61 protein-coding genes (2 of these 61 running past the window's edge) are annotated in these 53,866 nt (G+C 69.1%); 41 read left to right on the top strand and 20 right to left on the bottom strand.

The window, feature by feature from the left end:
• A protein-coding gene (locus AC16DP_RS22845) for a TIGR02266 family protein (RefSeq protein WP_329725602.1) crosses the window boundary here: on the bottom strand, nucleotides 1-1,658 show its 5' portion. The gene continues 1,033 nt to the left of window position 1, outside the view; 1,658 of the gene's 2,691 nt are visible here — the first part of the coding sequence; its start codon is at nucleotides 1,656-1,658; its stop codon lies beyond the left edge, outside the window.
• A gap of 141 nt (nucleotides 1,659-1,799) precedes the next feature.
• Between AC16DP_RS22845 and guaB the strand changes: the two genes are divergently transcribed.
• On the top strand, nucleotides 1,800-3,257 hold the full coding sequence (guaB, locus tag AC16DP_RS22840) for an IMP dehydrogenase (protein WP_329725601.1): 1,458 nt from the start codon (nucleotides 1,800-1,802) through the stop codon (nucleotides 3,255-3,257).
• Between the two features lie 33 nt (nucleotides 3,258-3,290).
• On the opposite strand, the gene AC16DP_RS22835 is transcribed toward guaB, so the two are convergent.
• Nucleotides 3,291-3,917, bottom strand: a complete 627-nt coding sequence (locus AC16DP_RS22835; protein WP_329725600.1) for a hypothetical protein — start codon at nucleotides 3,915-3,917, stop codon at nucleotides 3,291-3,293.
• Nucleotides 3,918-4,018: 101 nt separating this feature from the next.
• On the opposite strand from AC16DP_RS22835, the gene guaA reads away from it, so the two are divergent.
• On the top strand, nucleotides 4,019-5,572 hold the full coding sequence (guaA, locus tag AC16DP_RS22830; protein ID WP_329725599.1) for a glutamine-hydrolyzing GMP synthase: 1,554 nt from the start codon (nucleotides 4,019-4,021) through the stop codon (nucleotides 5,570-5,572).
• Nucleotides 5,573-5,670: 98 nt separating this feature from the next.
• Here guaA and AC16DP_RS22825 read toward each other — a convergent pair whose 3' ends face one another.
• Nucleotides 5,671-7,755 carry a S46 family peptidase gene (locus AC16DP_RS22825; protein ID WP_329725598.1) on the bottom strand — a complete coding sequence of 695 codons (2,085 nt, stop codon included), beginning with the start codon at nucleotides 7,753-7,755 and terminating at the stop codon, nucleotides 5,671-5,673.
• A 447-nt stretch (nucleotides 7,756-8,202) separates the two neighbouring features.
• On the opposite strand from AC16DP_RS22825, the gene AC16DP_RS22820 reads away from it, so the two are divergent.
• From AC16DP_RS22820 to AC16DP_RS22770, 11 genes are all read left to right on the top strand, one after another.
• On the top strand, nucleotides 8,203-8,493 hold the full coding sequence (locus AC16DP_RS22820) for a hypothetical protein (RefSeq protein ID WP_329725597.1): 291 nt from the start codon (nucleotides 8,203-8,205) through the stop codon (nucleotides 8,491-8,493).
• Entirely contained in the window at nucleotides 8,486-8,872 is a 387-nt protein-coding gene (locus tag AC16DP_RS22815; protein WP_329725596.1) for a hypothetical protein, read from the top strand. Before AC16DP_RS22820 ends, AC16DP_RS22815 begins: the two co-directional genes overlap by 8 nt.
• Complete coding sequence (locus AC16DP_RS22810) at nucleotides 8,865-9,161, top strand: hypothetical protein (RefSeq protein WP_329725595.1); 297 nt, start codon at nucleotides 8,865-8,867, stop codon at nucleotides 9,159-9,161. Before AC16DP_RS22815 ends, AC16DP_RS22810 begins: the two co-directional genes overlap by 8 nt.
• Nucleotides 9,154-9,504: a hypothetical protein gene (locus AC16DP_RS22805; protein WP_329725594.1), complete on the top strand. Its 351-nt coding sequence runs from the start codon at nucleotides 9,154-9,156 to the stop codon at nucleotides 9,502-9,504. Before AC16DP_RS22810 ends, AC16DP_RS22805 begins: the two co-directional genes overlap by 8 nt.
• Nucleotides 9,505-9,856: 352 nt before the next feature.
• Nucleotides 9,857-10,201 carry a hypothetical protein gene (locus tag AC16DP_RS22800; RefSeq protein WP_329725593.1) on the top strand — a complete coding sequence of 115 codons (345 nt, stop codon included), beginning with the start codon at nucleotides 9,857-9,859 and terminating at the stop codon, nucleotides 10,199-10,201.
• Complete coding sequence (locus tag AC16DP_RS22795; RefSeq protein ID WP_329725592.1) at nucleotides 10,191-10,496, top strand: hypothetical protein; 306 nt, start codon at nucleotides 10,191-10,193, stop codon at nucleotides 10,494-10,496. The genes AC16DP_RS22800 and AC16DP_RS22795 overlap by 11 nt, the downstream gene beginning before the upstream one ends.
• The gene (locus AC16DP_RS22790) at nucleotides 10,489-11,631 is read left to right on the top strand and encodes a hypothetical protein (protein WP_329725591.1); all 1,143 of its coding nucleotides are present in this window, start codon (nucleotides 10,489-10,491) and stop codon (nucleotides 11,629-11,631) included. Before AC16DP_RS22795 ends, AC16DP_RS22790 begins: the two co-directional genes overlap by 8 nt.
• Nucleotides 11,624-12,529, top strand: a complete 906-nt coding sequence (locus AC16DP_RS22785; protein ID WP_329725590.1) for a hypothetical protein — start codon at nucleotides 11,624-11,626, stop codon at nucleotides 12,527-12,529. Before AC16DP_RS22790 ends, AC16DP_RS22785 begins: the two co-directional genes overlap by 8 nt.
• Complete coding sequence (locus AC16DP_RS22780) at nucleotides 12,526-13,572, top strand: DNA adenine methylase (RefSeq protein ID WP_329725589.1); 1,047 nt, start codon at nucleotides 12,526-12,528, stop codon at nucleotides 13,570-13,572. Before AC16DP_RS22785 ends, AC16DP_RS22780 begins: the two co-directional genes overlap by 4 nt.
• A 17-nt stretch (nucleotides 13,573-13,589) precedes the next feature.
• Nucleotides 13,590-14,726 (top strand): hypothetical protein, encoded by a 1,137-nt coding sequence (locus AC16DP_RS22775; protein ID WP_329725588.1) that lies wholly within the window; start codon nucleotides 13,590-13,592, stop codon nucleotides 14,724-14,726.
• A gap of 189 nt (nucleotides 14,727-14,915) precedes the next feature.
• On the top strand, nucleotides 14,916-15,392 hold the full coding sequence (locus tag AC16DP_RS22770; RefSeq protein ID WP_329725587.1) for a hypothetical protein: 477 nt from the start codon (nucleotides 14,916-14,918) through the stop codon (nucleotides 15,390-15,392).
• A 459-nt stretch (nucleotides 15,393-15,851) separates the two neighbouring features.
• Here the strand turns inward: AC16DP_RS22770 and AC16DP_RS22765 are convergent, their stop codons facing one another.
• Complete coding sequence (locus AC16DP_RS22765) at nucleotides 15,852-16,100, bottom strand: helix-turn-helix domain-containing protein (protein ID WP_483956856.1); 249 nt, start codon at nucleotides 16,098-16,100, stop codon at nucleotides 15,852-15,854.
• A gap of 268 nt (nucleotides 16,101-16,368) precedes the next feature.
• Here AC16DP_RS22765 and AC16DP_RS22760 point away from each other — a divergent pair, with 268 nt between their 5' ends.
• The 15 genes from AC16DP_RS22760 (at nucleotide 16,369) to AC16DP_RS22690 (ending at nucleotide 25,163) form a co-directional block, all read left to right on the top strand.
• On the top strand, nucleotides 16,369-17,502 hold the full coding sequence (locus tag AC16DP_RS22760; RefSeq protein WP_329725586.1) for a hypothetical protein: 1,134 nt from the start codon (nucleotides 16,369-16,371) through the stop codon (nucleotides 17,500-17,502).
• A 65-nt stretch (nucleotides 17,503-17,567) separates the two neighbouring features.
• A complete protein-coding gene (locus AC16DP_RS22755; protein WP_329725585.1) occupies nucleotides 17,568-18,272 on the top strand; it encodes a hypothetical protein in 705 nt (234 codons plus the stop codon).
• A 1-nt stretch (nucleotide 18,273) separates the two neighbouring features.
• On the top strand, nucleotides 18,274-18,420 hold the full coding sequence (locus AC16DP_RS22750; protein WP_329725584.1) for a hypothetical protein: 147 nt from the start codon (nucleotides 18,274-18,276) through the stop codon (nucleotides 18,418-18,420).
• Between the two features lie 70 nt (nucleotides 18,421-18,490).
• Nucleotides 18,491-19,888: a hypothetical protein gene (locus AC16DP_RS22745; RefSeq protein WP_329725583.1), complete on the top strand. Its 1,398-nt coding sequence runs from the start codon at nucleotides 18,491-18,493 to the stop codon at nucleotides 19,886-19,888.
• Nucleotides 19,889-19,965: 77 nt separating this feature from the next.
• Nucleotides 19,966-20,784 (top strand): hypothetical protein, encoded by an 819-nt coding sequence (locus tag AC16DP_RS22740; protein WP_329725582.1) that lies wholly within the window; start codon nucleotides 19,966-19,968, stop codon nucleotides 20,782-20,784.
• Nucleotides 20,785-20,807: 23 nt separating this feature from the next.
• Nucleotides 20,808-21,104 carry a hypothetical protein gene (locus AC16DP_RS22735; RefSeq protein ID WP_329725581.1) on the top strand — a complete coding sequence of 99 codons (297 nt, stop codon included), beginning with the start codon at nucleotides 20,808-20,810 and terminating at the stop codon, nucleotides 21,102-21,104.
• Nucleotides 21,105-21,135: 31 nt separating this feature from the next.
• A complete protein-coding gene (locus tag AC16DP_RS22730) occupies nucleotides 21,136-21,975 on the top strand; it encodes a hypothetical protein (protein ID WP_329725580.1) in 840 nt (279 codons plus the stop codon).
• A gap of 2 nt (nucleotides 21,976-21,977) precedes the next feature.
• Nucleotides 21,978-22,514, top strand: a complete 537-nt coding sequence (locus AC16DP_RS22725; RefSeq protein WP_329725579.1) for a hypothetical protein — start codon at nucleotides 21,978-21,980, stop codon at nucleotides 22,512-22,514.
• A complete protein-coding gene (locus tag AC16DP_RS22720) occupies nucleotides 22,511-23,146 on the top strand; it encodes a glycoside hydrolase family 19 protein (RefSeq protein WP_329725578.1) in 636 nt (211 codons plus the stop codon). The genes AC16DP_RS22725 and AC16DP_RS22720 overlap by 4 nt, the downstream gene beginning before the upstream one ends.
• A complete protein-coding gene (locus tag AC16DP_RS22715; protein WP_329725577.1) occupies nucleotides 23,143-23,487 on the top strand; it encodes a hypothetical protein in 345 nt (114 codons plus the stop codon). The genes AC16DP_RS22720 and AC16DP_RS22715 overlap by 4 nt, the downstream gene beginning before the upstream one ends.
• Nucleotides 23,488-23,553: 66 nt before the next feature.
• The gene (locus tag AC16DP_RS22710; protein ID WP_329725576.1) at nucleotides 23,554-23,865 is read left to right on the top strand and encodes a hypothetical protein; all 312 of its coding nucleotides are present in this window, start codon (nucleotides 23,554-23,556) and stop codon (nucleotides 23,863-23,865) included.
• A gap of 10 nt (nucleotides 23,866-23,875) precedes the next feature.
• Complete coding sequence (locus tag AC16DP_RS22705) at nucleotides 23,876-24,298, top strand: hypothetical protein (protein ID WP_329725575.1); 423 nt, start codon at nucleotides 23,876-23,878, stop codon at nucleotides 24,296-24,298.
• A 38-nt stretch (nucleotides 24,299-24,336) separates the two neighbouring features.
• Entirely contained in the window at nucleotides 24,337-24,558 is a 222-nt protein-coding gene (locus tag AC16DP_RS22700; protein WP_329725574.1) for a hypothetical protein, read from the top strand.
• Nucleotides 24,555-24,764, top strand: a complete 210-nt coding sequence (locus AC16DP_RS22695; RefSeq protein ID WP_329725573.1) for a hypothetical protein — start codon at nucleotides 24,555-24,557, stop codon at nucleotides 24,762-24,764. Before AC16DP_RS22700 ends, AC16DP_RS22695 begins: the two co-directional genes overlap by 4 nt.
• A gap of 27 nt (nucleotides 24,765-24,791) precedes the next feature.
• Entirely contained in the window at nucleotides 24,792-25,163 is a 372-nt protein-coding gene (locus AC16DP_RS22690) for a hypothetical protein (RefSeq protein WP_329725572.1), read from the top strand.
• A gap of 154 nt (nucleotides 25,164-25,317) precedes the next feature.
• On the opposite strand, the gene AC16DP_RS22685 is transcribed toward AC16DP_RS22690, so the two are convergent.
• Nucleotides 25,318-25,695 (bottom strand): hypothetical protein, encoded by a 378-nt coding sequence (locus tag AC16DP_RS22685; RefSeq protein WP_329725571.1) that lies wholly within the window; start codon nucleotides 25,693-25,695, stop codon nucleotides 25,318-25,320.
• A gap of 1,486 nt (nucleotides 25,696-27,181) precedes the next feature.
• Here AC16DP_RS22685 and AC16DP_RS22680 point away from each other — a divergent pair.
• Nucleotides 27,182-27,727 (top strand): hypothetical protein, encoded by a 546-nt coding sequence (locus AC16DP_RS22680; protein ID WP_329725570.1) that lies wholly within the window; start codon nucleotides 27,182-27,184, stop codon nucleotides 27,725-27,727.
• 1 nt (nucleotide 27,728) lies between these two features.
• On the opposite strand, the gene AC16DP_RS22675 is transcribed toward AC16DP_RS22680, so the two are convergent.
• From AC16DP_RS22675 to AC16DP_RS22625, 11 genes are all read right to left on the bottom strand, one after another.
• A complete protein-coding gene (locus AC16DP_RS22675) occupies nucleotides 27,729-28,832 on the bottom strand; it encodes a serine/threonine-protein kinase (RefSeq protein ID WP_329725569.1) in 1,104 nt (367 codons plus the stop codon).
• A 141-nt stretch (nucleotides 28,833-28,973) separates the two neighbouring features.
• Nucleotides 28,974-29,858, bottom strand: a complete 885-nt coding sequence (locus AC16DP_RS22670) for a ribonuclease H-like domain-containing protein (RefSeq protein WP_329725616.1) — start codon at nucleotides 29,856-29,858, stop codon at nucleotides 28,974-28,976.
• Nucleotides 29,858-30,289: a (deoxy)nucleoside triphosphate pyrophosphohydrolase gene (locus AC16DP_RS22665; RefSeq protein WP_329725568.1), complete on the bottom strand. Its 432-nt coding sequence runs from the start codon at nucleotides 30,287-30,289 to the stop codon at nucleotides 29,858-29,860. Before AC16DP_RS22665 ends, AC16DP_RS22670 begins: the two co-directional genes overlap by 1 nt.
• Complete coding sequence (locus AC16DP_RS22660; protein WP_329725567.1) at nucleotides 30,286-31,446, bottom strand: outer membrane protein assembly factor BamB family protein; 1,161 nt, start codon at nucleotides 31,444-31,446, stop codon at nucleotides 30,286-30,288. The genes AC16DP_RS22665 and AC16DP_RS22660 overlap by 4 nt, the downstream gene beginning before the upstream one ends.
• Nucleotides 31,447-31,456: 10 nt before the next feature.
• Nucleotides 31,457-32,260: a tetratricopeptide repeat protein gene (locus AC16DP_RS22655; protein WP_329725566.1), complete on the bottom strand. Its 804-nt coding sequence runs from the start codon at nucleotides 32,258-32,260 to the stop codon at nucleotides 31,457-31,459.
• 80 nt (nucleotides 32,261-32,340) lie between these two features.
• Nucleotides 32,341-33,801: a ribosome biogenesis GTPase Der gene (gene der / locus AC16DP_RS22650; RefSeq protein WP_329725565.1), complete on the bottom strand. Its 1,461-nt coding sequence runs from the start codon at nucleotides 33,799-33,801 to the stop codon at nucleotides 32,341-32,343.
• An 11-nt stretch (nucleotides 33,802-33,812) separates the two neighbouring features.
• On the bottom strand, nucleotides 33,813-34,760 hold the full coding sequence (gene era / locus AC16DP_RS22645) for a GTPase Era (RefSeq protein ID WP_329725564.1): 948 nt from the start codon (nucleotides 34,758-34,760) through the stop codon (nucleotides 33,813-33,815).
• A 144-nt stretch (nucleotides 34,761-34,904) separates the two neighbouring features.
• The gene (locus tag AC16DP_RS22640) at nucleotides 34,905-35,462 is read right to left on the bottom strand and encodes a peptidylprolyl isomerase (RefSeq protein WP_329725563.1); all 558 of its coding nucleotides are present in this window, start codon (nucleotides 35,460-35,462) and stop codon (nucleotides 34,905-34,907) included.
• Nucleotides 35,463-35,539: 77 nt separating this feature from the next.
• Nucleotides 35,540-36,364 carry a ribonuclease III gene (rnc, locus tag AC16DP_RS22635; RefSeq protein ID WP_329725562.1) on the bottom strand — a complete coding sequence of 275 codons (825 nt, stop codon included), beginning with the start codon at nucleotides 36,362-36,364 and terminating at the stop codon, nucleotides 35,540-35,542.
• 127 nt (nucleotides 36,365-36,491) lie between these two features.
• A complete protein-coding gene (locus AC16DP_RS22630) occupies nucleotides 36,492-37,637 on the bottom strand; it encodes an acyl-CoA dehydrogenase family protein (RefSeq protein ID WP_329725561.1) in 1,146 nt (381 codons plus the stop codon).
• A 35-nt stretch (nucleotides 37,638-37,672) separates the two neighbouring features.
• Entirely contained in the window at nucleotides 37,673-39,202 is a 1,530-nt protein-coding gene (locus AC16DP_RS22625; protein ID WP_329725560.1) for an acyl-CoA carboxylase subunit beta, read from the bottom strand.
• Between the two features lie 246 nt (nucleotides 39,203-39,448).
• Here AC16DP_RS22625 and AC16DP_RS22620 point away from each other — a divergent pair, with 246 nt between their 5' ends.
• Nucleotides 39,449-39,796, top strand: coding sequence for a YtxH domain-containing protein (locus AC16DP_RS22620; RefSeq protein WP_329725559.1), 348 nt, complete (start codon nucleotides 39,449-39,451; stop codon nucleotides 39,794-39,796).
• Between the two features lie 104 nt (nucleotides 39,797-39,900).
• On the opposite strand, the gene AC16DP_RS22615 is transcribed toward AC16DP_RS22620, so the two are convergent.
• Together AC16DP_RS22615 and AC16DP_RS22610 are read right to left on the bottom strand one after the other, a co-directional pair.
• Nucleotides 39,901-41,190, bottom strand: coding sequence for a hypothetical protein (locus AC16DP_RS22615; RefSeq protein ID WP_329725558.1), 1,290 nt, complete (start codon nucleotides 41,188-41,190; stop codon nucleotides 39,901-39,903).
• Between the two features lie 110 nt (nucleotides 41,191-41,300).
• Nucleotides 41,301-42,386 carry a HEAT repeat domain-containing protein gene (locus AC16DP_RS22610; protein ID WP_329725557.1) on the bottom strand — a complete coding sequence of 362 codons (1,086 nt, stop codon included), beginning with the start codon at nucleotides 42,384-42,386 and terminating at the stop codon, nucleotides 41,301-41,303.
• A gap of 139 nt (nucleotides 42,387-42,525) precedes the next feature.
• Here AC16DP_RS22610 and AC16DP_RS22605 point away from each other — a divergent pair, with 139 nt between their 5' ends.
• The 11 genes from AC16DP_RS22605 (at nucleotide 42,526) to AC16DP_RS22555 (ending at nucleotide 52,992) form a co-directional block, all read left to right on the top strand.
• A complete protein-coding gene (locus tag AC16DP_RS22605) occupies nucleotides 42,526-43,191 on the top strand; it encodes a nuclear transport factor 2 family protein (protein WP_329725556.1) in 666 nt (221 codons plus the stop codon).
• Between the two features lie 160 nt (nucleotides 43,192-43,351).
• On the top strand, nucleotides 43,352-44,365 hold the full coding sequence (locus AC16DP_RS22600; protein WP_329725555.1) for a hypothetical protein: 1,014 nt from the start codon (nucleotides 43,352-43,354) through the stop codon (nucleotides 44,363-44,365).
• A gap of 95 nt (nucleotides 44,366-44,460) precedes the next feature.
• Nucleotides 44,461-45,294 (top strand): hypothetical protein, encoded by an 834-nt coding sequence (locus AC16DP_RS22595; RefSeq protein WP_329725554.1) that lies wholly within the window; start codon nucleotides 44,461-44,463, stop codon nucleotides 45,292-45,294.
• A complete protein-coding gene (locus AC16DP_RS22590; RefSeq protein ID WP_329725553.1) occupies nucleotides 45,291-45,953 on the top strand; it encodes a trypsin-like peptidase domain-containing protein in 663 nt (220 codons plus the stop codon). Before AC16DP_RS22595 ends, AC16DP_RS22590 begins: the two co-directional genes overlap by 4 nt.
• 20 nt (nucleotides 45,954-45,973) lie before the next feature.
• Nucleotides 45,974-48,310, top strand: a complete 2,337-nt coding sequence (locus AC16DP_RS22585) for a hypothetical protein (RefSeq protein WP_329725552.1) — start codon at nucleotides 45,974-45,976, stop codon at nucleotides 48,308-48,310.
• A 203-nt stretch (nucleotides 48,311-48,513) separates the two neighbouring features.
• Nucleotides 48,514-49,155 (top strand): DUF2239 family protein, encoded by a 642-nt coding sequence (locus AC16DP_RS22580; RefSeq protein ID WP_329725551.1) that lies wholly within the window; start codon nucleotides 48,514-48,516, stop codon nucleotides 49,153-49,155.
• Nucleotides 49,133-49,417 carry an NAD(P)-dependent oxidoreductase gene (locus AC16DP_RS22575; protein ID WP_329725550.1) on the top strand — a complete coding sequence of 95 codons (285 nt, stop codon included), beginning with the start codon at nucleotides 49,133-49,135 and terminating at the stop codon, nucleotides 49,415-49,417. Before AC16DP_RS22580 ends, AC16DP_RS22575 begins: the two co-directional genes overlap by 23 nt.
• Before the next feature lie 80 nt (nucleotides 49,418-49,497).
• Complete coding sequence (locus AC16DP_RS22570; protein WP_329725549.1) at nucleotides 49,498-50,802, top strand: sensor histidine kinase; 1,305 nt, start codon at nucleotides 49,498-49,500, stop codon at nucleotides 50,800-50,802.
• Between the two features lie 135 nt (nucleotides 50,803-50,937).
• A complete protein-coding gene (locus tag AC16DP_RS22565) occupies nucleotides 50,938-51,309 on the top strand; it encodes a hypothetical protein (protein WP_329725548.1) in 372 nt (123 codons plus the stop codon).
• 94 nt (nucleotides 51,310-51,403) lie between these two features.
• Nucleotides 51,404-52,051: a TetR/AcrR family transcriptional regulator gene (locus AC16DP_RS22560; protein ID WP_329725547.1), complete on the top strand. Its 648-nt coding sequence runs from the start codon at nucleotides 51,404-51,406 to the stop codon at nucleotides 52,049-52,051.
• A complete protein-coding gene (locus AC16DP_RS22555) occupies nucleotides 52,048-52,992 on the top strand; it encodes an alpha/beta fold hydrolase (RefSeq protein WP_329725546.1) in 945 nt (314 codons plus the stop codon). Before AC16DP_RS22560 ends, AC16DP_RS22555 begins: the two co-directional genes overlap by 4 nt.
• Here AC16DP_RS22555 and AC16DP_RS22550 read toward each other — a convergent pair.
• On the bottom strand, nucleotides 52,921-53,427 hold the full coding sequence (locus tag AC16DP_RS22550) for a permease (RefSeq protein WP_329725545.1): 507 nt from the start codon (nucleotides 53,425-53,427) through the stop codon (nucleotides 52,921-52,923). The genes AC16DP_RS22555 and AC16DP_RS22550 overlap by 72 nt on opposite strands.
• Nucleotides 53,424-53,866 carry the end of a phosphoenolpyruvate synthase gene (locus AC16DP_RS22545; RefSeq protein WP_329725544.1) on the bottom strand. It continues 2,317 nt past the right edge of the window, so only the last 443 of its 2,760 coding nucleotides appear in the window; the start codon falls outside the window, past its right edge; the stop codon is at nucleotides 53,424-53,426. Before AC16DP_RS22545 ends, AC16DP_RS22550 begins: the two co-directional genes overlap by 4 nt.

Below are 53,866 nucleotides of genomic sequence, written 5' to 3'. Positions count from 1 at the left end.
TCGAAGTCGATGCCGCCGAGGAAGGTATCGCCGCCGGTGGAGACGACCTCGTAGAGGGTGTCCTTGAGCTCGAGGACGGAGGCGTCGAAGGTGCCGCCGCCGAGATCGTAGACGAGCACGCGCTGGGTGAGCTTGCGGCCGAAGCCGTAGGCGAGCGCGGCGGCGGTGGGCTCGTTGAGGATGCGCTCCACGTGGAGCCCGGCGAGCCGGCCGGCCTCGCGCACGGCCTGGCGCTGGTTGTCGTTGTAGTAGGCGGGGACGGTGACGACGGCGCGCGAGACGGGCTGGCCGAGCTGGTTCTGGGCGACCTCCTTCACCTCGCGGAGGATGAGGGCGGAGATCTGCTGGAGGCTGTAGATGCGATCCCCGAGCCGCACCGCCGCCTCGCCGTTGCCGCCGGGGGCGATCTCATAGGCGAAGCGATCCTTGATCTGCTGGACGATGGGGGACTCGTAGGGACGGCCGACGAGCCGCTTGGCGCCGTAGACGGTCTGCCGGGGGTTGGTGAGCATCTGCCCCTTGGCGGGGTGGCCGACCACGAGCTTGCCGCGGGCGTTGAGGGCGAGGATGGAGGGGACGGTGTTGTGCCCCTCGCGGCTGTGGAGGACGGCCGGCTTGCTCTGGCGCACGAAGGCGGCGCAGGAGTTGGTGGTGCCCAGGTCGATGCCGATGATGGGCCCGGTGCGCTTGGGCTCCTCGGTGGGGGCCTCGAAGGCGGGGGCGCTCGGGACCACGGGCGTGGCGGACGAGGAGAGCGTCTGGGTGGGCTCGCGAGGAGGCGCGGGACGGCTCGAGGCCACCGCGGGCGCGGGAGGCCGGGGCGGCACCGGAGCGGCAGGAGTCTCCTCGGAGGGGCGCGGGGGAGGTGGCGGAGAGGCCACGGCCGCGGGCCGAGGCGCGGGCTGCGCAGCGGCGGGCGCTGTCTCGATGGGCTCGGCCTCATCGATGGGTTCGGCATCGATAGGCTCGGCGTCATCCATGGGCTCGACATCGATGGGCTCGGCATCGGACTGGAGCGCGGGGGCGGGCTGCTCGGCGGCGGGCGCGGCCTGTGACGTGGGCGCGGCCTCGAGCGGGGGTGCAGGGGCGGGCTGCTCGGCGACAGGCGCGGCCTCGGGCTGGGGCGGGGGCGGCGGGGTGAACGCGGCGATGGTCCCGGGCCACGGGGTGTGGGCGGGGATCAGCATCTCCTGGCCGGGGTGGGGAGCGGGCGCGGGGGCGACCGTTGGCGCGTCCGTCAGCGGGGGAGGCGGCGGTGTTCCCGCGGGGACCGTGTAATCCGCCGGCCCCACCCCTGCTGGGAGTGGAGGAAGGGAAGACTGGGCGTGCGGCAGGGGGGCGATCGCCGAGTCGAGGAACTGCCGGGTGGCGGGGTCCACGGAGAGGAAGCGGAACCCCATGCCGGAGGCTCCCTGCCCGCCCTGCCCGGTGACGAAGTGGATGACGGCCGTGCCGTGGATGATGCGGGAGCCATCGGCCAGCTTGAGATCCAGGGTGACGATGGAACCGGGAGGCTTCACCGTCTTGGCGCGCAGGTAGATGCCGCCGCGCGTGACATTGGCTCCGTACTTCGCCACGAACTCGTCGGGGGTCGCGAAGGGCAACTTGACGACCAACCCGATGGCTTCTCCCTTGGATGGACTCTGTGGCTGCGTCACGAGAGGGAATCCTAACATCAATTGCCTGCATGCCAGGGAGACGGGCCGTGAAAAGGCGGTTTTGATCGTTGCACCCCTGGCCTTCACCCCTTATGGAAGCGGCTTCACCGCGGGCATGACCCGCTGCTCCCGGGAGCCCCCATGCTGCCTTCTGAAGTCCGGCTCGCGCTGACCTTCGATGACGTGCTTCTCCAGCCGGCGGAGAGCGCGATCCTGCCCAAGGACGCCGATCTCACCACCCGGTTGACCCGCAACCTGCGGCTCAACATCCCGCTGCTCTCCGCGGCGATGGACACCGTGACCGAGGCCCGGACCGCCATCGCCATGGCGCAGGAGGGCGGCATCGGCGTCATCCACAAGAACATGACCCCCGAGCAGCAGGCGCTCGAGGTGATGAAGGTGAAGAAGTTCGAGAGCGGGATGGTGGTGGACCCCATCACCGTCGAGCCGCAGGTGCCGCTGGCCCGGGCCATCGAGCTGATGCGCCAGTACAACATCTCGGGCATCCCGGTGGTGCAGGGCCGCAAGCTGGTGGGCATCGTCACCAGCCGTGACGTGCGCTTCGTCACGGACCTGAACCAGAAGGTGGAGGCGGTGATGACGCGCAAGCTCGTCACAGGCCGCGAGGGCATCAGCCAGACGGACGCGCAGCAGCTGCTGCACGAGCACCGCATCGAGAAGCTGCTGATCGTCGACGAGCAGTTCGAGCTCCGGGGCCTCATCACCATCAAGGACATGGAGAAGCGTCGGACCCGGCCCAACGCGGCCAAGGACGCCAAGGGCCGGCTGCTGTGCGCCGCCGCGATCGGTGCCTCGGCGGACCGTGAGGCCCGCATCGACGCGCTGGTGAAGGCGGGCGTGGACGTCATCGTCATCGACACGGCCCACGGCCACTCCAAGGGCGTCATCGACGCCGTGCGCGACACGCGGAAGAACTTCCGCGGCTTCGAGCTGATCGCCGGCAACGTGGCCACGGCGGCGGCGACCCGGGCGCTCATCGAGGCGGGGGTGGACGCGGTGAAGGTGGGCATCGGCCCCGGCTCCATCTGCACCACGCGCGTGGTGGCCGGCGTGGGCGTGCCCCAGCTCACGGCGATCGACGACTGCGCGCGCGAGGCGGACAAGCACGGCGTGCCCGTCATCGCCGATGGTGGCATCAAGTACTCCGGCGACATCGTCAAGGCGCTGGCCGCCGGGGCGAGCACGGTGATGATCGGCTCGCTCTTCGCCGGCACCGAGGAGGCTCCGGGCGAGGTCATCCTGTACCAGGGCCGCAGCTACAAGAGCTACCGCGGCATGGGCTCGATGGGGGCCATGAAGCAGGGCGCCAAGGACCGTTACTTCCAGGCGGACGTGGAGGCGGTGAAGCTGGTGCCCGAGGGCATCGAGGGCCGCGTGCCGTACAAGGGCAGCCTGGGCATGAACATCCACCAGATGCTGGGTGGGCTGCGCAGCGGCATGGGCTACGTGGGCTGCGGCACCATCGAGGATCTGCGCACCAAGGCGGAGTTCGTGCGCATCACCTCGGCCGGGCTCAAGGAGAGCCACGTGCACGACGTGATCATCACCGAGGAGGCGCCCAACTACCGGGTGGAGTAGGGCGCCCGGGCCGGCCGGAGGGCCGCGAGCCGGCTACTTGCCGCGCTTGCGGCCGCTGCCGGAGGAGCCGCTGCTGGCGGGCTCTTCCGCCGGGGCCGCCGCCGGGGCCACCTTCTTCTCCGCGTTGAGCACCCGGCCCATGAGCTGCTCCTTGTCGTCCGGGTTGAGGGTCTCGATGGCTTGGCGCAGGGTGTTGAAGTCCAGCCGGGCCACGGTGACGGTGTTGCCGCCCTTGACCTCCTGCACGGTGGGCACGTCCACCAGCTCGCGCACGTAGGTCTCGAACTCCACCTTCACGTCCGCGGTCTGCTGGATGCAGTTCTCGCGGGCGGCCACCAGCTTCTGGCTGCCCTCGGTGTAGTGGAGGTCCGGGTTGCGGTTCATCGCCTCCTCGAACGTCGCGTTGCGCTTCTGCAACGAGGTGTAGAGGTCGATGTAGCTCATCACCCGGTCGCTCTCCGGCCGGTTGACGTTGCGGGCCTGGTTGAGCGCATCGCCCGTGTCGTCGCAGTTCACCTTGCTCAGCGCGGCGGCGTCCGGGGTGTCGCCGGCCGAGGAACGGCTCGGCGACTCGCGCTCCAGACGCTCTTCCGAGGAGATCTCCTTCACGCAACCGGTGGCGGACAGCAGCAGGACGGTTGCAACGGCGGGCAGGCGCATCCAGGACCTCTTCGAGTTCGAGCGGGACTTAATGGTTGATTTCCGAAAGTTTGTAGCGATAAGGCCCGCATCCGTCAACGCGCGCCCCCCCTGGAGAGTGTGTGGATATTCACGCTGAGAAGATCCTGATCCTCGATTTCGGGAGCCAGTACACGCAGCTCATCGCCCGCCGGGTGCGAGAGCTCGGCGTGTACTGTGAGATCCACCGTCCGGATCTCCCCGCGGAGGACATCCGCCGGTTCGCCCCGCGCGGCATCATCCTCTCCGGAGGGCCGGCCTCGGTGGAGACGGAGGGCTCGCCGCGGTGCGATCCCTTCGTGTTCAGCTCGGGGCTGCCGGTGCTGGGCATCTGCTACGGCCTGCAGCTGATCTCCAAGCTGCTGGGAGGCCGGGTGGATCGCTCCGCGCACCGGGAGTACGGCTCGGCCGAGGTGGAGGTGCTGGCGGCGCGCGGGCCGCTGGCGGGCTTCAAGCTGGGCGAGCGGGTGAAGGTGTTGATGAGCCACGGAGACCGGGTGGACATGCTGCCGCCGGACTTCGAGGCCATCGGCCGCAGTGGCAACTCGCCCTACGCGGCGGCGGCGCACAAGAGCAAGCCCATCTACGGCCTGCAGTTCCACCCCGAGGTGGTGCACACACCGATGGGCAAGGAGATGCTGCGCGCCTTCCTGTTCACCGACTGCAAGGTGAGCGGGAGCTGGACGATGAAGGGCTTCATCCAGGAGGCGGAGGACGCCATCCGCCGCCAGGTGGGCGAGCACGGCCGGGTCATCTGCGGGTTGTCGGGAGGCGTGGACAGCTCGGTGGCGGCGCTGCTGCTGCACCGGGCGCTGGGGGCACGGCTGCAGTGCATCTTCGTGGACAACGGCCTGTTGCGGCAGGGTGAGCGCGAGCAGGTGGAGGCGCTCTTCGTGGATCGCTTCCACGTGCCGCTGAAGACGGTGGATGCGCGGGCGCGCTTCCTGTCGGAGCTGGCCGGGGTGACGGATCCAGAGAAGAAGCGGAAGATCATCGGCCGCGAGTTCATCACCGTGTTCGAGGCGGCCGCGCGGGACGTGCAGGGCGCCGAGTTCCTGGCGCAGGGCACGCTGTACCCGGACGTGATCGAGTCGGTGTCGTACAAGGGCCCGTCCGTCACCATCAAGAGCCACCACAACGTGGGCGGGCTGCCGGAGAAGATGAACCTCAAGCTGGTGGAGCCGCTGCGCGAGCTCTTCAAGGACGAGGTCCGCGCGCTGGGCCGCGAGCTGGGGTTGCCGGACGAGATGGTATCGCGGCAGCCGTTCCCGGGACCGGGCCTGGCCATCCGGGTGCTGGGGGAGATCACCGAGGCGCGGCTGGAGCTGGTGCGCCGCGCGGACGCGATCGTCCAGCAGGAGATCCGGGACGCGGGCCTGTACAAGGAGCTGTGGCAGGCGTTCGCGGTGCTGTTGCCGGTGCAGAGCGTGGGCGTGATGGGGGATGAGCGCACCTACGAGTCCACCTGCGTGCTGCGCGCGGTGACGAGCGTGGACGGCATGACGGCGGACTGGGCGCGGCTGCCGTACGACGTGCTCGAGCGCATCTCCACGCGCATCACCAACGAGGTGCGTGGCATCAACCGCGTCGTCTACGACGTCTCCTCCAAGCCGCCCGCCACCATCGAGTGGGAGTAGCCGCGGGGGCAGGGTGAGGAAGAACAAAGGGGCTGCCCGGGTGGATTCGGGCAGCCCCTTCGTCTTTTCAGTGGGACTTCAGCGGACTGCGGGCCGGACTACAGACCGGGGCTGGCCTTCACGGTGGGCGTGGAGCCCGGGCGCAGCTCCTCGAGGACGCGGTCGGCCTTGTAGACCTTCTTGAGCGCCTCGATGAGGGCCTCGCTGTGGACGGCGACGGTGCGGTTGACGCTCTCGTCGAAGCCGTAGTCACCGCCGAGCGACTGGATGTTGCCGTCGAACACCAGGCCGACGATCTCCGCGTCCTTGTTGATGACGGGCGAGCCCGAGTTGCCGCCGATGATGTCGTTGGTGGTGACGAAGTTCATCGGAGTGGAGGCCGTCAGATCCTTCTGCGAGGCGAGCCAGCTCTTGGGCAGGGCGAACGGCTCCTCACCGGTGTGGCGGTCGAAGGTGTTGCCCATGACGGTGATGGGATCCACCTGCTTGCCGTCCTCGGTGTAGCCCTTCACGGAGCCGAAGGACAGGCGCAGCGTGCCCGTGGCGTCCGGGTAGATGCCGGTGCCGTAGACCTCGAACTTCGCCTGGGCCACCAGCTCGCTGTTCTTGCGGATGACGGCCTCGACCTGCTCCTCGTACGTCTTGCGGATGGCGCGGCCGTCCGGGTCCACCAGGGCCGCCAGCTGGATCATCGGATCCTTGGAGGACTCGATGGCCTTCTTGCCGCCCTTGTAGAGCTGATCGCGCAGCTTGATGTCGGCCAGCTTCGAGCCCTTGATGACGCGGGCGGCCAGCGACGCGGGGGACTCCTTGCCGAGCACCTTCTTGACGAACGGGTGATCCGGGCCCAGCTCCTCACGGATCTTCGTGAGGGCGAACGTCAGCTGGGCGATCTCCAGCTCGGGGTAGACGGGCGCCTTGCTCATCAGCTGGTTCTCGAGCGAACGCAGGTTGGCCTCGTTGTAGCCGCGCAGGCGCTCGGTGTCCGGCTTGGCGCGCTCGTCGGCGGCGCGCACCAGGGTGCGGGCCACGTAGAAGAGCTGCGAGTTGAAGCCGTTCTCGACGTTCTCGTACTCCTTGCGCATGTTGCGGAAGGCGTCCTGGGCGCGGGCGATCTCATCCCAGGCGTTGCCGTACTTCGCCTTCATCTTCGGGTCCGCGTTGACCTTGGCGCGCAGCTCCTGCTCGGCGGCGACCTTCTGGGCGAAGAAGGCCTTGTCCACCAGCTGCTCGTGCTTGCCCTTGGTGGACTTGAGGCCGTTCTCCACGCCGAAGAGCAGGTTGCTGGAGATGCGCTTCTGCTCGGGGCCGCGGTTCTGGAACTCGGAGACCATGCCGCGGATCTCCGAGAGCCTGAAGAGCTGCTTGGGCAGGCCGGTGTCGCGCAGGTACTCGAGCTGGGCCACCGTCAGGCCGCGCGAGGTCCTTCCGGGGTTGCCGGAGACGAAGGTGAGATCGCCTTCCTTGACGCCCTTGTCGGACCACTTGAAGTAGTTGGGGGTCTTCGCGGGCTTGCCGTCCTTGCCGTAGGCGCGCACGAAGGTGACGTCCAGGTCGTACCGGGGGAACTCGAAGTTGTCCGGATCGCCGCCGAAGAAGGCGATGGCGTGCTCGGGGGCGAACACGAGCCGCACGTCCTGGTAACGCTGGTAGCGGTAGAGGTTGTACTTGCCGCCCTGGTAGAGCGTCACCACGTCACAGCGCACGTCCGGGGCGCCATTGGTGCAGGCCTGCTCGAGCCTGGCCATCTCGGCCTTGAGGGTGTCGGCGTACGACTTGCCGGTGAGGCCCTTGGTGGCGGTGTTGAGCTGGTCGGTGACGTCGGTGATCTCGACGAGCTGGCTGAGCTCGAGGGCCGGGCACTGGAGCTCCTCGGCCTGGGTCTTGGCGTAGAAGCCGTTGGCGATGAAGTCCTTCTTGGCGGTGGACAGCTGCTGGATGCAGCCACGGGCGCAGTGGTGGTTGGTCATCACCAGGCCGTCCTGGGAGACGAAGCTGGACGAGCAGCCGCCGCCGAACTTGGCCGAGGCCAGACGAACCTTGTCGAGCCAGTCCTGGGAGGGCTCGAATCCGTACTTCTCCTTGACCTTGGCGGCGGGGAAGTTGTTGTAGGTCCACATGCCCTCATCGGCGAGCGCGGGGGCGGCGCCGAGCAGGGAGGCCACGATGAGAAGACGCTTCATGGAGTTGAAGTTCCTTTCCGGGAACCGGAAGAGATGCGGCGGGGTTGTCGTGGGAACAGCCGGTCCCGGTCAAGCGGGGAGAAAATTCCCGGCCCCTGAACTCCTGAACGGGACTTTGATTTCCGATGAGCAGGCGAGCGTGGCGATTGACGCGGCTCGTCGCGATCGGACGGGGGACGGGGGGAGATACATGCGAGCACAGCCGCCGGACCTTGGCTTGGAGGCCTCTGGGATGCCCGTGGGCTGAGTTGACATAACGCACATTATCAGACGCGCAGCCATACTTATGCCCGTCTGCCTGGATGCTGCTCGAGCTCGCTAGCTCGCCGTCCAGGGACTGAGACTCCTGCCCGGGCACGGCCGACCTGGGCAGGTCGACGAGGACGGGCGCCGGTGTGCGGTTGCCGGCGCCTGTCCTCGGCTTCTCCTTCGGCCTTGGACCTGCCCATGTCCCACACCCCGTCCTCCCCGGGCTCCCGCCCGGTGGCGTCGTCCGTCCTCACCCCCACGCACCGGCTGATCATCTCTCTGCTGTTCCGCGAGGTGCAGTTGTCGAGCGACTCCCTCCTCGCGCGTCCGGAGCTCCTCCACGTCGCCGGACTCATGGGCGAGCTCGACGCTCTGGCCCGCAACGGCATCCTCTACCTCTACGCGGATGGCTGGGGGCTGACGGCCGCCGCGCGCGAGCTCATGCAGCTCGGCCAGGAGTCCGCGTCCTATGAGGTGACCCATGGCTGAGACCTCGACGCTGGCTCTTGCTTCCGCCGCCGAGACCGCGCTCCGCACGGCGCTCCGGTCTCTGAACGTGGCGCACAGCTCTCTCCAGGAACTCGCCTGGTCGATCGGGTCCCCTGAGCAGCTCCCTTCGACCGGCGACCTGGTTGTGCAGGAACTCTGCGGAGCGTTCACCACCATGGACAGCGCCATGGAGGACATCCTCAATGCCAGCTCCGCGCGGGACCGCACACCGACCGAGCTGTCGCAGCACTTTGAGGTCACCATGCATCTGCGAGCCTCCCTGGCGTGCATGGAGCGCCGTGCGCGTGTGCTCGCACGCGACGTCCGCCGCGCCGTCCTCACCACCCGCGGTCTCCTCGACGAGGTGGCCCATGGCTGAGACCTCCAAGGTGCTGTCGTCGACCGCTGCCCCTGACGCCTACAAGAAGGAACTCTCTCGGCTGACGCGTGCGGCGGTGGACCTGAGCAACGGGCTGCCCCTGCTGATGCGCGAGGCCTCGAGGCTTGGCCTGGCGGTGGACGCCGAAGTCCTCCACCAGCTCCAGTCCATCTCCGAGGTGCTCGAGGACAACCTGCGGGCCCTGTCCTACGCGTCCGTGGGTCTTGACGTCGGCCGCCCCGCGCCGGAGCTCCTGGCGAAGGCCACCGCGGAGGTGTCCCGTGGGTGAGCCCCGCAGCTGCAGCCGGACGCTGGCATCCGTCGCGCTGGACAAGCGCACCGTGCTGGTGGCGCGCGCCCGCTCCCTCGCGGAGCGCCGCGCTGCCTTCCTCGAGAGCCTGGCGGGGCGTGCCCCCTTCACCGCGGCGGAGCATGCCGAGTGGGCCCAGCTCGTCGAGGAGGCGCTTGCGGTGGACGCCGCGCTCGAGCGCCACAACGTAGAGCAGCGCTGTGCGCGCTTCCAGGCCCGCGCCGAGCAGGCGCGGGCCCTGGGCCACCTGCGCACCGCCCATGCCTACTCCTCGGAGGCCGAGTACCTCGCCGAGCGCCTGGCCGAGGTGCGCCATGGGTGAGCAAACGTCCCCCCTCGAGACGTCCGCCCTCTTCAATCTCCGCAAGTGCGCAGTCCGACTCGCCAGCTGCGCTTCGGCAATGGACGCTGTCCGGAAGCTCTTCAAACCTGAGCGCATGCCCGATGACGACGTACTGAGGCGGCGACTCGAGCATGTCGCCGTGGACGTGTTTTGGGCTTTGGATGACCTCAAAGCGGCCGCTGAAGACCCCCAGCCGTCGAGCGCTCACGTAGTTGTGGCCCTGTCGCTGTGGCGGATCCGAGCGGAGGTTGCTGGCCTTTCTCACCGCCTTCTGGCTGTGGCCAACGACGTGTCCCCACAGAACTGGCCTCCTGCGTGGGGGCTGTTCTCGATGGACATCCAACACCTCGCCGAGGACTTTCGGCGGGCACTGCTGGCTGCCCGGGGACTGGTGCACGACCTCGAGCGCGGCGAGTCCCCGCCCACGCCCATGATGGTTCCGGCCGCCGCGTTGCCTTCCTTCGAATTCGCTGAGGACCACGTCCGTCAGTACCTCGACGATCTCGAGCAGGAGCTGACGGCTGCCGTCACCTCGCTGCCCAGCACGCCGCTGGGTATCGGCTTCGTCGACGAGGACCCGGCGGAGTTCGAGCGTGTTCTCGCCTCGGTGCGCGAGTCCCTCCAGTCCGCCTCGGGCTGCCTCAAGCGGGTGCGGGAGGTGCTCCATGTTGGATGATGGCGGTTCGATGCGTTCCCGAATTGCCCTGGACTACCTCAGCAGTGCTGCAACGAACCTCGGGTACGTCGTGGAGGACCTGACGCATGCCTCTCAGTACCTCCCGTTCGCCAAGGCCCTCGTGACGGAGGCTGTAAAGAAGCGGCAACTGCGCTCAGCCGACGCCCGAGACCTCATTTCCAGCCTGCTGCGCGATGCGTCCGAACTACAGAAACTCCGGGAGCGGCTCGAGCGCATCTGCGGCGCACTGTCACCCCTGCTCCCGCCCGCAGACAAGGGGGCAGGTGATGCCTGACTCCCTCGCCCTCGGCACCCTCACTACCGCCGCCGCGCGCAAGCTGGCTGTCCACCAGGTGCTGCAGCTGGTGGCCGCGCGGATGTGGACGGCCGCAACCTCCCTCGCGCTCGCCATCCACGAACTCCGCCCCGGCGGCGAGAGCCCCTCTGCGGGCCGGGCCCTGACGCAGGTGGACGCCGCACTCTCGGACGTCCACACGGCCCTGCTCGGCATCTACGACACCATTCTGCGCACCTCGGCCAACGACGCTCACATGGGCGTCGTCATGGTGGGGGACGCGGCGTGGTTGTGGAGGGAGCAGGTGCGCGGAGCTCTGCTCGACTTCGACGCCCTGCCCAAGTCCGCGCCGGAGCTCGTCGAGGACCTCACCTTCCTCGCGCGTGCCATCCGCCTCAACGCCCGGGCGGTGGCGAGCGTCAGTCAGCGCTCGCCACCGCCCGCGCCCCAGCTCGAGCTGGTAGACCTCCACCCACCGGCGCCCCCCGTGACTCGGGACTCGCGAGACCTCTGCGGCGCGTGCAATCACATGCGGATGCAGCACGGAGCCAAGGGCCTCGGCCGCTGTTTCTGCCGCTGCAAGGGCTTTGTTGAGGGGGGGTCCGAGTCTGACACCTCTGCACCTCGCGGCGCGCTGTGTGATGGGTGCAAGAAGCCACTCGACGGCCGAACGAATGAGTTCTGCTCCCTCTGCCATCCGTACGGACCGAACCCCGCAGGCACCGCCGAGACCCGCGCGGCCGTCATCGCCGAGGACTGGAGTTTCGGCGGATGGGTGAGGGGCAAGGGCTGGCGCGCGTACCTGCAGCACGTGACGGACCCGGCAACGACGTGGGAGGTGTTCGGCAGCACCCGCGGCGAGCTGGTGGAGGCGATTCGCGCGCGCCGACTGGAGCCGGAGGGTGCCGCGGAAGTGCAAAGCGGACCCTCTCCCCTCACGACTGAGCCCGCAGCGCGTCCTGCGTCGCGCGCGTCTCGGACCTCGCCGAGGTGTCTCACGTGCGGACACACCGAGAAGCAGCACGGGAACTTCGGCTACCGGCCGTGTGCTCGCCAGGAGTGCAAGTGCGAGCACTTCAGCGCTCCGCGGGCTACCCTGCCGTCGCCTTCCTCACCGGAGGGTGGACATGCCTAAACGTGCGACCGCGCTGGCCCGCGCCAAGCCGTGCCTGGGCATGTCCCCCTCCTGTGACTGCAACATGTGCGTCGAGAGCCGGAGGAAGCGGCTCCAGGTCGCGGCGATGGTGGAGCAGCGCTACCGGGACGGGCTTCTCTTCGACCAACTGCAGGGGCTGCTGCGCCAGGAGCCACCTCACCGCTTCCTCCCACCCGCCGATGCGACCGTGTCCCTCCAGCGGGCGGAGGGGGAGAAAACGCTGGTCGACTTCTGGCGGGAGCTCGAGCAGCGGCAGCACCAGGAGAAGCGGGACATTGCTTCCCTGCGTACGCTGGCGCGACGGTGCGGGTTTGCGCTGAGCGTGCGCCTGGTGCGCCGGACGGCGGTGCGGCAGCTGAAGGCGGTGGTGGCCTGTCCCGAGGTGCTGTCGCTCCTCGGCGACACCGTCTTCACCACCACCAGCTTGGGGGACATGCGGGAGCTCCTCGAGGCAGCCATTTACCGGGCGCTCCAGGTTGAGCGGCGGTGCCTCGACGAGGCCGCGCGGGAGTTCGGCTTCGTCATCACAGAGACGAAGGCCCGGCGCGGACTGAGGGGCAGTTGGACGGCGTGCAGCGTCGAGGGTGCCGTCCCTCTGCATGCCGACACGCCCGCGGAGCTCCGCCGCCTCATGCGCGAGGCGGCCAACGCCTCCGCGGCGCCTCACGTGGCAACAGGCCCCGTGGGCGATGAACTCCCCCACGCGGACCCAGCCGACGTGACTGAGGAACACCTTGAGCCTGCCGATCAGCGCACCCACGTGCGCCAGCTACTGAACGTCCTGCTCACCGAGGCCTCCCGCAGCGCGAAGCCGAGGGCGGCCGCGCGCAAGGCCCGGGGGCGGCGAGCACTCGTGGAGGTTGAGGCCTCGGTATGAGCGAACGTCTTCAAGCGCCCTTCCCGTGGATGGGGGGCAAGAGCCGCGCGGCCCAGCAGGTGTGGGACGGCCTCGGTGACGTGCCCCACTACGTGGAGCCCTTCGCCGGCAGCCTGGCCGTCCTCCTTGCGCGGCCGACAGCGGCCCGCTCGGAGCTCGTCAACGACAAGGACTGCTTCATCGCCAACTTCTGGCGCGCCGTGAAGCACGACCCGGAGGCCGTTGCGCACTACGCCGACTGGCCCGCCAATGAGGCGGACCTGCACGCCCGTCACGCGTGGCTGGTGGCACGCGCCGACTTCCGGGAGCGGATGCACAGCGACCCCGAGCACTTCGACGCGAAAGTAGCCGGCTGGTGGGTGTGGGGCGTGGGCCTGTGGATTGGCTCCGGCTGGTGCTCGGCGCCAGCATGGGCGCAGTCGGTGCCGGCTGGTGGTGGGGAGGCCCGGGCCCGTGACCTCGCGACGACTGCCACCCACCGCCGCCGCCCGAACGTCGGCCGCGGGCACAAGGGCGTGCACCGCCGGGCGTCCGCGCTTCCCCACCAGTCACCTCGCCTCAGCGGGCATACGGGGGTGCACCGGGACGATGTCGCCGGCGACGGCCTGGTCGACTGGATGAACGAGCTGGCCCAGCGGCTCCGCCGCGCCACGGTGTGCTGCGGGGACTGGACGCGGGTTCTCACCCCGTGTGCGACGACGAAGGTGGGCGTGACGGGCGTTCTGCTGGACCCGCCCTACTCCGCCGAGGCCGGGCGGGACCCATCCATTTACGCCGAGGAGTCCCTGACCGTTGCTCACGAAGTCCGCGCGTGGGCCCTGTCCAACGGCGACAACCCGGCCCTGCGCATCGTCCTCTGTGGCCTGGAGGGCGAGCACGACATGCCGGCCACCTGGCGCTGTGAAGCCTGGACTGCGCCTGGCGGCTACGCCGCCGCGCGGGGCAACCGGACCAACGCCCTCCGTGAGCGGCTCTGGTTTTCGCCCTACTGCCTGGCTCCGCGCCAGCCCACCCTTTTCGACACCCTGGAGAGGTGTTTGTGACGGCCTGCGCCCACAACATGTCGCCTGAGCTCCAGCAGTTGCGGGCCGCCCTTGCCGAAGAGCGACTGGCCCGGCAGCTTGCCGAGGCGCGCCTCGAGGGCTTCTGCCGGGCGCTCCAGCTCCTGGCCGGAAAGCAGGTGCCGGAAGTCTCCGCCGCTCACGCCCACCTGGCCGGGGTTGTGGCGGGCGCACCCCAGCAGTCGGCGGCCAGCCGCGCTCCCGGGAGCGTGACGGCCAGCGTGACGGAGCGTGACGCGGCAGCGTCACCGAGCGTGACGCAGGAGAAGAAGAAGGAACAATCTAAAGTAAGATCAAAGGTTTACCGAATTCGAAAAGCCAGCGTGACGGAGCGTGACGGAGCGTCACCGAGCGTGACGGCCCAGCGTGACGCACCTCAAGAGTCACTCCCCTTCTCCTCCTCCTCTCTCCGGCCCGTGACGCAGGGCACCCTCCGGGTGGTGTCCAAGGCGGCCCGGGAAGCGCGCCAGGCAGCCCCCAGGAGGTATTTCACCCCCAGCACCCTGCCCGGGCCCGTGGCGGAGCTCCGCGAGGCCTACAACGCGCTGGCAGCCCCTCACGGCTTCGCCCCATGGCCAGAGCGCTCCTCGCCGGAGCTCGTGGCGGACGGCCTGGCGGCCCTCGAGCGGCGCCCGCTGGAGGAGTGGCGGCGGGTTTTCGCCCTGATGCCCCGCTCCCCCCTGTGCCGCGGGGAGCTCCGCTCCCGCCAGCGCGTAGGACTCGTGTGGATGCTCGTGGGACGGTGCCACGACGGCTATGAGCCCGCCGAAAAGCTCCTCACCGGCGCGTGGACGGTCGACCCGGAGCCCGAGGCGGAGCCCGCGGCCCAGAAGCCGCCCAGCGCTCGAGCGCACTTCCCCGCCCTACCCTCCGGCTCGGCTGCCGAAAGTGGCTGGGGCGCAGTCCTGGCGGGCCTCCGAGAGGACGGCAAGTCGTACGCCCTCGAGTGGCTGCGCGACTTGGTCCCCGTTGGGCTCGAGGGACGCCAGTTGGTGCTCGGCGCGCCTGACATCTACTTCCGCGACTGGGTGAAGGAGAACTTCTCGCCCCTGCTCACCCGCTACGCCGAAGAGGCGTGCTTCGAGGGCGTGCGTGTGGTGGCCCCGGACGAGGGCGCCCAGCTCCAGCTGCAGTGAAGTCACCAGCAGGCCCGAAGGGCGCTGCTGCACACCGTGGCCGACGCGTTTCGTCGGCCCGCCAGGGCAGCCATGCCCGAAACCCAGGAGGTACACGTGAAGCTGTTGAAGGTGGTTCTCGTTCTCGCATTGTGTTTCGCAACAGGGGCCTATGCCGCGGGCCCGGAGTTCGTCAGGACGCGTCCCCCCATGTTCCCCCCAGAGGGACAGCAACTCTGGGAGCTCATCCACGACACCTCCAAGACGTGGACGGAGCAGAACATTCGCGACAGGGCCAAGGCCCTGGGGTACCGGCGCAAGGACTACACCAAGGGGGACTTCAAGTGCATGTGGTGGAAAAACGCGTTCAGCGTCCTCGTGAAGATGAAGCGGACGCAGCCGAAGCTCTGCCCGGACGAAGTCGTGGACTGGCTCTGGGAGACGTCGGAGAAGGCGTGTGCACCGGACGACTCCGACCCGAATGGCCCAACGGGGCGCGGCTACAAGACGTTCATGAGCGCCACCCTGGGAGACGGGTGGCAACGCAGCGAGCTGGGTGTTGATGCACAGGCGGCGCGCCCCAACCAGGTGGAGGTAGGCAAGGCCGTGGCAGCGCTCCTTGTTGTCGGAGAAGTAGCGGCGGCCCTTGCTGCGGCCGCGGCCTCTTTCCCCCTCTGGGGGACGTGAAGGCGGGGCTCGTGCGCTCAGTGTCGCCGTGAAACCGACGAGCGCACGAGCTCGACGAAGACATGCCCCAATAGACGAAACAACGGCGGGTACTCAGAAACTCGCTGGAGCGCCTGAGTCCGCGCCACGCATTCCGTGCAGTCGCAGGGCCGTCCCGTGTTGTAGTTGCGCTGGACGCCCTCGCCGTCCGAGATGAACTCGCACCCGGGACAGGCGACGGTTGAGCCCGACATCTCCATTTCGCTGCTGCAGTTGTGGCAGATGCACGTTGCGGTCATTGGACCCACACTGCCACATGGGCGCAGAGGGGGAACAGGCTCGAGGTGAGCTGCTCGAGGTGGCACTGAGCGCCACAGGTGCAGCAAACGACGTACAGCGCCTCGATTGACGCGCCACGCACCTCGACAGTGACCGGGGCACCGGTACGAATCTCGGCCCAGAGCGTCGAAGGCAAAGCCCTCATGGAGACGCCTCGGCAGAACACTCCGCACATCGGCAGCCTCTCGGACGGCAGCTGTAGCAGTGGCACGTGGGCGCACACGCCGGAAGTCCGGTGACGGCGTTGATGCGCACACGCCACACGGTCCCGCCGACCTGGTGTGCGTCGAGACGTCGCTGCTGGCACATGCGCAGGAGGGTGGATTCAGCAACGCCGGCGAGGGAGGCGGCCTCCTTGATGGTGACATACCGAGGGGCGGGACAAGACATGAGAGGCATTGTGCCAGCGACGCGATCCGTCGTGGAGCCCGGGGAGAAAGTGACCGCGCGACGCAGAAGCTGCGCGTACGACGACGAAAGTAGCCGAAGGCGCCCAGGTCCATTTCGCCGCGAAATCTGAGACACGTCTTGACGTCGACGGCGAGACCCGCGGCGAGTCGCTACAGCCGCGCCTCCCGAGTGACGCGGATGGCCACAGCGCCCAGCGCGCCCGGTGCTCTCGCCCGTCGACGCCCCTTTTCGCGGAGGCACAAGGACCATGGACGTTGCGGAGAACGGCACAACGGCAACGGTAGCGGTGGCGGCCGTGTCCCCGGCCGACCGCGCTCCGGTTGAGCCGGCGCAGGCGAATGCCGTAGCGCCCCGCAACCCCGAGGCCTTCGAGGCGTTGAAGCGGGACGTCGCCGACGCCGGAACCGTCACCCCGCGAAACCCGGCCGCGTTCGAGGCCCTTGGGCAGGTTGAGGGGCCAGCGCTCGAGGACAAGCAGGTGCCCAACGCACCTCCTGCGGCGCGGATGGAGGAGGGGTCGTGGGTCCCCTCCCCGTCCGCAGCTGCGGTGCGCGAGGCCCGTGCGCGCATGCGGAAGGGCCGTCCGCCCGCGCGTGGGACGGAGCGGAGCCGGCGCACCCTGGCGACGAAGCTCAAGTCTCTGGAATCCGCCATTCAGCGTTACGAGTACTACCGGAGCGATGAGTACCGCGAGGACGCCGACGCGGCATTCCTCGAGGCAGTCCTTTTCGCAGAGGCGGCCGACCAAACAGCGAGGCTTCCGGGCGAGCTTCTGGCACACGCACGTCGGCTCCGGCTGCTGACGGAAGTGGGAACGAAGGTGCGTGCGGAACCGGCCCCGCGGCAGCCACCGGAGCGCGGAGCTCCCCACGAGCCAGCGGTTGCCGCGCATGGCGCCCAGCCGGCGTCCCCGGCCACCCCAGCGGTGCCTTCGGCACCACAGAGCGCCGCCGTACCGCAACCCGCGCCCACACCCCCGCCGCCCATGGCGATGGGGGTCCCCGTCGAGCGGTTGAAGCAGTACGCCGTCCCCGCGGCCATTCTCGCGCAGGTGGTGTGCGGCATGGCGAAGCGGCCCGGTTTTGACCCTACCGAGAAGCTTGACCTGGTCTACCTGCGCAACACGCCGTTCCAATTCGAGGTGAAGGGCCTCCCGGCGGAACGGCTGGGCGAGCTCCTCATGGCCGAGATGGCCATGTCCCTTGCGCCGAAATCCGAGGCGGGCAGCCCCATGGCGCGGCGCCTCGAGCTCGCGGCCCTCGGAGCCATCCTCCTGGGACCGACGCTCAAGGCGAAGGCCGTGGACGCCCTTGAGGCTGCGGCCGGCGCCGGCGCGAAGCTGCGCGCTCGCCTCAAGGCGAAACGGGCGGGTGGATTGTGAAGGGGCGCGCTCCCAAGAGCGTTGGGGCGTGGTGGCCATCGGGGGACGAGTTTCGCACCGACGCGGTGCTGACCAAGGACATCGGCCGCGCCGTCGTGGGACTGAGCCGCCTCGGAAAGGGCACGTGGCTCAAGAACGTCGTCATTCCGCGGCTGCGGAAAGCCGGGCGGTCCATCGTCGTCATCGACATCGATGACGAGTACACGCAGGAGGGACGCGAGCGCGACGGAACGCCGCTGGGAGACATCACGCACCGGGTGGAAGCGCCGGACTTTGAGGACTGGCTCGTCGAGAACAAGGACGAGGTGTTCCTGCGCCAGGGCCTGGAGCTGGCCATCGTCCCCGTGTCGCGCATGAAGGACGGCGCCGAGGTGGCCGAGCAGGTGAAGGCCGTCCTGCCCTGGCTCGCGGACCGGGGTGACGTGGACGTGGTGCTCGAGGAGATGGGGCGCTGGTCGGAGCACGCAACGGAGCTCACCAAGGCCATGGCCATGGGCTGGCTCAAGGAAGGTGTGCGCCCGTGGTTCATCGCGCAGAACTTCCGCTCCATCGACATCCAGACGCGCTCCCAGGTCTCCGAAATCTACAGCTTCCAGCAGGTGGACCGGGCTGACCTGAGGTTCCTCACGGACCTCTGCGGACGCGGCTTCGCGCTCGAGGTGGCGAAACTGGAGCCGCACAACTTTCGCGCGCGCAACCGGCGTGAGCCGGACCCGGCGCTGCTGGCAGAGCTCGCGGGCATGCAGCCCGCGCAGACGAAGGAGAAGTGACATGGACAAGGGCAGCTTCAGCACCGGCCACATCATTGCGGCCGTCATCACCGGCCTGGCCCTCGGGGTGGGCGGCACCGCGGCGTACTTCATCATGACGAGCGACGAGCCCGAGAGCGACAAGTCCAAGCTCACCGCGGGCAAGTAGGCCGAGGCCCACCGAGGCGAAAGACACTACGCGCCGCCCGTGTCCGGGCGGCCACACCAGGAGATACGGAATGGACCAGGTCCGCAGTGGCAGCGTCATCACCCTTGCGATGAGTGATTCCAAGGGCATCGAGGCCGGCAAGTTCGAGAGCGTGAAGGGGACGGCGGCCGGGTCCCTTCGTATTCGCGGCAGGGCCAGGGTGAAGTGCGAGACGACGGCGAAGCCGGGCGGCCTGAGCACGGCGCAGCAGAAGCTCATCCTCGACTGCCTGAGCGTCGACCTCACCCTGCTCAAGGACGGAACCGAGCCGCTCACGCCCTGGCAGGACGTGAAGTTCTCGAAGCTGAACATCGCCGGCAAGGTGATGCTGGAGAAGGCCATCACCGGGCTGGGCGCGGCCACCGGCCTGCAGGCCCCGCTCGTGGTGGGTACGAACTTCCTCACCTGGGACAGCTACCTGCCGCTCAGCTGGGTGGAGTTCCTCAACGCGTGGAACAAGCTCGGCGGCATGGGGGACGAGCAGCTGCGCACCGTCACGATCACCTTCAAGACGGGGGCCGAGCCGCTGCACGGGGGCGATGCCACCGTGACGCTGGAGGAAATCACGCTCGAGCTCTACCCGGACACCCAGGCGACGCCGGATGGGGCGCAGAGCTGGGCGCCGCCCATCCACTACAGCACCATCGTCAACTCGGATGACGAGGAGGTGGCCACCAAGGACGGCCTCATCTTCGCCGTGTACGCCGAGGATGCGGCGCTGGCAGACACGGCGTTCGAGAAGTACCGGGTGACGGTGGGTGACCGGGTGCGTGTGGATGACCCGGCCACGCCCGCGAGCTTCGACGCGTGGTTCACCAAGCAGCCGGACACCGGCGAGGTGGAGTCCTCCATCACCGACACGGTGACGCCGTTCTGGCGCGTCCAGGACATGGACATCAACGACATCGAGCCGGGCGTGGTGAAGATCAAGCGCATCGGGGGGACGAACCCCTTCAAGCTCGGCTACCTCTACATGGGGGTGCCCAAGACGAGCCAGGTCAACGAGGCCATCAAGGCCTTCGTCCAGCGGCTGTCGCCGGGGCGCGAGGTCCACGCCGTGTCGCGTGCCTACGTCCACGGCATCAAGGTGAAGGACTCGCTGGCCCCGTTCATGGGCTTCTACGTCTACGACGTCAACCACCCCGTGGCGCAGACGACGCCGGGTCGCCGGTGCAAGTACGACGGCAACGTCACCACCTTCCTGCCCAAGACGATGGCCTACAAGGCCGCGCAGGAGTACCTCGTGGCGAAGCGCCTGGCTGACACGGGGCAGATGCAGAAGATCGCCTGGCAGCTGTCCGAGGCGCTCCCCGGCGCCGTCATCAGCACCAAGGGCTTCCTCGGCGGTATCTCCGACCCGGTGCGTGACGTGACGGAGAAGCTCGAGAAGCTCTCCGAGCTGCTCTCCCGCGGTGGCAAGGCGGACTGAGCCACCGGCGCAGTAGTGGGTGCCGGGGGCTCCTGAGCCCCCGGCCGTCGTCCGCAACCCCTTCGTGACGGTGCCGAATGCTGACCTTCCTGCTGACGGGTGCCACCCTGGTGGGTGCTGCCCTCCCCTTCCTCGCAAAGCGGCACAGAGCAAGTGCACCCGCCATTCAAGCGGACCAGCCGAAGGTGATGCCTGCCGAGGTTGTCCGCTTCCCGCCCCCTCCCCCACCGGGATTCGCCGCGGGGGAACCGCCGCCCGAGCGAGACACGGGGCTCGAGGTGCTTCTCGGCGGGGCCAAGGACCTCCTGACGGGGAACGTTGTTGGCGCTGGCGCGGCCGCGTCCGAGCTCAGCGGACGCGTCGTCGAGGAACTTCTCGACGGTGGCGAGGGGAAGGGGGACCTGGCGCGCTTCCTGGGCGTCACGAGTCTGCCCGCCTTCGCCGCGGCCAAGGGTGCCCGCGAGCTCGCTGAGGCCATCGGCATCACCGACGACAACACCGTCCAGGCGGTGGAGCAGGTTGCGGCGGCCGCGGCCATCTTCCCGCCCCTCGCGGTGCCGGTTGCAGTCGTCCAGCTGCTCTCCGCGGGGCTGGAGGCCATCTCACCCGAGGCGAACCAGGCCGCGCGCGACTTCGTCTCCAACTTCGACCCCACCGTACAGACGACGGTGCCCGGCCAGGTGGTGAAGGCGATTGGTGACGGCATCGAGTCGCTCTTCGGTGGCCCGGAGACGAAGGAGGAAGTGAAGGGGCCGCCTCCCTTGAGTGCGGCAGAGCTCGAGGCACGCCGGCTGGCGGAGGAGGCCGCGCGCAAGGCCGAGGAAGAGCGCTTGAAGACGAAGGTGACGAAGCTGCCCAAGCGCAAGCAGGTGCAGTTGGAGGAGTTCGCCATGTAGGCGTGACTCCGGAGAGGAAAACCATGAGTGCCCCGAAGGACAGCAGTGACAACACCGCGCTCTACGTAGCCCTGGCCGCCGTCGTCGTGCTCGGAGGGGGCGGAGCGGTGCTCTACATGAACAACGCCGCGGCGGAGCGCCAGGCTGCCGCCCAGCGCGAGCAGCAGCAGCTCCAGCTTCAGCAGCAGATGTACCAGCAGCAGATGTACCAGCAGCAGCAGGCCCAGCAGCAGCAGGCCCAGCAGCAGCCGGCGGATCCCCTCGGCGCCATCATCGGCGGCCTTGGCAAGGCCCTCGGCAACTTCCTCGGCGGGCTGTAGCCGCCGGCCACACGACGTCAGGAGAAACGCAATGGAGCGTGACTACTCGTTGGAGCCGAGCAAGGTGAGAGCGGACGGGACGTTCGAGGTGGCGAACGCGAACGGCCGTGGCTTCTCCCTGGAGAAGGTGCGGGGGCGCGGGGACTTCCCCGTGCGCGTGACGGTGGATGACAGCACCGTGCCCCTCGTGGTTCGCAGCACGGATTCGTACACGCACGCGACCACCTTCCAGAAGCTCGTGGTGGACACGACGCCGGGCGGAGGTGTGCCGGGGGACCTCTGGCGCGTTGTGATCGCGCCGTCGATCGAAGAGATTCCTCGCACGCGGCTGCGCCGCAACCGGCGTGGGGCGACGTTGGTGGCGGCCGATGCCGCCCGCATCCTCTTCGACATCGACAGCCGGGAGTACCCGGATGGATTCTGGCCACTGTGCAACGGGGACGGGGGAAATTACTACGTCCGGCCCGACGCCCCGTCGCAGTTCTCGACCGCCCGCGGCGCGGGCTGGGACATCAGCGAGTACACGCGCGTCATGCTGGTTGTGGAGCAGTTCTCCCAGTCCGGCCCCTCCCCTCATCTCGTGTCCCTGGGCGCCACGCTGTTTGGGTTGGGATCCACGAACGCCTGGGACGGCATCGCCTTCGCCACGTGTGGCACGGTGAATAACTTCGGGTTCGGCTGGAACGGCCTCTGTGGCTACGCCGCCCTCGGAGGGCCGGCGGCGCTGAAGGACGACTACACCGAGGAGAACCCGCGGAGGTTCCCGGCGGCGTGGTTCCAGGTGGCCGTGGGCGCTGGAGGTCTCAACCTCGATGCGTTCCAGGGCGACTCGTACAACTACTGGCTGCGCATCTACGCGGTGGGCTTCTAGGAATGAGCACGCCCAGCGAGGAGGACAGGAAGAAGCTGGTTGCCCAGCTGCAGGAGGTGAAGAAGCAGTACGAAACGGGCCTGTGGAAGGTGGGCCTCGCGGGCGCCTTCTCCACCAACGCGTTTCTGGGCATGGCCACCCTCACCTACGAGCAAAAGCAGATGAAGCTCGCATGGGAGGACCTCAAGGTCATCGAGGCGAAGTACCTCCCGTGGGCCATTGCCAACAAGCGTCCGGACGGCTCGTTCTACGACCGGGCCCTCTACACGCTCGCGCTGCGCGACGCCGCGTTGCGCATCGAGCAGGCCTCCAAGGCTGCCTGGAATGAGTCCATCTTCACCGCCATCGCCAACATTCCACACGACACGGCGGTGACGGTGAAACAGGCGGCGTCGGACATCGCCGACGCCGTTGCACCGTACCTGCCGGACCCCGAGACACCCGGCAAGTTCCTCTTCTACGCGAAGGTGACGGCCGGGGTGGTGGGAGTGACGGCGGTGCTCCTCGGCACCGCGTACGTCGTGAGGAGCTTCAAGTGATTCTGCTGCTTCTCGTTCCCATTGGCGCGGCGGCAACAGCTGCCGCCGCCGTCCTCGCCGCGCTCGACGCGCGACAGAAAGAGAGAGACGCCGTGATTTCCGTCAGAGCCCTCCGCTACATCGCCCCTGGCCTCTCGGCCGAACGTGCCGCGGAGCTGCAGCCGCTGCTCGTCCGTGCCGTGCGCAGGTTCGGCATTACGGACCCGAAGGACCTCGCTGCCTTCCTGGCACAGACGGCCTTCGAGTCGGACGGCTTCAACGCCTTCGAGGAGTACGCCAGCGGCAAGGCATATGAGGGCCGGCAGGACCTGGGCAACACGCAGCCCGGGGACGGCATGCGCTACAAGGGCCGTGGCCCCATCCAGCTGACGGGCCGGGCCAACTACCGCGCTGCCGGCACCAAGCTCAAGCTGGACCTCGAGGGCAACCCCGCGCAGGTGGCCACCCCCGCGGTGGGGTTTCTCGTGGCGGCCTGGTACTGGTGGAGCCGCGGACTGTCGGCCCTGGGCAGTCAGGGCACGGCCGAGTCCTTCCGCCTCATCACCGTCAAGGTGAACGGCTCCGACAAGACGGTGCCGCAGCGCACCCCCTACTGGCTTCGCGCCAAGTCCGCGCTGGGGGTGGCGTCGTGAATGTGGACCCCGTGCAGGTGGCTGAGGCGCTCGTCACCATCATCACGACGGGAGTGGTTGCCGCGCTGGGCGCCTCCCGGGCCGTCCGCGGCAAGCTGGGCAGCCTGGTTGCCGAGGTGATGAAGGCCGAGTGGCCGGCGCTGCTCAAGTCCCTGCGCAAGGAGCTGCGCCCCGTTGTCCGCGCCGTGGTGCGTGAGGAGGTGGAGCACTTCTCCCGGCGCCTGGCCAACCTCGAGGGCGCTTTCTACGAGCGCCATGGACAGCGCCCCCCGCTCGCGGACGCGTCGCCGCCGCCGAGTCCCGCGGCACAGCACACGGATCCGCGAGACGGGCAGCCGTAGCTCGACGAAACCAGGGCCACCGCTGGCGGTGGCTCGAGCATCCCTTACGCCGAAACAGGAGACACCATGCTGAACCGCATCCGTGCTGCCCTCGCCCAGCTCCTCATGCCCCGCCCCCCCGCTTTCGACCCGTCCGACGTTGGTGAGGAAGCGGATGAGGCGGCGTACCACCGCGGCGAGGCCTACTGCTTCGAGCACGTGGAGTTCGCCCGCGGCAGCGCCGGCATCATCGACGGCCCGGCCCCCATCGTCGTCATGCTCGACCAGCTGCGCGGGATTGCCATGACCCGCACGTCCGCCATCAACCTCGTCGGCGAGTTGCTGGACTGCCTCGACGCGCCCGCCGCCGCCCTCCCGTCCGACACGCGGCAGTCCTAGGAACGTTCCGATGAGCAACCACGTTGACAACACTGGCGATATTCTCCTCCTGCTGTTCGCGGGCGCCCTCGGCGGCGCCACCGCGACGGCCATGGGCTATGCGGCGTGGAAGCACCGCAGCCAGATTGCGGCTCGCGCGGCCGCTGTCGTCGGCCACGGGACAACGAAGGGCAACATTTCGCTCATGACCGCCGAGTCTCGGTTGGAGCGCGCAACGGCCTACCTGACTTCCGCCCGGTCCGAGGCCGCCGCCGGAAGCAACCCCACGAAGGAGTTGGTGCGCGCGTGGCTTGCTTACGCGGAGGGCGCGAGCATCGTGCGGCAAGGCGCTTCCGCGGGGATGGACGTCAGCGCGTTGGAGACGGCGCGCGCGTCCGCCCAGTGGGCGCTCGATGCCTTCACCAACGATATCGCCGCGCGCAGGCTCCTGTGAGCGCGGAAGCAACCCCAGAAAGCCGAGGGACCCGAACCATGTCCAGCGACACGCAGACGAGCAACACCCCTGTCCCCACCAACGATGCCGTGAGCAAGACGAAGCGGCGCGCGCCCGTCGTCATCATCGAGCGCGGCGCCGAGCTGAACCCCATCCAGGACGCCATCCGTGGCGTTGCCTTCGGCGCGGGCTTCAGCGTGGCCTTTCTCTTCATCGCCGGGTGCGCCTGGCGCGCCCACCAGGCCGAGGCGGGCCAGTGAGCACCCCTCGCAATCCCGGCCTTCGCGCGGACGCGGGACTGTGGATGCTGGCCGAGCAGGGGTACACCACGGTCGCCGAGAGCCTCGGTTGGACCGCGTCGACTGGCTTCCCCATCCCGCAGTGGCGCGAGCAGACGGACACCGTGCGGGACGCCGTCTACGACGCGCAGCTCGCCGCCCACGTCGCCCTCTGCCTGTTCACGTAGCTCTCACCGAAGTCCAGGAGGTGCACCATGAAGAGCCAGAAGAGCATCATCATCGCCATCATCGCCGGCCTCTGCGGCCTCGCCGGCACGCTCGCCAACGTCCTGCCGGACGGGCAGCTGCAGAAGGGGGCCGAGAAGGTGGCGAACGTCTGCGAGGCCGGCGGCTTCCGCGCGTACCCGGAGACGGAGGTGCCGCCCCCCGGTGACGACGGCGGCACGGCCCCCTCCCCCACCCTGCCTCCGGTGCTCGAGCTGCCCCCGCCCCCGGGCCAGCAGCGGGCCCAGGTGGCCCCTTCCCCGAGCACCTGGCGCGGCGTGGAGCGCTCGTGGACGTGGCTGCCGGCGAGCGAGCGGTGGCCGGGCGAGTCTCGCGGGTGGCACGGTGGGGCGACTGCGTGACGCTGGATGACGTGCTCGCCGGAGCGCTCCTCCTGGCCATCTTCGGTTGGGGCCTGAGGATTGCGCTGCGCGGCGAGTGGTGAAGCGGAAACGACGGGGCGGGTGGTGAGCGGCGGCCTGGTGCTGCAACTCCCCCGCCCCGTCGCGTTGCGGGCTACGGAACGCAGTAGATCCCGCCGGCCTGCGTCGAGCAGCTCTTGCAGGCCTGTGCCGTCCACGTCCCGCCGGTGCACTTCAGCAGCTGGTTCGGGTTCGCAGCGTCGCACTGACCCGAATTCGCTGCAGAGGCCGGGCAGGCGTCGCCGGCCTGTGCCTTGGTGAGGTCGCAGACGCCGCGATCCTGTCCCGCGACACATCCGGCTCCACCTCGGCAGGGCACGGCGCGGAACACACCTCCCTCGCAGAATAGCGCCGAGGTTGTGGTGTCGCAGGTGATGCCGCCCTCGGGCGTGCACTTGTCGCCCGCCTCCGGGTCGGCGGTGCAGGCGGTCGCGAGAGACAGCAGAGCAGCAAGAGCAATGTGCTTCAACATGGGGGACTCCTGGGCTGGGATGCGGCGCGCAGCGTAGCAGCGCGGGCCTGCAAGCCGACACGGGGGGCCGTACTCCCGGAGTCGAATTGCAGTTCGAGGAGGACCTCGCCCGGGCCGGAGCTCCAGGACCTGACTGAGTCGCCTACGGCGAACTCGTGCTCTCACCCTCAACCGAGCTCGGAACCGGGCGCGGGGTCGCCACTGGGAGCAAGCACTTCCCGTCGTGGGCCGCCGTCTGGGGTGGGCAGTTGGGTGGCTTCTGCTCGAGCGACAGCCAGCAGGCCCCGGAGTACTCCAGCTCGAGGCCGGCGGTGCACGGCGCCCGCTTCTGGTTCGCGACCGGCTTCGGTCCCCCGGCACCAGGTCGCGCCGGCGTTGGCTCCGAGTGAACGTCCGTGGGCCATGCTTCCTGGGCCGCGCTCACCTGCCCCTCGTGGGCCGCTTGAACCACAGGGGACAATGCCGCCGGTGCCAGCACCAGGAGCACCATTCCCAGCGTCGTCGCCCATCCAAGGCCTGGAGATCGGCGAGCTCGCCGCGGCGCTCGAGGCGGGGCCACCTTGAACGGCTCCGCCTTGTGGGCTGGGTGGACCGCAGGCCGAAACTTCAGGTGTCTGGGCGGGGCCTTGTCGCAGGGCATGTCGACAGTCTACCGCGCGGACTGTCACTCAGACGACGTGTGCAGCCCCAATGACCAGGGGGAGTTCCACGCCTCCCCGTCGAAGACGTGCGCGCCGGGCCCGGCGAGACAGCTCCGCCTGGTACTCCGCGCGAAGCTGCTGGTGGTGGGCCCGCAGGATGGCCGCCATTTCGCTGTAGGGGCAGCGCTCGCAGCGAAACCAGTTCCCTGCGCCGTGACGGTGCTTCCGGCACACCCAGCGCTCGCACACGCGGCACTTCCGCCACGCGTACCAGTGGCAGTCCCAGCAGCGGCCAGGCGCGTTGTAGCGAAAGACCATGACCTACGAAGTACACCGGACCGACACAACGTCACGTTTCGCGCTTGAATTTCGCCGCGACTGGAAGCAGGCTTTCCCCGTCCGCCGCAGAGAACTGCGGCGGGCACCGGGGAGTGTAGAAGCACTCGACCCGGTGCCCTGTCTCACGTTGGCGACGTGAGCATCCTGGTGGGTTCGTGCATTTGGCGACGCAGGGACGTACTTGGTCGGCACCTGGAACCCGGAAAGTGTGCACGCCGCCCCTTCTAGGGCGCGTTGTGCGAGCTGAGGAAATGGCCTCAGCGCGCGGTGTCGCTCAATGCGACTGGTTGTCCATGGTGGTAACACGGACGCTCATGATGGCGGCTTGAATACGCCTCATCTGACAAGCGATCTATCAGTAGTCAACCTAATTCGAGATTATCAGACCCAATGTCAGAGGGAAACGGGGTGGAGCCGGCCGTCCACGGGCCTGCTCTCCAGCCCCCTGGAGCCTGGCTTTCGCGCTTCTCGGTCCGGGCCGTTGGGACATAGGGTCTGCGCGCCCTATGCGACTCCTCCGTTTGAGCTTCGCTGTCTGCGCGGCCGCGCTCGCCGTGGCCGGATGCCCCAAGCCCTCCGCCCCTGCCGGTGACGCGGGTGTTCCCGCCGCTGGAGCCGAAACGGCCGTCGACGCGGGCCCGGGCCTCGCGTCGTTCTCGCTCCAGTACACGCACCCGGATGCCGGCCTGGAGGCCATTCCCCTCGTGGGCGAAGAAGAAGGCCGTCCGCTCATCGATCCCACGTCGGCGCTCGAGCTGCGCAGCACCCTGGTGCTCCGCAACTACCGCGTCCGCCTGTTCGACGAGGCCGAGCGTGCCATGGTCTCGGACGACTCCGCCGAGGAATCCCCCAGCGGACTGCTGTACCGGATCTCCCTGCCCACGCCCCTCAAGAGCGGCCACAAGTACACCCTGGTCATCGACGCGCAGACCGGCACGTCGATGACGGACTCCCAGGGCCGCGAGGTCCCCGACATGCGGATTCCCTTCCAGGTCTCCGGCGAAAAGGAAAAGCCGCAGCCGCCGCCCTCCAAGAAACAACGCCGGCGTTGATTCAGTGCTCGTTGCCCGGGAACACCTCCGGCTCCAGGACGTCCGCGGACTCGCGCAGCAGCTCCGCCTCCTTCACGGCCACGAGCACCTCCCGGGCCGCCTCGGGCCGTCCGTACGAGCGCCCGTGGACCACGAGGAACTCCCGGAGCGCATCCCGCAGCTCCAGGCCGGACTGGTAGCGCTCGGCCGGCTCGCGCCGCAACGCCCGGTGCACCACGGCCCGCAGGGGCTCTGAAACCCGCTGGGCGGCCCGCTCCACGTCCTCCGGGCCGAACCGCTGGATGCGTGCAGCCATCTGCGCGATGGGCACCCAGCTGGGCTCCTCGCAATGCGCCTCGGTCAGCGTGGCGGACTCCGGCCCGGACGCCTGGGCCGCCTGTTCCACGTCTTCCAGATCGAACAGGTGCTTGCCCGTGAGCAGCTCCAGCATCACCAGCCCCAGCGAGAACAGATCCGCGCGGTGATCCACCTTCTCCAGCCGCATGCGCTCGGGGGACGCATAGGCGATGTCCCCGCGCAGCACGTTGGCCGTGGTGGCCTCACGCCCGGGCAGCAACGAGTACGCCACGCCGAAGTCCACCAGCTTCACCTCGCCGCTGCTGCCCACCCGGATGTTCTCCGGGTTGACGTCCCGGTGGACGATTCCCAGGGGCCGTCCGTGCTCGTCCGTCCGCGTATGGGCATGGTGGAGCGCGTCCGCGACCTCGGAGATCACGTGGCACACGAAGGCCTCGGACATGGGCCGCTGCCGCATGGCCGTGACGCTCAACACCGTCTCCAGCGAGCGGCCCTCCACGTACTCCATCACCACGTACGGCAGGCCCCCATGCAGCACCAGCTGGTACACCTTGGCGATGCCCGGATGGTCCAGCCGGTACGCCAGCTGCACCTCTTCCTTCAACCGATGCTTCTGCGTCTCACTGACCGGGCGCGACAACCGCTTGATGATCACGGAGCCGGCGGGCCCCTTCGCGTAGCGGCGCCGGGCGAGCAGCAGCTCACCATTGCTGCGCCGTCCCAGCCTGCGGACGAGCTCGTAACGGGTCCCATCCACGGAGAAAAGCAGCCGGGGGTGGTTCGAGGACTCGGGCCTATCGATGGACACTCGGGCTCTCCTTCGCGACGCCAACGCCGCGCCAGTGAAATGCCGGAGGTAGGGCCCAGACGCCGAACCTCCAGCGTCAGCCACCCTACCAGACCCGACTGACACGGCCGCCCGACTTCTGCCCTCGGGTCCGAAGGAACGTCAATCCTGGTGCAGATCCCGATCCTGGGCACGCACCCGCTCGAGCACCCTCAAGTCCCGCTCCGTGGGCCCCAGCTCCATGATGAGCCGGCTCACGTCGTAAAGGACCTCGCCCCGCTCGAACACCGGCACCCGCGGCTCGGCGTCCAGGTTCAGGTCGTCCAGGGCCCGGTTGTACGCCTTGTCCATCAGGGACCGGAGCTGGAACGAGTCGTAGAGGTTGTACTCCACCAGGAAGCGCAGGGCCTCCACGTCCCCGCGCGCCAGGTACGCGCGCCACAGCAGCACCGCGTCCCACCCGTTCACGCCCTTCATGTGCGGTGGCCGCCCCAGCCCCAGCTTGTCCTCGAGCTCCTTCAGCCCGCCGCTCATCCCCAGCCGCCGGCACACGAAGCGCAAATCAATGTGCGCATCCGGCGTCGGGAAGCGCTTGCCGAAGTACTCGCGCAGCACCGGCACGTCGAAGCACGAGCCGTTGAACGTCACCCACAGCCGCCGCTCCGCCATGGCCTCCGGGAGCTCATCCATGTTGCGGCCCTGGATGAAGACGCGCAGGCCCCCGTCATCGAACAGGGCCACCACCGTGGGCTCCTGCTCCTGCTTTCCGTCCGTCTCGATGTCGAAGTAGACCGCGTCGCGCGCGAACTCGGGGTACAGCCGCCAGTGCTCCCGCGGTGGCACCATGGCGGCCAGGGCCTTCAGATCCCGCCGCTCCAGGGCCTCGCGTGCCAGCGCCAGCCGCCGGCGGGCACCCTCGTCCAGCTTCTGGCCGAGCACCGAGCCGTTCTCCGGAAAGTCGTCCCAGGTCTGGATGCCCCGGGCCCACAGGTCCTTCTCCTTCCAGGGACCCACCCCCGGAATGAGCTGGAACGTGCGCCGCAGCATCAGCCCAGCGGACCCCATCTGCCCGCCACCAGGTCCTCCAGGGGCGGAATGTCCGCCTCGCAGAACGGCAGCGCCAGCATCTCCGCCGGCGTCAACCAGGCCAGCGCGTGGGCTCCCAGCGTCTTCGGCTCCCCCGACTCCAGCCGGGCCACGTACAGCGCCAGCTCCACCGTCAGGTCCGAATACTCGTGTCTCCCCGCCCATAGCCGCCTCCCCACGTGGAGCCGCACATCCAGCTCCTCCCGGCACTCCCGAGCCAGCGCCTCCGGCTCGGACTCCCCGGGCTCCACCTTGCCGCCCGGAAACTCCCAGAGGAGCCCCCGGCTCCCACCCGGCAGCCGCTGCTGCACCAGGAACCGCGACCCATCCCCGGGCCGGTGAATCAGGGCGGCCACCACCCGGACCGTCCGCTTCACGGCCGCCTGCGTCAACCGCTCCTCCCATCCAACCGGAGGGAGTACAGGTAGCCGTTGTTGGACAGCACGTACACCTTGCCACCCACCACCCGGGGCGGAGCCGAGATTCCCTCTCCCGGGTTCCACGCCAGGCGCGACTGGCCCGTGCGCGGGTCCACGAAGAGCAACGAGCGCTGTGCTGGCACCAGGAGCATCCCCTTGACCAACACCGGCTCCAGCCCGGCCCTTTCCTCCAGGGTTTGCGACCAGAGGAGCTTTCCGCTGTCGGCCAGGTAGGCATCCAGGCGGTCATCCCCAGTGGCCACCAGCACGTTGCCGTGCAGCAGCAGCGAGGTGAGGCCCTGGGCCACCGAGTTCCACACCACGTCGCCCGTCTCGGCGTCGAGCGCGTAGAGGCCACCGGCGTACGAGGCCGCGTAGACATGGCCCGACTCGTCCAGCACCGGCGAGGTGTCCACGTCCACGAACTGCGTGACCCCGGCCGGCGCCAGCGTCTTCTCCCAGCGGACGCCGCCGTCCTCCAGGTCCAGCGACACCAGCGTGCCGTCGGAGAAGCCCACCCAGGCCGCCTGTCCGCGCACCGCCGGCGTGGACGCCCGGTGGATGGTGAAGCCCGCGGGAGGATCCCTCCGGTACAGCCACGCCAGCTCGCCCGTGGCCCGCTTCACCGCGAACAGGGTGTCGCTCTGCGAGGCCACCAGCACCAGCTCGCCCGCGAGCACCGGCGCCGTCGCCAGCGCCTCGCCCGCCGTGTACTTCCACTTGATCGCGCCCGTCTTGGCGTCCAGCGCGTGCAGCACGCCGTCGGTGCCCGGCACGTAGGCGATGCCGTCGTCCACCGTCGCACCGGCGTAGAAGCGGTTGCCCACCGTGTACCGCCACAGCTCCGTCCCCTCGGGGTCGAAGCTCCGGACCAGGCCGTCCCGGGTGAGCGTGAGGACGCGCTCGTTCTTCGCGTCATACGCCGGCTGCGCGTGCTCGCGAGGGGCGTACTCGAGCAGCATGGGGCTGACGAGCTGCCTCCACCAGTCCACCGTGAAGAAGTGGTGGGGAGGCTGCACCGGCCCGGCGGTGACCGGGTTGCCGTACACCGGGACCGTGGTGCAGGCGCCCAGCAGACCCGCCGCCGCGAGCCCTCCCACCCAACGCTTCCACCCGCTCGCGGTGCGCATGGTCAGGCGCTCACCCCGCGTCCGGCTTCTGGGTGGCCGCGGGCGTCGGCTCGGGCACCTTCACGCCCTGCGCCGCCAGCACCGCCAGCCGCTCCGTGGCCAGCCGCCCGGCGGCCGCGTTGCCCTGCGAGGCCTTCAGGTCCGCCAGCAGCTGCGCCGCCTCGTCCTTCTTGCCCTGCGCAGCCAGGATGCGGGCCTGGTGGTACTGCCCCATGCCCTGCATGAACTCGCCGGAGGCCTCCGCCGTCGACATCTGCTTGAACGACGCGAGCGCCTGGTCCAGCTGGCTCTTGGCCTCGTAGGCGTAGCCCTGGCCCTCGTAGGCCGCGGTCAGCAGCGGAGAGCTCTTCGGGGCGTCCTTCGTGAACTCACCGAAGGTGGCCACGGCGTCGTCATACTTGCCCAGCTTGTACTGGGCCTTGCCCAGCGGCAGCGCCGCCGTCAGCGCGGCCTCCGTGCCCTTGTGATCCGCCCGGAACTTCGTGAGCTCCGTCACGGTCGTCTCGTTCCGCTCCTGCTCGGACTTGAAGGGGGGCAGCTCGCCCGGCGCCGGCTGAAGGGCCACGCCCTCCACCACCGGACGCTCCAGCGATTCGAGCGTCTGGCCGAGCTGCTTGGCCGCCGCCTCCTCGCTCCGGTTGTGGAAGTACTGCACCAGCGCGGCGATCAATCCGCCCACCACGACAACGACCGCGATGGTGCTGATGATCTGACTGCGCTTCATCAGCCAGTCACTGGCCTCGGCGCCGTACAGCTGGAAGGCATCGGGAGCACTCAGCTCCTGCTTCGTCATCTTCTCGGACTTCTCGGCCACGATGGTTCGCACCTCTGTACAGGGTCGAAGGGCGCGCAATCTACGGAGCGCGCACCCACAGTGTCAACGCGGACATCCCTTTAATGCTTGGACTTCCCGGCCAGCTTGGGCCGTTTGCGTGCCGCGCGCTTGGCCTGGCCCGGGCGATCCCGGAACAGCAGCCGGATGGGCACCCGCAGGTCGAACGTCCCGCGCAGCTGGTTGGTGATGTACCGCTTGTACATGTCCGGTACACCGTCCGGCCGGTTGCAGGTGATGGCGAAAGTGGGAGGAGCCGTACCTACCTGGGCCATGTAGTACAACCGGAGCGGACCCCGGCCCACGATGGGCGCCGGGTGGTTGTCCGCCATGTGCTCCAGCAGCCGGTTGAGCTGCGGCGTGGGCGCCCGGTACCGGAACTGCACGGCCAGCTCCACCGCCAGCTCCAGCACCTTCTCCACCTTGGAGCCCGTCAGCGCCGAGGTGAACACGATGGGCGCATAGTGCACGAACTTCAGCGCGTGCTTGAGGTCCTCGCGGAACAGCTCCTGCTTGCGCTTGTCCGTGCTGATCAGATCCCACTTGTTCACCACGATGACCAGCGCGCGGCCCTTCTCCTCGGCGATGCCGGCCAGCTTGGCGTCCTGATCCACCGCCGGCTCCGTGGCGTCCATCAACAGCACCGCCACGTCGCTGCGCTCCATGGACTTCAGCGCCGCCACCACGGAGAACTTCTCCACCCGGTGGGCGATCGTCTTCTTGCGCCGGATGCCCGCCGTGTCCGTGAGGATGACCTTGCGGTCCTTGTACGTCAGCTCCGAGTCGATCGGATCCCGCGTGGTGCCCGGCACCTCGCTGGCCACCACCCGCTTCTCCTTCAGCAGCGCGTTGACCAGGGTGCTCTTGCCCACGTTCGGCCGGCCGATGATGGCCACCCGGATGGGACGGTCCTCCTCCTCGGCGGGCGCGGTCTCCTCGCCCTCCTCGCCACCCTCCCCCGCCTCCGCGGCTTCCTCGGCCTTGGCGGCCTGCTCGCGGGCCGCGAGCTCCTCGGGAGACAGCGGGGGCAGCTTGCCCATCACCGTCTCCATCATCGTGCCCACCCCCAGGCCGTGCTCGGCCGAGATGGGGAACACCTCGCCCAGTCCGAGCCTGAAGAACTCGCCGGCGAGGGCCTGCAGACTGCCCGACTCGCTGTCCAGCTTGTTGGCGGCCACCACCACCGGCTTGCCACTCTGGCGCAGGTAGTGGGCAACGTCCTGGTCCGCCGAGGTCAGACCGACCCGGGCGTCCGTCACGAAGATGATGGCATCACACTCCTCCACCGCCAGCTGCGCCTGCTCGCGCACCTGCTGCAGCAGGGAGTCCTTCTCCCCGGGCACGAAACCGCCCGTGTCGATGATGGTGATGTCCCGGCCGTCATAGTCCACGTCCCAGTAATGCCGGTCGCGGGTGACTCCGGGTTGGTCCTCCACCAGGGCGATACGGCGCCTGGCGAGGCGATTGAAGAGCGTGGACTTGCCCACGTTGGGACGGCCCACGATGGCGACCAGAGGCTTCATGCGCGTACTTCCTACTCGTAACCCAGCTTCTTGAGGCCCTCGGGACGCTCGCTCCAGCGAGCCTCCACCCGGACCCGTAGCGAGAGGTACACGTGCGCCCCCAGCAACCGCTGGATGGCCTTGCGCGCGTCCGTCCCGATCGTCTTCAGCATCTGCCCCTGCTTCCCGATGATGATGGCCTTCTGGCTGTCACGCTCCACGTAGATGGAGGCGGCAATCCGGATGAGGCCCGCGAGCTTGCCCGGGGGCGTTCCTGGCGGTGGCTCGCGCTCGGACTCGTCGAAGAAGTCCACCAGCACCGCCGTGGAGTACGGAATCTCCTGCCGGCAGTGACGCAGCACCTGCTCGCGGATGTACTCGGCCACCAGCGTCTTCTCCGCCTGGTCCGTCAGCACATCCTCGGGGAAGAGTGGATCGCCCTCGGGCATGTGCTGGAGCACCGCCTGGAAGAGCTGTTCCACACCGTCGTCATCCTTCGCGGAGATGGGCACCACCTCGGCGAAGGGGAACTCCTTTCGGTACAGATCGATGAGCGGCAGCAGCACCGGCTTGAGCACGGTGTCGATCTTGTTGATGACCAGGAAGGTGGGCTTGCCCGCCTTCTGCAGCCGCTCGAGGATGAACCGGTTGCCCGGGCTCACCTCGGGTTTCTCCGCGATGCCGCCGGGCTCGACGACGAAGAGGACCAGGTCCACGTCGTCCACCGCCTGCAGCGCCACGTCCACCATGTAGCGGTTGAGCTCGCCCTTGGCCTGGTGGATGCCGGGCGTGTCGAGGAAGGCCACCTGCCCCTCCGGCCGCGTCACCACGCCCAGAATCCGGTTCCGGGTGGTCTGCGGCTTGGGAGAGACGATGGCGAGCTTCTCGCCTGTCAGTTGATTGAGCAGCGTGCTCTTGCCCACGTTCGGACGGCCAATGAGCGCGGCGAACCCGCTGCGGTGTGTCTGCTGAGGAGCCATCTAAAGCTTCGAAGGTCGAAGGTGATCAGGGCGCCCCCTCTGGAGGGGGTTCCCCAAGAACTGCTCGGAACGACATGGAACATCGGACCCGCCGTGAAATGCGGCAACCCGGCGGGCAACCGCCTCCAGGGCGGCTCGGGACGCCTAGGCCGGCGCGGAGGTGCTGATGGTCAGCTTGCTGATGACCACGTCCTTCCTCGGCCGGTCGCCGGCGCCCTTGGGGATCTCGTTGGCGATGCGGTCGGCCACGTCCTGGCCCTTCACGACCTCGCCGAAGATGGTGTGCCGGTTGTTGAGGTGCGGCGTGGGTACCACGGTGATGAAGAACTGGCTGCCGTTCGTGTTCGGACCGGCGTTGGCCATGGCCAGCAGGCCCTTCTTGTCGAACCGGCGGCCGCTCTGGAACTCGTCCTTGAACTTGTACCCCGGCCCGCCGATGCCCTGGCCGAGCGGATCCCCGCCCTGGATCATGAAGTTGCCGATGCAGCGGTGGAAGATCGTCCCGTCATAGAGCGGCTTGCCCGTCATGCGCTCGCGCGTCCCCGGGTGCACCCACTCCTTCTCGCCCGTCGCCAGCCCCACGAAGTTCTGCACCGTCTCCGGCGCGTCCTTCGCGAAGAGCTTCACGACAATCTGACCCTCGGTGGTGTCGAAGGTGGCATAGAGATCATTGCCCGCGCGCGCCTCGTCCATCATTCCCATGGCTGCCTCCCAGATTGAATCCCACTAGCGGATGGGCGCGGGACCTTATGCTCCACCCCCCAGGCGGCCAAGCAGTTTCAGGCCGGGGTGTCGTCCTTCGGACCCGGAACGGCCACCGGCGCCTGCTCGGCTGCCCCCGGAACTCCGGGATTCGGTGTCCCCGGAGGCGCCGCGGCCACCTGCCCCGGCTTCTCGCCCCGGTCCAGCAGCACCAGGGCCCCGTGGGCCGCCGTCTGCTCGGCGTCCTTCTTGCTGCGGCCCGTGGCGCGTGCGTACACGTCCGAGCCCAGCATCACCTCCACCTCGAAGATCTTCTCGTGGTCGGGGCCCACCTCGGAGACGATCTGATAGCGGGGCGTCAGCTTGAGCCTGTCCTGCGCCGCCTCCTGCAGCTTCGTCTTGTAGTCCTGCCGGCTGAGCGCCTGCGCCACACCCTCCAGCGCCTCGGCGAAGTGCCGGTCCACCAGCCCCATCACCGGCTCCAGCCCCGAGCCCAGGTACACGGCGGCGAACACCGCCTCCAGCGCGTTGGCCAGCAGCGAGCTCTTCTCCCGGCCGCCACTCAGCTCCTCGCCCCGGCCCAGCTGCAGCAGCTCGCCCAGCCCCAGCCGCCGAGCGATGCGCGACAAGCCCTCCTCGTTGACGATGCGGGCCCGCAACGGCGTGAGCTCCCCCTCCTTCATCTGGGGGAAACGCTCCATCAGCCGGTGGCCCACCGCCAGGTTGAGCACCGCGTCCCCGAGGAACTCCAGCCGCTCGTTGTCCTGGTGGCCCTCGCCCCGGTGCTCGTTGATCCAACTCTTGTGCGTCAGCGCGGTGAGCCCCAGCTCGGGACGGGGAAACGTCGTCCCCAGCCGCGCCTCCAGGGCCTTCACTCGCTCAGCGGGTTGCAGGGTCGCCACGGCCTCTTCCCAGTTCGAATCCTTCCGCTGCGAAACGGTAGGGTCTCCCCACCGCTTCGAGCAGCACCCACGGCAGGGGAGCCTCCAGGCCCTCCCCCGCCCCGGTATCCAGCCGCACGGCCGTGTCCTACGCCTTCTTGAAGACCTCGCGCGCGATGATGGTGCGCTGGATCTCGCTCGTCCCCTCGCCGATCTCGCACAGCTTGGCGTCGCGCAGGTAGCGCTCGACGGGGAACTCCCGGGTGTAGCCGTAGCCGCCGTGGATCTGCACCGCCTTGTTGCAGGCCCGCGTGGCCACCTCGGAGGCGAACAGCTTGGCCATGGAGGCCTCCTGGCTGTACGGCTGGCCCGCGTCGGCCAGGTGCGCCGCCCGGTACACCAGCAGCCGCGCCGCGTCCGTCTCCGTCTTCATGTCCGCGAACATCCAGCGCAGCCCCTGGAACTCGGAGATGGGCTGGCCGAACGCCGTGCGCTCCCGGGCGTACCGCACCGACTCCTCCAGCGCGCCCCGGGCCAGGCCCACCGCCAGCGCGCCGATGGTGATGCGGCCCTTGTCCAGGATCTTCATCGTGTCGATGAAGCCGTGGTCCACCTCGCCCAGCCGCTGCGAGTCCGCAACCTCCACGTTCTCCAGCACCAGCTCCGCCGTGTCCGAGGAGCGCATGCCCAGCTTGCCGTGGATGGACCGCTGGCTGAAGCCCGGCATCCCCTTCTCCAGGATGAAGGCGGTGACGCCCTTCTGCTTCTTCTCCGGCGACGTGACGGCCAGCACCACGAAGACGCTGCCCACCGTGCCCTGGGTGATGAACATCTTGGTGCCGTTGAGCACCCACTTGTCACCCTTGCGCACCGCCGTGGTCTTCATGCCCGCCGCGTCCGAGCCGCTGCCCGGCTCCGTCAGGCCCCAGGCGCCCAGGTGCTCGCCCGTGGCCAGCTTCGGCAGGTACTTGCGCAGCTGCTCCTTGTTGCCGAACACGCGCAGGTGGCTGGTGCCCAGCCCGTTGTGGGATGCCACGGTGAGGGCCAGCGAGCCGTCGTAGCGGGCGATCTCCTCGACCGCCACCGCCACCGCGAGCGAGTCCATGGCGGCGCCGCCGTACTCCTCGGACACCAGCATGCCCATCACGCCCAGCTCACCCAGCTCCTTCACCACCTCCATCGGGAACTTCTCCTCCTTGTCCCACTCGCGGGCGTAGGGCTTCACCCTGCGCTCGCAGAAGTCACGGAGGGAGGACTGGAGGGCTCGATGGCTTTCGGGAAGTTCGAAGTCCATGGGGGGATGTATAGCAGAGGGTGGAGGGGAGACCGTCAAACCGGGTAGACGCCGTGCTTCTTGGACTCCCGGGGCTGGAAGCGCCGGGAATACAACTCATAACGCTGGAGCAACTCGGTGCGCAGCCGGTCGCCCGGGACGATCTCGTCCACCACCAGCTCGCTCGCCAGCTTGTAGATGTCCACGTCCTGACGGTACTCGTCCCGGAGCTGCTGGACGTAGGCGGCCCGCTCGGCCTCGGGCTTCTCCTGGATCTTGTTGAAGTAGACGGCGTTCACCGCCGCCTCCGGGCCCATCACGGCGATCATCGCCTGCGGCAGCGCCAGCGTGGCGTCCGGCGCGAAGCCCGGCCCGCTCATGGCGTACAGACCCGCGCCGTACGCCTTGCGCACCACCACGCAGATCCTCGGCACGCTCGCCTCGGACACCGCGGAGATCATCTTCGCGCCCGCCCGGATGATGCCCGCGCGCTCCACCTTCGTGCCGATCATGAAGCCCGGCACGTCCGCCAGGTACAAGAGCGGGATGTTGAAGGCGTCGCACAGCCAGATGAACCGCGCCGCCTTGTCCGCCGAGTCCACGAAGAGCACGCCGCCCTTGTACTTGGGCTGGTTGGCCACGATTCCCACCGGCCGGCCGTCGATGCGCGCCAGGCCGGTGATCAGCTCCTGCGCGAAGAGCTTCTTCACCTCGAACCAGCTCCCCTCGTCGATCAGCTCGGCGATGAGCGCGTGCATGTCGAAGGGCTTGTTCTGGTCCGCGGGGATGATCTCGTCCACCCGCTTGCCGCTGGCCTTGGGCGCCTTGGGCTCGGCCCGCGGCGGCGCCTGGGTGAAGTTCTCCGGGAAGAAGGAGATGTACTTCCTGGCCGCTTCAATCGCCTCCTGCTCCGTCTTCACCAGCACGTCGCCCACGCCCGACACCGAGCAGTGCATCTTCGCGCCGCCCATCTCCTCGAGCGTCACCTTCTCGCCGATGACCATCTCGGCCATGCGCGGGCTGCCCAGGTACATGGAGGCGTTGCCGTCCACCATGATGACGATGTCGCAGAACGCGGGGATGTACGCGCCGCCCGCCGCCGAGGGCCCGAAGAGCAGGCACACCTGCGGCACCTCGCCGGACATGTGCACCTCGTTGTAGAAGATGCGGCCCGCGCCCCGCCGGCCCGGGAACATCTCCACCTGATCGGTGATGCGCGCTCCCGCCGAGTCCACCAGGTACAGCAGCGGGCACTTCAGCCCCTTGGCCGTCTCCTGGATGCGGAGGATCTTCTCCACCGTCCGAGCGCCCCAGCTCCCCGCCTTCACCGTGGAGTCGTTGGCCATGATCGCCACCGGACGCCCCGCCACCTTCCCCACTCCGATGATCACGCCGTCCGACGGCAGCTCCGCGTCCACGTTGTTGGCGAGCTTTGCGTCCTCGACGAACGAGCCCTCGTCCACCAGCAGCCGGATGCGCTCACGGGCGAACAGCTTCCCCGTCTCCCGGTTCTTCGCGTGGTACTTCTCGGCTCCGCCCTTCTCGACCTGGGCGATCTTCTCGAGCAGCTTCTGATCGAATGACATGGCGCCGGGGGCATACCAGAAAGGTGCTCGCCTGGCCGCTGTCTCCGTTCACTCCCCACCTTGGACACGCCGCGTCATGCCCCCACTCTGACCGGCAGCCGACGCCTCCCCCCTCCCCCGTCACCCGGACGTTGCCCAGGGGGTTCCCCCCTCGCCCGCCCTCCCTACTTTCACGGCTCGCAGGGGTGGGCTGCCGTGGGGGGAGACCCATCCCTCGGATTGGCTGTGGCCAAGGAGGAGGACGGAATGCTGTTCGCGAAGAAGGCCAAGTGGGCGGTGAAGAGCGACATCTACCGGCGGCTGCTCGCCCGGAAGATCATGAAGGACCTGCCCAGGTTCGCCAAGAACCAGTGGGACGACTTCGACGCCGATGACGTGCTGCGCTACGTGGGCCTCACCACCTACAAGCCCGCCCGCAGCTCGTTCGCCGGCATCGGCGCGTTCGTCATCGGCTGCGCCGTCGGTGGCATCGCCGCGCTCATGCTCGCGCCCAAGACCGGCACCGAGCTGCGCACCGACGTGAAGGACAAGGCCATGGGCTACCTCGGCAAGCAGGGCATCAACGTGGGTCAGGAGAAGACCGCCAGCGCCTAGCCGCTGTCCGGCCATCGAGAGGGAGACGAGGCCCCGGGGAGGCGTGCACACCGCGCGCTTCCAGGGGCCTTTCTTCGTTCAAGGCCCTGAAGTCCTTGGGGTTTTCAGTACACGCGCAGCAACTGGGTCTGGATGTCGAAGTGCGGCCGGCGGAAGTCCGGGATGATCACCTCGCCCCGCGTCTCCTCGAAGTTGCCCGACAACAGCCCCAGCGGCATCAACGCCGAGATGTAGGCCGCGTCGTCGGCCCGGAGCTCGTCCAGCTTCGAGAACCGGATGGTGCGCGAGAAGCTCACGTGCCCATCGACTCCCCAGACGCTGCGCACGTTGCCCGTCGATCTCGCCGCGAAGTGCTCCGACGCGGGCCCGAGCTTCTCCAGCGACGGGGGGACTCGCTCGACCACATACGTGTCGAAGAGCGGATTGCCGGAGCTGTCGAGCAGCTTCACCCCCAGCACCTTGCCCGTGCGCGACTGCTCCAATTCGAGCGTCACGTGCAGCGCGCCCGCGGCCTTGTTGTACGTCTCGAACATGTCCACGGCCGAGGGCCTCGACCGGGCCCGCGCCCCCGCTCCTCCCGAGCGCGCCACGTCCTCCAGCCGATCCGTGCCCGAGGGCCCGCCCGCTCCGTCCGGGCTGCCCGTCGCGCCATAGTTCCCGAAGCTCTTCATCAGATCATGGAAGCCCTTGCCCCGCTCGGGAGTGGCCTTGAAGAAGTGCTTGAACACGCCCTCGTACGCGAAGAGCGGCGCGCCGGAGAGCCCCTTCTCCAGTGCCTTGTCCATCTCTCCGAAGTAGGTGTCCACGAGGCCATTCCGCACGCGCAGGTGCGCCATGCCGTCGTCGAGCATGCCCTGCACGCGGCCCTGGACCCGTGCGTTCTCCTGCGCGCGGAGCTGTTCGGGTGAAGGTCCATCCCCCGGCCTCCACGTGCGTCCGGTGGAGGCTCCCGGTGTGGCGCCCGTGGAGGGTGCAGGGCCCACTGCCAGGCCATCGGGGCCTGGGAACAGGCGCACCTGGCGCGGGACATCCGGAACCTCGGGCGGCGCCTCGGGCTTCGTCTCGGCGAGAGGCTCGGCCGGTGGCGTGGCGGCGGGAGGCGACGCTTCGGCCGTGGCGGTCGGAGGTGGTGGAACGGGAGGCGGCGCGGCGCGTGGGGGCCGCGGCGTGTGACGCGGCGGCCGAGGGGGCTCCACGGCCGGGGGCGGCGTGGGTGGGGGCGGCTCCTGTCGTGGGGGTGGCGTGCGCTCGACCACCTCGAACTGGACCGGCTCCTGACGGGCGCTCAGGAGGAAGGGATCGCGCTTCGGCGGCGCCAGGTACAACAAGAGCCCCAGGCCCAGGTGCAGGGCCAGCGAGAGGATCAGGGCCTGGAGCAGGCGGGAGCGCCGCATCGAATCTCCCACGCTGTCAGAGATGCGCCCTCCACACAAAGGGTGAAGAGAGGCGGCCGTACGGAACCGGTCGGCTCGTCCCCTCCCCTGTCAGCCCAGCATCCGCGTCCTCATGGTCTCGGACCTCGCGTCTGCTCGAACCAGCGGCGCCACGCCGCCATGTCGTCGCCGAAGTCCTGTCCCGCCAGCATCGCGAGCACCTTGCGCGAGGGCTCGCGGTCCAGGTCCGAGCGCATGCCCGCCATCTCCAGAAGCACCTCGCCCGCCTTGTCGAGGATCTGCTGCCGGTGCACGGTGCCCTCCACCTCCATGATGTGCACCAGCGTCCAGCCCGCCTTGTTGCGATCCGTCGCCATCGGGTAACAGAGCGCCTCGAGCACGGGCTCGATCGGCACGATGCCCGGCTTCTTCGACACCTCCTGGGCCGACCCGAGCCGGCGCAGCGCCTCGTTGCGCACGCCCTCGTTCGGATCACGCACCGACGGGAGGATCGCCTTCACCAGCTGCTCGGGCGAGGACAGGTAGGTCAACAGCATGAGCGCGTTCATCCGCTTGCCGCTGTCCTTGTCCTCGCGCAGCACGCGCACGAGCGCATCGGCGTTGCGCGGCACCCCGTCGATGAAACGCTGCTCCATGGGCGCGAGCTCGGGGTGATCGAACCCCCCGTAACACCCCAGCGGCGCCCGGCAGGTGCCCATGCCCCACTCCGGCACCGCCCCCTGGTTCCGCAGCTTCCAGAACGTCTTCAGATAGTTCGACCAGGCCGCGAGCAACCCTTCCGGATCGGCGACCTCTCCCTTCGGCTCGGGGTTGAAGGGCATGCGCCACTCGTCCCCCGTGTCGACCAGATCCACCATCACCCCCATCGTGTGCTTCTGGTCCTGGCCCACCGACATCCGGATGAACGCGAAGGAGTACGTCTCGGAGAGCCGCTTCTTGCTCTCCATGAGGTTCGCGATGAACTCCTTGTTCTGCTGCTCGTTCTTCGTGTCCATCCGCGTGCCCGGTGCAGGCATCGTGACGAGCTCGAGCAGCTTCTCCCGGGGCACCTTGCGCGAGCCGAAGACCTCCACGCCCTTGAACACGTAGATGGACGCGGGCGCGCTGGCCTGGGTGGTGGCGGCGGGCGGCTCGGCCTGACGGGTCGTGGTGGTGCAGCCGGCGAGCAGCGCGAGACTGACGACGATGCGTTTCATTGTTGTGTCCCCCCGGTGCCTGGAAGCAGGCACAGGCGTCACGACTGTAGTGACACGCATTCCGGCTGGCGAGGCGAAGTGGAAGTTTTCACCGGGCGTGGGCCATGATGCGCGCCCCTCGCAGTCCCTGAGGCTCCTCATGCACTCCGCTCCCAAGTTCCGCGTGTGGCCGATCGTCGCCGCACTGCTCTCCACCGGTGTGATGACCCCGGCGTTCGCCGCCGATGCGAAGAAGCCCACTCCCGCGCCCGCCCCGGCTCCGGCTCCCGCGCAGGCTCCCGCCGCCGCGCCCTCCCCTGCTCCGGCCCCCGCGCAGGTCACGGCTCCCGCTGTCCCCGCACCCGAGGCCAAGCCGGAAGACGTGGCCACCCCCGAGTCCGTCGTGGCCGCGCTCTATGACGTCATCTCCGGACCCAAGGGCCAGGCCCGCGACTGGGAGCGCTTCCGTTCCCTCTTCGCTCCCGGCGCGCGGATGATCCCCGCCGGCAAGCGCAAGGACGGCACCTTCGGCTACCGGTTGATCACCCCCGAGGAGTACATCACCTCGTCCGGGAAGCTCCTCGTCGAGGAGGGCTTCCGCGAGCGGGAGATCCATCGCGTCCAGGAGCGCTTCGGCGCCCTCGTGCACGTCTTCAGCACCTACGAGGCCCTGCGCGGCGAGGAGACGAAGCCCTTCATGCGCGGCATCAACAGCATCCAGCTCTTCAACGATGGCAAGCGCTGGTGGTTGCTCACGGTGGCCTGGACGGCCGAGACGCCGGAGCAGCCGCTGCCCGCGCAGTACCTCCCTCCCTCCAAGGGCTGAGGTCAGCGCGCCGCGAGCAGCCCCACGTCCAAATCCGAGGGCGCCCTGACGCCCTTGTCACGGTTCCACGTCACGCTCCACCACGGTGCGTCCCTCCGCGCGTGTGTGGTTCGTGCCTTGCACAGCCGCTCCGGCGCCATCCTTTCCACCGGGAGCTCCGATGCGCTTCAAACCCTTCCTGTTCGCCGTCTGTCTCCTTCAAGCGGCCCTGGCCCTCTCGGTGTCGCTGCGCGCGTCACCCGCCGAGGCCTGCGAGCCGCTCGGGACATGGCTCGACTACTACACGCTCACCGAGAGCTTCCCCGCGGACGGCGCCTCGAATGTCCCGCTCGACACCGTGGTGCTGTTCACCTCACGAACCTGGACGCTCTCGGGCACCCCCGCGAACGACCAGGCCACCTTCCACAACCTCCTCTCCGTCACCGTGACGGACTCCGTCACCGGTGAGCTCGTTCCCGGACGCCTGCACTCCTGGCCTGGAAGCCCCTCGGGTGAGGCGTGGCGGCCCGACTCCCCGCTGCTCCCGGACCGGCGCTACACGTTCGTCGCGGCCCTGCTCCAGAGTGAGCCCCCACCCGAGTGGGTGCAGGGACCCACGGAGCTGCGCGGCTCGTTCACGACCGGAGCGCAGCTGGCTCCGCCGCTCGAGCTGCTCGGAGGGCTGGACGTGGCGCTCGAGTCCTTCGAGCGGGACAAGCTCCAATGCACGCCCGGCGTGTGTCTCCCCTGCCGCAAGACCGGCCGGGAGGTGAGCACCCTCGCCCGGGTCCGGGTCCCCGGTGTCCAGGGTGGACGCGCCATTGGCGCCTATCGATTCGAGCTCTGGGTGACGGACGACACGCCCTACCGCTTCGGTGAGCCGGACCCGCATGAGCACAAGGTCCTGTGGGGCGTCTGGGGGGTGGATACCTCGGGCGAGCCCACCGACACCACCTTCGAGATGCCCCGGCATGATGCCGCGTACACCCCGTGCTTCTCCTGGCGCGTGATCGATCCCGCGGGGAACGCCACCGAGGGCGCTCCGGTCTGCCTGAAGGAGCAAGTCGAGCCCCCTGGGTTCGCCTTCGGGTGCTCGGTGGCTCGGGATGCGCGGGGCGCTCAAGGCACGGCGTTCCTGGTGCTCCTGGGCGCGATGCTCACCGTGTGGCGCGTCCGCCGCCGGCCCCTGGCCTGAGCGTCCCGGGATGATGAACGGGGGAAGGACTCTCTCCCCTGCCCCCTGTCCGAACCGGCCGCTATAGTCGCCGTGACCAGACACGGGGCGAGACTATGGGCACCAGCGGCACCCTGGAGACTCTCGGCGGCAACGGTGGGGGTCTGGACGCCTTCCTGCGAGGGCTCCTGGTGCTGTTCGTCCTCTCGCTGGCGGTCGAGCGCATCTCGTCGGTGTTCAAGCACCGCAACTGGCAACCCCTCCGGCCCCGGATGCGCTTCGGGAAGAAAGAAGCCGGCGGCAACCTCCAGGTCGACCTGCGGACCGGCGACACCTATATCGGCTCGGCGAAGCAGCCCGTGCCGATCGCGCTCGGCGGCGACGAGGTGGATCGGCTCACCCGGACCGCCAACTCCGAGAACACGCTGTTCATCGGGCTCCTGATCGCGCTCGTCTCGGGGGCGAACGCCTTCCTGGGCACGTGCGGTTGGCCCAATCCCACCCAGAGCGGTTCCCCCATCCGCGCCACCCTCACCTTCGTGGGGCAGGTCCTCCTCACCGGTGCGGCCGCGGCCATCGGCGCGTCCTTCTGGGACGAGCTGCTCGGCATGCTGACCGAGTCCCGGCGCGTCCGTTCCGCCCAGGTGCAACAGAAGTCGTCGGACACGCCGCCCTCGCCCCAGCCAGGCACGCCGCTGACACCGGCCACGCCCCCGGCGAGCACCGCCGTGCAGCTCGGGCAACTGCGTCAGGCCGCGCAGCTCAAGCTGCCCGAGCTCCAGCAGCTCCAGGGCGTGAAGCAGGTCCGCCTGGTGGACGCGCCCCGGAGGTGGGCGTCCCATCCCTGTCTGGAGTTCCGCGTGGAGCTGGAGCCGGGTGCTCCCGCCCCGCCGGCCGAGATCAAGGTCCACGTCGGAGGCGTCGAGCACTCCATCCCGGTGACGAGATGATCGGCGGCTGGTCGGCGGCCAACCTCGGCCTCTTCTACCGGAACCAGCCGCTCGAGGGTGCCTTCACCCCGGTGGCGGCGATCGAGGCCTCCGCCTGGAACCGCTCGCAGGTGGCCAGCGGTCTGCTGGTGCACCCGCGGCTGGTGCTGACGGTGGCGCACGCCGTGCTGTTCCGCGCGGGAGCCCAGCTCTTCGCCGCGGCCCAGGTGAAGGTCGACCTGGGCAACGTCCGGGCCTGGGCCGATGCCGTGGTCATCCCCTCGCGCTTCCTCGAGAGCGCCGGCTTCCTGGGCACCCTGGATCTGGCGGTGCTGCGCATGCCCATGGAGGTGAGCGGACCGCTCGATCCGCCCCTGCTCGCCGACTCGGCGAGGGACGGCGAGGCCATGCTGTGGGGCTGGACCCTCGTGCGGCCGCGCACCCAGGTGTCCATCCCCGTCACCGTCACCACCGGCGAGGATGGCCACCTGCACTACCCCGCCGCCAACCTCCCGGCCTTCAGTGGAGGCCCCTTGTTGCGCAGCACCGGCCCGGGCCAGCCGGACGAGCTCATCGGCCTCCACCGCGCCTTCCACGCCGACACCCACCAGGGTGAGGCCATTCCGTTCTCCAGCGATGACGTGCTCGAGGCCATGCACGCGCTGGGTTTCGACGTCTAGACACCGAGAAAGGACACTGTATGCGTAGGCATCCGCGCGCACCGGGAGGCATCCTCCTGGCCCTGCTCCTGCTGTCCACCGCCGCGCTCGCTCAATCCAGAGCCGTTCCCCAGTCCGTGGGCCCCGCTCCCGGAGCCCCGCTGGGCGTGGCTCCCGTGCCCCTGTCCACCGCCGTGCCCGGCGCCGGGCTGCTCCCCACCCAGGACACCACGAGCGCCTTCGCCCTGTGGTGGGGGCAGATCCGCGGCAACCTCCCCGGGCGCATCCGCGCCGCCTGCATCCCCTCCCCCCAGTCCGTCCCCGAGATCGCCTCCTGGTGCCAGCGCTACCAGGGCCCCTCCGCGTCGGAGTTCGATCTGGAGGCGCTGCTCGACTCGGACGCGCTGGTGCTCGCCGCGTACTTCAGTGAGCGCAGGCCCCTCTTCCAGGCGCTCGACGAGCTGGACCTGGCACTGGAGGCCGTGCGGCGCTCGAAGACCGCTCCCCGGGAGCAACAGGAGGCGGCGCTCACCACGTCGGAGATATTGGACGCGGCCCGGGGCCACACCTCCCTGAACGCGGGCGTGGAGACCGCCACCAGCCTGCCGGGCCTGCTGCCGGGGATCGATCTGAACGCGTTCCTGGATCAGGTCTTCACCGGGCTGGCGGGAGCCCTCCAGGAGCGGGCCGAGGCCGAGGCCGTGTTGTACGTGCTCGTCGAGTTCGACGAGCGCATCTGCAAGCAGGAGGTGAAGGATCAGTGGGGCCAGCGGCAGGGGCACATCCGTGACTGGCTGCCCGCCACCTGCACCGCGGCGCACAACAACGCGTTCGCCTCCACGCTCGGGGCTGGCGGGGCGGCCTCGCTCGCACTGCTGCGCAAGACGGTGGAGCAGGATCTCCGCTCCATCCCCTCGCACCTGGTCTTCGAGGTGGTGGCCCAGGCGGATGGGCGCCGCTATGAGCGGGCCGCGCTGCCCGTACGGGAGATGGTGGACTCGATGGTGAGCGGCGTGCACCCGGTGCGCGCGCTGGACACGCTGTCGCGCCGGCTCGAGACGCTCCCCCTGGAGCCGGGCCTTCCCCCCGACGTCTCGCGGCTCTACACGCAGATGGCGTGCGTGAGTGGCATGCCCGCCTCCTTCACGCGCTACACCGCGCTGGTGGATGACGCCAACCGGGGCCTCGTTCCGCAGATGGACGCGAACGCCCGGGGCCTGGCCGTGTTGCTGCTCTCGCTGCAGAAGGAGAGCTGCGGCTGGGTGTACGCGCCGGCCGGGAAGCAGTCGCGGTTGAAGATCTGGGCCGCGATCGCCCCTCCCCTCTCCGAATCGGCCGAGGGCGTCTTCACCGTGGCGGCGGACCTGCAGCGGCTGGTGGAGCAGGCCGGGCAACTCTCCGCGGGCGCCCAGAACGGAGGCCCCGAGCGCATCGCCGAGGCCACCCGGTTGCTGGCCCAGCAGGGAGTGTCGGCGCTCGATGCCGCGCATGTGGCGCTGGACGGGCTGCTGCACCTCAACCGGCTGATGGGGGCGTGGCTGGAGTCCTCCGGTGCCGGTGCCGCGGAGCAGGTGGCTCAGAACCAGAAGGCCCTGCTCGAGGCCCGGGGCTTCCTGTCCTCGTCCCGCGACGTGCTGCGCATGGTGGTGGCGGCGATCGCGAGGGATCTCTCCACCGTGTACCAGCTGCTGCTCGAGCACCAGGCGATCTCCAGCCGGACGGCTCGGTACGACGACGGCGTGGCGAAGCGGTGCGTGCAGGAGGAGGCGTGGAAGGCCCCCTCGGCGGCGGAACCGGAGGCGCGTACGTCCGAGTGGCGCTGCGAGCGCCGGCCGTGCATCTGCCTGCCGGAGGGCTTCGCCCGGTACGGCGGCCTGTTGGTGTCGCTCGCCGACGCGAAGGATGCCCAGGAGGTGAAGGCCGTGGTGCTCGCCTCGGCCTCGCCGGTGGGCAGCTGGCGCTGGCGGAGCGATCCGGACGTGCACCGCTTCGTCTCGCTGGGCGGCCTGGTGGGGCTGGGGGGCTCCTACTCGCTCTCCGGACCCCGCGCGAACCGCGTCACGCCCCGGCTGCTGGTGCCCGTCGGCCTCGACTACCAGCTCGGCGGCGCCGGGCTCACCTGGAGCGCGTTCTTCCAGGTGATCGATCTGGCCGGCTACACCCAGTTCGTCGGCGTGGAGGAGCGCAAGGCGCCCCGTGTGATGGAGGCCGTCAGCCCCGGCCTGTGGCTCAAGGGGATGATTCCCAGGACGCCGGTCTCGCTCTCGTTGGGCGCCGCGTATGACCTCGACGCGGGCGGCGTGACCCCGGCTCCGTCCTGGCGCTTCAGCGCGGGCGTCTCGATCGATACGCCCCTGTTCCTCCTGTACCGGAACTGAGCCCGCCCGGGGCCCCCTCCCCTGCCCCGGCCGCGCCCCGGCGGGGCCTCATTCCACCCGGGTAGTATCCAATGAGCTGGATATCACCCGGGTAAAATCCATTGATGCCGGATTTACCCGGGGTAATATTCGACGTCATGGATTTCACCCCGTGGGATTGGTTTCTACCCGGGTGGTATTGGGGCTTCGGAAAGGAGCCGGGTATGGGCGAGGAAAAGCAGAGGAATTACACGGGCTTCGCGGGACATCGGCTCATCGCGTCGGGAGAGCTGATGGAGGTCGCCCTGAAGGCCAAGGAGCGGCTCGACCGGGGAGACAGCGCGTCGATCCTGATCTTCGAGGACGAGACGGGCACGCCGGTGGACCTGGACTTCCGGGGGACGCTGTACGAGTTCCTGGACAAGCTGGAGAAGAAGCGGGCCCGGCGGGCCGAGGCCGAGACGGCCGTGGAGGAGACCCGGCGATCCGGTCCGGGCCGGCCGAAGCTGGGAGTCGTCTCGCGGGAGGTGTCGCTCCTGCCCCGCCACTGGGAGTGGCTCAACTCGCAGCCGGGCGGGGCCTCGGTGACGCTGCGCAAGCTCGTCGAGGAGGCGAAGCGCAACAGCGCGGGCGCGGATCGGGCCCGGCGCTCCCAGGAAGCCGCCTACAAGTTCATGAGCATCATGGCGGGAGACTTCCCCGGCTTCGAGGAGTCCTCGCGGGCCTTCTTCGCGAACGACCCCGAGCGCTTCGAGCAGCTCATCCAGCCCTGGCCGGAGGATGTCCGCGAGCATGTCCGGCGATTGGTGGCGATCGCCCGGAGGGATCTGGAGAATGCCGCCCGTGAAGATCGCCATTCTCGATGACTACCAGCGCGTCGCGCGGGGGCTCGCCGATTGGAGCCGTCTGCTGGCCGTGCTGCGCGAGCAGCGGATCGCCGGGGCCGGGCTGGACGTGTTCCCCGTCGAGCCCCTGCCAGCCGGCCATCCCCTGCTGACGCTGCCCAACGTCGTGCTGACGCCGCACCTGGGTTACGTGACGCGGGAAAATTACGCCGTCTTCTACCGCGATGCGTTGGAGGACATCCTCGCCTGGAAGGCCGGCGCGCCGGTGAGGTTGCTCACCTGACCTGCCAGGCCGGGTCCTCCTTGGCTGGCGGACCCTTGTTGCTCCTATGATCTCCTCCGGTCGCCACGACACCGAGGAGCATGATGGACAGCCAGCCTGGCGTTGCAGACCCCGTGTCGGACTCGGAGCGGGCCCAACGTGCCATCCAGGGGCTCGCGGGGATGGGGGCGGCCGTCATCAACCTCTCGTTGATCATCGCGCACTGGGGCCAGTGGAACGCGGTCCTCTCCGTCGTGGGGGTGGCCGCGGCGCTCATCCCGCTCAACACCCTGTTCCTCGAATGGCTCGCCCGGAAGACCAGCCGCGCCGGGGTGGAAGCCATGCGGATGGCGATCAACATGGTCTGCATCTGCCTCTTGGGCATCCAGACCCGCTGGTCCGTGCTGGTCTGGGTCTTCGTGCCCTACAACATGCTCTGGTACTTCGGGCTCGACCGGTGGGTCCGTCCCCGGATGGCCCTCTACCTCGTGGTGATCAACGCAGTGGCCCTGTCCACCGGCGCCGAGCCCGCCACGGCCGCGGCCTTCTCCCTGATCGGCATCTTCGGCTACCTGGGGACCGAGAAGCGCGGAGAGCTGCTGGTGCAGAAGCACGGGCTGTTGGAGCAGGCCCACCAGGAGTTGCAGCAGTTGCACCAGCGAGCGCTCGAGCAGGAGCGGCTCTCCAGCCTGGGGTTGATGGCGGCGAGCGTGGCGCATGAGATCAACAACCCCATGAGCTACGTGACGAGCAACGTGGACTCGCTGCTCCAGGACCTGAAGGACGAGCCGAACCTGTCCGCGCCGCTCAAGGAGTACGTGGACGACGTGCTGCCGGCGACGCTGGATGGAATCAAACGGGTGAACTCCATCGTCTCGGATCTGCGCCGCTTCTCGCGCGGGGATTACGAGGGCTACGTCTCCTACGACTTCACCGCCGAGGTGCGGACGGCGCTGCGCATCGCGCGCATCCAACTGGGCCACGTGCGGGTGGAGGAGGTGCTGGAGGACGTGGGGCCGGTGGTGGGCCGTCCGCGGCAGATCGTGCAGGTGCTGGTGAACCTGCTGGTCAACGCGGGGCAGGCCACTCCCTCCGGCGGCGTGGTGCGCCTGGTCACCCGGCGAGAGGGCGCGCAGGTGCGCGTGGAGGTGCGTGACACCGGCTCGGGCATGTCCGAGGAGACGAAGCGGCACCTCTTCGAGCCGTTCTTCACCACCAAGCCCGCGGGGCTGGGCACGGGGCTGGGGCTGTCCGTGTCGTACGGCATCATCCGGGCCCACGGCGGCCGCATCGAGGTGGAGAGCGAGCTGGGCAAGGGCACGTGCTTCACCATCGATCTGCCGAAGGTGCCGACGCTGCCTCCGGAGACGAGCTCGAGCGGAAACCTGCGCGCGGCGGGCCGCTGACCGGGCGACAGAAGCCTGTTCGCCAGGAGGCACTCGGGGGGCCGGGGCACCGGTGGGGGTAGCTGACTCCCCTGCCCCGCGCCAGCTTGTCCCGCGAGACAGATTGGGGCACGTGTATCCGCGGGAGGATGAACCATGAAACGAGTGCTGATCGCCACGGTCCTGGCCGCGACGCTGCTGGGGACGGGCTGTGTGAACCGGCGGCAGGCGGCGGGCGTGTACGTGGACGAGCCGATGGTGGAGCTCGGCGTCTTCACCCACGTGGGCAAGGAGGGAAAGGCCTGGGTGTTCAACCCGATGGCCCCCTGGGAGAAGAAGGTGCGCGTCTGGGTGACGCCCGGCACGAGCGTGGTGGAGAACGGCATCCAGACCGAGCTGAGCGCGGTCAAGGCGGGCCGCAAGGTCCGCCTCGTCTACGAGCTCCGGCGCGATGGCACCGGCGTGGCCGAGCGCATCGACATCATCAGCAAGGTGACGGGCGAGGAGCCGCCCGACACCGATACCTGAGCCTTCTCGGGTGCGCCTCGAAGGTGCGCCTCGAGAGGGGGCCGCCGTTTCGCTGGACCCGGAATCCGAATTTCGTTAAACATGTTCATTGAACGTGTCCAACGAAACGAAATCCAGGAAGCAGCCGGGCGTCCGGGCGGCCCAGAAGGAGGCCACCGGCAAGGCCGTGCTGGAGGCGGCGCGCGAGGAGTTCGAGCGCGTGGGCTTCGAGGCGGCGAACCTGCGGGCCATCGCGGCGCGGGCCGGGGTGTCCGCCGGGACGGTGCTCCACCACTCCGGTGACAAGCGGGAGCTGCTCCACGCCGCCCTCTTCGATGACCTCGAGGAGACGCTGCGGCACGCACTGGAGGGGCTCGGCCCGGGACCGCTGGAGACGCAGCTGTCCAGGCTGACGCGCACCGTGTTCGGGTACTACCAGCGGCGTCCGAAGCTCTCGCGCACCCTGCTCAAGGAGTCGCTCTTCGCGGACGAGCCGTGGGCCGGGAAGTTCACCGCCCAGGTGGGCGGGGTGCATGGGGCGATCGCGCGGCTGGTCGAGGAGGCGAGCGCGCGGGGCGAGCTCCGGCCCGGCGTGGATGGCGCGCTGTTCGGCGCGGCGTACTTCTCGTTCTTCTACTTCGCCCTCATCTCGTGGGTGCAGGGCGCGCACCCCGCCCCGGTCGCCATGGTGGAGCGCCTGATCGACCAGCACCTCGAGGGCCTTCGTCCCACCCGCCCATCACCCCGGAGGAAAGAGCGATGATGAAGTCCGCGTTCAGAGGCGAGCAGGCCAAGGCCGTTCTCTCCCAGTGGTTCGATCGCTTCCGTCACCGGCTGAAGGTGCCGACGGAGAGCCGGACGGTGAAGACCCGCGTCGGTGACACGCACGTGCTCGTCGGCGGTCCCGAGGGTGCTCCGAGCCTGGTGCTGCTCCACGGGGCGCTCGCGAGCTCGGCGCACGTGCTCAGCGAGCTGGCCCCGCTGCTCGAGCGCTTCCGCGTCTACGCGGTGGACATCGTCGGGCAGTCGGTGAAGAGCGCGGATGCGCGGCCCTCGGTGAGCAACAACGAGTACGGCGAGTGGTTGACGGATGTGCTCGATGGGTTGTCGCTCGAGCGCACGCACGTGGTGGGCGTGAGCTGGGGCGGCTTCGTGGCCATCCGGCTCGCGGCGTACGCGCCCGAGCGCATCCAGCGGCTGGCCCTGCTCGTTCCCGCGGGCGTGGTGAATGGCTCGCACTGGGATGGGTTCACCAAGGTGGGCCTCCCGATGATGCTGTACCGGATGTCCCCGTCGAAACGGCGCCTGGAGGCGTTCGTCCGGCACCTGCTCACGACCACGGATGACGACTGGGTGCCCTACCTGGGCGATGCCCTCCGCTCGTTCAACATGGACATGCGGGTGCCCGCGCTCGCGAAGCCGGAGGAGCTCGCGCGGTTGAAGGCGCCCACGCTCGTGCTCGGCGCGGACCTGGACGTGAGCTTCCCGGGACAGCGGCTCCTCGCCCGCGCGCCGGAGTTGTTCTCGACGCTCGCCGACACGGAACTCATCAAGGATTGCCGGCACTGCCCGCCGACGACGGATGCCTTCCGGCACTGGCTGTCCGAGCGCATCAGCGGCTTCCTGCTCGCCTCAGGTGCGTCCCATCAGCAAGGGCCCGAGCGCATGCGCCAGCAGCCCGGCCACGGGGGGAAGCACCAGTGACGCCAGCAGCCGCAGTCCCGTCAACCTGCCGCCATACATGGCGACCTCCATCGGCAGGCGGATGAAGGACAGCATGGACAGCGAGGTCAGGTAGGTGACGACCACGCCGAGCCCCGCGCCGGAGCGCACCAGCGTCGCGGCCAGGGGCATGCCGATGGGTCCTCCCCCCGGGGTGAGCGCGCCCGCTACCCACGCCACCCCGATTCCCCTCCACCCCGCCTCGTCGGACAGCCAGTGCGCCACCAGCTCGCGGGGCAGCAGCACCTGCACGAAGCCGGTGAGCACGAAGACCACCACCAGCAGCGGCAGCAGGGTCACGCTCTCCTGCCCTCCCCGCTTCAGCCCCTCGTACACCAGCGGCCAGCCTCCTCTCCAGGCCGCCAGCCCCACCACCCCCACCAGCATCATCCCGATGACCAGCAGCGCGCCCTTCATGCCGCACCTCCGTCCAGCACCTCTACGAAGCCCCGCGTGCCATCCACGCGAATGCGCTGGCCGGTGCGGATGCGCTGTGTGGCGCCCGCCACGCTGACCACGGCGGGAATGCCATACTCGCGGGCCACGACCGAGCCGTGCGTCATGAGCCCTCCCACTTCCGTCACCAGCCCCGCCGCGTGGACGAACAGCGGCGTCCAGCCCGGATCCGTATGCGGGGCCACGAGGATCTCCCCGGCGTGGAGCACCTCGCGCGCCGGATCGAGCACCACCCGCGCCAGTCCCTCCACCACCCCGGCCGAGGCCGCCGTCCCGGACAAGGCGCCCGGGGGCAGATCCGCGCGGACCGCCAGCGCGGGAATCTCCCCATCGCTCGCCATCACGAAGGGCGGTGAGCGTTTCGCATCGCGCCGCAGGGCCTCCCTCCGCGCTCCAGCCA

The organism is Archangium sp. (assembly GCF_057119385.1).
The sequence above is the reverse complement of the archived record's forward strand: the minus strand, read 5'-3'. Positions and strand labels throughout refer to the sequence as shown.

What these genes read in the sequence shown, in the direction of transcription:
- AC16DP_RS22775 (WP_329725588.1), top strand. Translation starts at nt 13,590, where the DNA reads ATGTCGCCTGAGCTCCAGCAGTTGCGGGCCGCCCTTGCCGAAGAGCGA.
- AC16DP_RS22735 (WP_329725581.1), top strand. Translation starts at nt 20,808, where the DNA reads ATGAGTGCCCCGAAGGACAGCAGTGACAACACCGCGCTCTACGTAGCC.
- AC16DP_RS22640 (WP_329725563.1), bottom strand. Translation starts at nt 35,462, where the DNA reads ATGGGAATGATGGACGAGGCGCGCGCGGGCAATGATCTCTATGCCACC.
- AC16DP_RS22705 (WP_329725575.1), top strand. Translation starts at nt 23,876, where the DNA reads ATGAGCAACCACGTTGACAACACTGGCGATATTCTCCTCCTGCTGTTC.
- AC16DP_RS22690 (WP_329725572.1), top strand. Translation starts at nt 24,792, where the DNA reads ATGAAGAGCCAGAAGAGCATCATCATCGCCATCATCGCCGGCCTCTGC.
- AC16DP_RS22660 (WP_329725567.1), bottom strand. Translation starts at nt 31,446, where the DNA reads ATGCGCACCGCGAGCGGGTGGAAGCGTTGGGTGGGAGGGCTCGCGGCG.
- AC16DP_RS22780 (WP_329725589.1), top strand. Translation starts at nt 12,526, where the DNA reads ATGAGCGAACGTCTTCAAGCGCCCTTCCCGTGGATGGGGGGCAAGAGC.
- AC16DP_RS22550 (WP_329725545.1), bottom strand. Translation starts at nt 53,427, where the DNA reads ATGAAGGGCGCGCTGCTGGTCATCGGGATGATGCTGGTGGGGGTGGTG.
- AC16DP_RS22630 (WP_329725561.1), bottom strand. Translation starts at nt 37,637, where the DNA reads ATGGACTTCGAACTTCCCGAAAGCCATCGAGCCCTCCAGTCCTCCCTC.
- AC16DP_RS22610 (WP_329725557.1), bottom strand. Translation starts at nt 42,386, where the DNA reads ATGAAACGCATCGTCGTCAGTCTCGCGCTGCTCGCCGGCTGCACCACC.
- AC16DP_RS22585 (WP_329725552.1), top strand. Translation starts at nt 45,974, where the DNA reads ATGCGTAGGCATCCGCGCGCACCGGGAGGCATCCTCCTGGCCCTGCTC.
- AC16DP_RS22620 (WP_329725559.1), top strand. Translation starts at nt 39,449, where the DNA reads ATGCTGTTCGCGAAGAAGGCCAAGTGGGCGGTGAAGAGCGACATCTAC.
- AC16DP_RS22750 (WP_329725584.1), top strand. Translation starts at nt 18,274, where the DNA reads ATGGACAAGGGCAGCTTCAGCACCGGCCACATCATTGCGGCCGTCATC.
- AC16DP_RS22765 (WP_483956856.1), bottom strand. Translation starts at nt 16,100, where the DNA reads ATGTCTTGTCCCGCCCCTCGGTATGTCACCATCAAGGAGGCCGCCTCC.
- AC16DP_RS22815 (WP_329725596.1), top strand. Translation starts at nt 8,486, where the DNA reads ATGGCTGAGACCTCGACGCTGGCTCTTGCTTCCGCCGCCGAGACCGCG.
- AC16DP_RS22790 (WP_329725591.1), top strand. Translation starts at nt 10,489, where the DNA reads ATGCCTGACTCCCTCGCCCTCGGCACCCTCACTACCGCCGCCGCGCGC.
- era (WP_329725564.1), bottom strand. Translation starts at nt 34,760, where the DNA reads ATGGCTCCTCAGCAGACACACCGCAGCGGGTTCGCCGCGCTCATTGGC.
- AC16DP_RS22580 (WP_329725551.1), top strand. Translation starts at nt 48,514, where the DNA reads ATGGGCGAGGAAAAGCAGAGGAATTACACGGGCTTCGCGGGACATCGG.
- AC16DP_RS22820 (WP_329725597.1), top strand. Translation starts at nt 8,203, where the DNA reads ATGTCCCACACCCCGTCCTCCCCGGGCTCCCGCCCGGTGGCGTCGTCC.
- AC16DP_RS22810 (WP_329725595.1), top strand. Translation starts at nt 8,865, where the DNA reads ATGGCTGAGACCTCCAAGGTGCTGTCGTCGACCGCTGCCCCTGACGCC.
- AC16DP_RS22605 (WP_329725556.1), top strand. Translation starts at nt 42,526, where the DNA reads ATGCACTCCGCTCCCAAGTTCCGCGTGTGGCCGATCGTCGCCGCACTG.
- AC16DP_RS22600 (WP_329725555.1), top strand. Translation starts at nt 43,352, where the DNA reads ATGCGCTTCAAACCCTTCCTGTTCGCCGTCTGTCTCCTTCAAGCGGCC.
- AC16DP_RS22625 (WP_329725560.1), bottom strand. Translation starts at nt 39,202, where the DNA reads ATGTCATTCGATCAGAAGCTGCTCGAGAAGATCGCCCAGGTCGAGAAG.
- AC16DP_RS22680 (WP_329725570.1), top strand. Translation starts at nt 27,182, where the DNA reads ATGCGACTCCTCCGTTTGAGCTTCGCTGTCTGCGCGGCCGCGCTCGCC.
- AC16DP_RS22700 (WP_329725574.1), top strand. Translation starts at nt 24,337, where the DNA reads ATGTCCAGCGACACGCAGACGAGCAACACCCCTGTCCCCACCAACGAT.
- AC16DP_RS22825 (WP_329725598.1), bottom strand. Translation starts at nt 7,755, where the DNA reads ATGAAGCGTCTTCTCATCGTGGCCTCCCTGCTCGGCGCCGCCCCCGCG.
- AC16DP_RS22685 (WP_329725571.1), bottom strand. Translation starts at nt 25,695, where the DNA reads ATGTTGAAGCACATTGCTCTTGCTGCTCTGCTGTCTCTCGCGACCGCC.
- AC16DP_RS22745 (WP_329725583.1), top strand. Translation starts at nt 18,491, where the DNA reads ATGGACCAGGTCCGCAGTGGCAGCGTCATCACCCTTGCGATGAGTGAT.
- AC16DP_RS22555 (WP_329725546.1), top strand. Translation starts at nt 52,048, where the DNA reads ATGATGAAGTCCGCGTTCAGAGGCGAGCAGGCCAAGGCCGTTCTCTCC.
- AC16DP_RS22725 (WP_329725579.1), top strand. Translation starts at nt 21,978, where the DNA reads ATGAGCACGCCCAGCGAGGAGGACAGGAAGAAGCTGGTTGCCCAGCTG.
- AC16DP_RS22740 (WP_329725582.1), top strand. Translation starts at nt 19,966, where the DNA reads ATGCTGACCTTCCTGCTGACGGGTGCCACCCTGGTGGGTGCTGCCCTC.
- AC16DP_RS22795 (WP_329725592.1), top strand. Translation starts at nt 10,191, where the DNA reads ATGTTGGATGATGGCGGTTCGATGCGTTCCCGAATTGCCCTGGACTAC.
- AC16DP_RS22670 (WP_329725616.1), bottom strand. Translation starts at nt 29,858, where the DNA reads ATGCTGCGGCGCACGTTCCAGCTCATTCCGGGGGTGGGTCCCTGGAAG.
- AC16DP_RS22590 (WP_329725553.1), top strand. Translation starts at nt 45,291, where the DNA reads ATGATCGGCGGCTGGTCGGCGGCCAACCTCGGCCTCTTCTACCGGAAC.
- AC16DP_RS22835 (WP_329725600.1), bottom strand. Translation starts at nt 3,917, where the DNA reads ATGCGCCTGCCCGCCGTTGCAACCGTCCTGCTGCTGTCCGCCACCGGT.
- AC16DP_RS22770 (WP_329725587.1), top strand. Translation starts at nt 14,916, where the DNA reads ATGTTCCCCCCAGAGGGACAGCAACTCTGGGAGCTCATCCACGACACC.
- AC16DP_RS22785 (WP_329725590.1), top strand. Translation starts at nt 11,624, where the DNA reads ATGCCTAAACGTGCGACCGCGCTGGCCCGCGCCAAGCCGTGCCTGGGC.
- AC16DP_RS22710 (WP_329725576.1), top strand. Translation starts at nt 23,554, where the DNA reads ATGCTGAACCGCATCCGTGCTGCCCTCGCCCAGCTCCTCATGCCCCGC.
- AC16DP_RS22595 (WP_329725554.1), top strand. Translation starts at nt 44,461, where the DNA reads ATGGGCACCAGCGGCACCCTGGAGACTCTCGGCGGCAACGGTGGGGGT.
- AC16DP_RS22730 (WP_329725580.1), top strand. Translation starts at nt 21,136, where the DNA reads ATGGAGCGTGACTACTCGTTGGAGCCGAGCAAGGTGAGAGCGGACGGG.
- AC16DP_RS22760 (WP_329725586.1), top strand. Translation starts at nt 16,369, where the DNA reads ATGGACGTTGCGGAGAACGGCACAACGGCAACGGTAGCGGTGGCGGCC.
- AC16DP_RS22570 (WP_329725549.1), top strand. Translation starts at nt 49,498, where the DNA reads ATGATGGACAGCCAGCCTGGCGTTGCAGACCCCGTGTCGGACTCGGAG.
- AC16DP_RS22615 (WP_329725558.1), bottom strand. Translation starts at nt 41,190, where the DNA reads ATGCGGCGCTCCCGCCTGCTCCAGGCCCTGATCCTCTCGCTGGCCCTG.
- der (WP_329725565.1), bottom strand. Translation starts at nt 33,801, where the DNA reads ATGAAGCCTCTGGTCGCCATCGTGGGCCGTCCCAACGTGGGCAAGTCC.
- AC16DP_RS22565 (WP_329725548.1), top strand. Translation starts at nt 50,938, where the DNA reads ATGAAACGAGTGCTGATCGCCACGGTCCTGGCCGCGACGCTGCTGGGG.
- AC16DP_RS22800 (WP_329725593.1), top strand. Translation starts at nt 9,857, where the DNA reads ATGGACATCCAACACCTCGCCGAGGACTTTCGGCGGGCACTGCTGGCT.
- guaB (WP_329725601.1), top strand. Translation starts at nt 1,800, where the DNA reads ATGCTGCCTTCTGAAGTCCGGCTCGCGCTGACCTTCGATGACGTGCTT.